General features: G+C 37.0%; 58 protein-coding genes and 7 pseudogenes (1 of these 65 running past the window's edge). 21 read left to right on the plus strand and 44 right to left on the minus strand.

All coding sequences use genetic code 11. The features are described from left to right. Positions 1-79: 79 nt before the first annotated feature. The 8 genes from ACFVSH_RS02425 to ACFVSH_RS02460 all read left to right on the plus strand — a co-directional run bounded on the left by ACFVSH_RS02425 (position 80) and on the right by ACFVSH_RS02460 (position 3,372). The gene (locus ACFVSH_RS02425; RefSeq protein ID WP_387704671.1) at positions 80-295 is read left to right on the plus strand and encodes a hypothetical protein; all 216 of its coding nucleotides are present in this window, start codon (positions 80-82) and stop codon (positions 293-295) included. Beyond that, complete coding sequence (locus tag ACFVSH_RS02430; RefSeq protein WP_387704673.1) at positions 282-1,118, plus strand: LPO_1073/Vpar_1526 family protein; 837 nt, start codon at positions 282-284, stop codon at positions 1,116-1,118. Before ACFVSH_RS02425 ends, ACFVSH_RS02430 begins: the two co-directional genes overlap by 14 nt. Before the next feature lie 128 nt (positions 1,119-1,246). After that, on the plus strand, positions 1,247-1,540 hold the full coding sequence (locus ACFVSH_RS02435; protein WP_387704675.1) for a peptidoglycan-binding domain-containing protein: 294 nt from the start codon (positions 1,247-1,249) through the stop codon (positions 1,538-1,540). Further along, positions 1,540-1,728: a hypothetical protein gene (locus tag ACFVSH_RS02440; protein ID WP_387704677.1), complete on the plus strand. Its 189-nt coding sequence runs from the start codon at positions 1,540-1,542 to the stop codon at positions 1,726-1,728. The genes ACFVSH_RS02435 and ACFVSH_RS02440 overlap by 1 nt, the downstream gene beginning before the upstream one ends. Positions 1,729-1,823: 95 nt before the next feature. Continuing rightward, positions 1,824-2,243: a hypothetical protein gene (locus tag ACFVSH_RS02445; RefSeq protein WP_387704679.1), complete on the plus strand. Its 420-nt coding sequence runs from the start codon at positions 1,824-1,826 to the stop codon at positions 2,241-2,243. Positions 2,244-2,395: 152 nt separating this feature from the next. After that, positions 2,396-2,815, plus strand: coding sequence for an ATP-dependent DNA ligase (locus ACFVSH_RS02450; RefSeq protein WP_387704681.1), 420 nt, complete (start codon positions 2,396-2,398; stop codon positions 2,813-2,815). Then, a complete protein-coding gene (locus ACFVSH_RS02455; protein WP_387704683.1) occupies positions 2,806-3,135 on the plus strand; it encodes a hypothetical protein in 330 nt (109 codons plus the stop codon). The genes ACFVSH_RS02450 and ACFVSH_RS02455 overlap by 10 nt, the downstream gene beginning before the upstream one ends. A gap of 81 nt (positions 3,136-3,216) precedes the next feature. After that, positions 3,217-3,372, plus strand: coding sequence for an LIM domain-containing protein (locus ACFVSH_RS02460; RefSeq protein WP_214768178.1), 156 nt, complete (start codon positions 3,217-3,219; stop codon positions 3,370-3,372). Positions 3,373-3,496: 124 nt separating this feature from the next. Here ACFVSH_RS02460 and ACFVSH_RS02465 read toward each other — a convergent pair whose 3' ends face one another. Next, the gene (locus tag ACFVSH_RS02465) at positions 3,497-3,739 is read right to left on the minus strand and encodes a hypothetical protein (RefSeq protein ID WP_387704684.1); all 243 of its coding nucleotides are present in this window, start codon (positions 3,737-3,739) and stop codon (positions 3,497-3,499) included. A gap of 290 nt (positions 3,740-4,029) precedes the next feature. Between ACFVSH_RS02465 and ACFVSH_RS02470 the strand changes: the two genes are divergently transcribed. Both ACFVSH_RS02470 and ACFVSH_RS02475 read left to right on the plus strand, forming a co-directional pair. Further along, positions 4,030-4,296 carry a YolD-like family protein gene (locus tag ACFVSH_RS02470; RefSeq protein ID WP_387704778.1) on the plus strand — a complete coding sequence of 89 codons (267 nt, stop codon included), beginning with the start codon at positions 4,030-4,032 and terminating at the stop codon, positions 4,294-4,296. Positions 4,297-4,368: 72 nt separating this feature from the next. Continuing rightward, positions 4,369-4,578, plus strand: a complete 210-nt coding sequence (locus tag ACFVSH_RS02475) for a hypothetical protein (protein WP_387704685.1) — start codon at positions 4,369-4,371, stop codon at positions 4,576-4,578. Between the two features lie 740 nt (positions 4,579-5,318). Here ACFVSH_RS02475 and ACFVSH_RS02480 read toward each other — a convergent pair. The 15 genes and pseudogenes from ACFVSH_RS02480 to hutU all read right to left on the minus strand — a co-directional run bounded on the left by ACFVSH_RS02480 (position 5,319) and on the right by hutU (position 21,031). After that, the gene (locus tag ACFVSH_RS02480) at positions 5,319-5,978 is read right to left on the minus strand and encodes an excalibur calcium-binding domain-containing protein (protein ID WP_387704686.1); all 660 of its coding nucleotides are present in this window, start codon (positions 5,976-5,978) and stop codon (positions 5,319-5,321) included. Between the two features lie 961 nt (positions 5,979-6,939). Beyond that, a complete protein-coding gene (locus ACFVSH_RS02485) occupies positions 6,940-7,371 on the minus strand; it encodes an ASCH domain-containing protein (protein ID WP_387704687.1) in 432 nt (143 codons plus the stop codon). A 267-nt stretch (positions 7,372-7,638) separates the two neighbouring features. Next, a complete protein-coding gene (gene xerS, locus ACFVSH_RS02490; protein WP_387704689.1) occupies positions 7,639-8,766 on the minus strand; it encodes a tyrosine recombinase XerS in 1,128 nt (375 codons plus the stop codon). 133 nt (positions 8,767-8,899) lie between these two features. Continuing rightward, the gene (locus tag ACFVSH_RS02495) at positions 8,900-9,061 is read right to left on the minus strand and encodes a hypothetical protein (protein WP_387704691.1); all 162 of its coding nucleotides are present in this window, start codon (positions 9,059-9,061) and stop codon (positions 8,900-8,902) included. Between the two features lie 15 nt (positions 9,062-9,076). After that, complete coding sequence (gene hepT, locus ACFVSH_RS02500) at positions 9,077-9,481, minus strand: type VII toxin-antitoxin system HepT family RNase toxin (protein WP_289336523.1); 405 nt, start codon at positions 9,479-9,481, stop codon at positions 9,077-9,079. Next, positions 9,471-9,878: a type VII toxin-antitoxin system MntA family adenylyltransferase antitoxin gene (mntA, locus tag ACFVSH_RS02505; protein ID WP_387704693.1), complete on the minus strand. Its 408-nt coding sequence runs from the start codon at positions 9,876-9,878 to the stop codon at positions 9,471-9,473. Before mntA ends, hepT begins: the two co-directional genes overlap by 11 nt. A 269-nt stretch (positions 9,879-10,147) precedes the next feature. Further along, positions 10,148-10,273: a hypothetical protein gene (locus ACFVSH_RS02510; protein ID WP_387704695.1), complete on the minus strand. Its 126-nt coding sequence runs from the start codon at positions 10,271-10,273 to the stop codon at positions 10,148-10,150. Positions 10,274-10,639: 366 nt separating this feature from the next. Continuing rightward, positions 10,640-12,160 (minus strand): histidine ammonia-lyase, encoded by a 1,521-nt coding sequence (gene hutH, locus ACFVSH_RS02515; RefSeq protein ID WP_387704697.1) that lies wholly within the window; start codon positions 12,158-12,160, stop codon positions 10,640-10,642. Positions 12,161-12,304: 144 nt separating this feature from the next. After that, entirely contained in the window at positions 12,305-13,471 is a 1,167-nt protein-coding gene (locus ACFVSH_RS02520) for a M20/M25/M40 family metallo-hydrolase (protein ID WP_387704699.1), read from the minus strand. A gap of 37 nt (positions 13,472-13,508) precedes the next feature. Next, complete coding sequence (gene hutI, locus ACFVSH_RS02525) at positions 13,509-14,759, minus strand: imidazolonepropionase (protein WP_387704700.1); 1,251 nt, start codon at positions 14,757-14,759, stop codon at positions 13,509-13,511. A gap of 533 nt (positions 14,760-15,292) precedes the next feature. Beyond that, positions 15,293-16,786 (minus strand): sodium:solute symporter family protein, encoded by a 1,494-nt coding sequence (locus tag ACFVSH_RS02530; RefSeq protein ID WP_144551270.1) that lies wholly within the window; start codon positions 16,784-16,786, stop codon positions 15,293-15,295. Beyond that, the gene (locus ACFVSH_RS02535) at positions 16,783-16,983 is read right to left on the minus strand and encodes a DUF3311 domain-containing protein (protein ID WP_098177425.1); all 201 of its coding nucleotides are present in this window, start codon (positions 16,981-16,983) and stop codon (positions 16,783-16,785) included. The genes ACFVSH_RS02530 and ACFVSH_RS02535 overlap by 4 nt, the downstream gene beginning before the upstream one ends. Before the next feature lie 319 nt (positions 16,984-17,302). Beyond that, positions 17,303-18,688 carry an amino acid permease gene (locus ACFVSH_RS02540; protein WP_387704780.1) on the minus strand — a complete coding sequence of 462 codons (1,386 nt, stop codon included), beginning with the start codon at positions 18,686-18,688 and terminating at the stop codon, positions 17,303-17,305. 228 nt (positions 18,689-18,916) lie between these two features. Next, positions 18,917-19,156, minus strand: a pseudogene (locus tag ACFVSH_RS02545) (glutamate dehydrogenase); the annotation flags it as partial. 153 nt (positions 19,157-19,309) lie between these two features. Further along, positions 19,310-21,031, minus strand: coding sequence for a urocanate hydratase (gene hutU / locus ACFVSH_RS02550; protein WP_387704703.1), 1,722 nt, complete (start codon positions 21,029-21,031; stop codon positions 19,310-19,312). Positions 21,032-21,399: 368 nt separating this feature from the next. On the opposite strand from hutU, the gene ACFVSH_RS02555 reads away from it, so the two are divergent. The 3 genes and pseudogenes from ACFVSH_RS02555 (at position 21,400) to ACFVSH_RS02565 (ending at position 23,836) form a co-directional block, all read left to right on the plus strand. Continuing rightward, a complete protein-coding gene (locus ACFVSH_RS02555; RefSeq protein ID WP_387704705.1) occupies positions 21,400-23,112 on the plus strand; it encodes a sigma-54 interaction domain-containing protein in 1,713 nt (570 codons plus the stop codon). Between the two features lie 167 nt (positions 23,113-23,279). Further along, positions 23,280-23,426, plus strand: a pseudogene (locus tag ACFVSH_RS02560) (DDE-type integrase/transposase/recombinase); the annotation flags it as partial. A 212-nt stretch (positions 23,427-23,638) separates the two neighbouring features. Further along, entirely contained in the window at positions 23,639-23,836 is a 198-nt protein-coding gene (locus ACFVSH_RS02565) for a hypothetical protein (RefSeq protein WP_387704790.1), read from the plus strand. Here ACFVSH_RS02565 and ACFVSH_RS02570 read toward each other — a convergent pair. From ACFVSH_RS02570 to ACFVSH_RS02585, 4 genes and pseudogenes are all read right to left on the minus strand, one after another. Beyond that, positions 23,834-23,966: pseudogene (locus ACFVSH_RS02570) on the minus strand (Tn3 family transposase); the annotation flags it as partial. The gene ACFVSH_RS02565 and the pseudogene ACFVSH_RS02570 sit on opposite strands and share 3 nt — an antisense overlap. Positions 23,967-24,098: 132 nt before the next feature. Then, the gene (locus ACFVSH_RS02575; RefSeq protein WP_387704707.1) at positions 24,099-25,277 is read right to left on the minus strand and encodes a M20 metallopeptidase family protein; all 1,179 of its coding nucleotides are present in this window, start codon (positions 25,275-25,277) and stop codon (positions 24,099-24,101) included. Between the two features lie 85 nt (positions 25,278-25,362). Further along, on the minus strand, positions 25,363-26,835 hold the full coding sequence (locus ACFVSH_RS02580; protein ID WP_387704782.1) for a sodium:solute symporter family protein: 1,473 nt from the start codon (positions 26,833-26,835) through the stop codon (positions 25,363-25,365). Then, positions 26,832-27,026 carry a DUF3311 domain-containing protein gene (locus ACFVSH_RS02585; RefSeq protein ID WP_144551260.1) on the minus strand — a complete coding sequence of 65 codons (195 nt, stop codon included), beginning with the start codon at positions 27,024-27,026 and terminating at the stop codon, positions 26,832-26,834. Before ACFVSH_RS02585 ends, ACFVSH_RS02580 begins: the two co-directional genes overlap by 4 nt. Before the next feature lie 235 nt (positions 27,027-27,261). Between ACFVSH_RS02585 and ACFVSH_RS02590 the strand changes: the two genes are divergently transcribed. Beyond that, the gene (locus ACFVSH_RS02590; RefSeq protein ID WP_387704709.1) at positions 27,262-28,500 is read left to right on the plus strand and encodes a MerR family transcriptional regulator; all 1,239 of its coding nucleotides are present in this window, start codon (positions 27,262-27,264) and stop codon (positions 28,498-28,500) included. A 1,417-nt stretch (positions 28,501-29,917) separates the two neighbouring features. Here the strand turns inward: ACFVSH_RS02590 and ACFVSH_RS02595 are convergent. The 15 genes and pseudogenes from ACFVSH_RS02595 to ACFVSH_RS02665 form a co-directional block, all read right to left on the minus strand. Next, a pseudogene (locus tag ACFVSH_RS02595) lies at positions 29,918-30,394 on the minus strand (glycerophosphodiester phosphodiesterase); the annotation flags it as partial. 381 nt (positions 30,395-30,775) lie between these two features. Continuing rightward, positions 30,776-31,936, minus strand: coding sequence for a nitrilase-related carbon-nitrogen hydrolase (locus tag ACFVSH_RS02600; RefSeq protein ID WP_387704711.1), 1,161 nt, complete (start codon positions 31,934-31,936; stop codon positions 30,776-30,778). Positions 31,937-31,941: 5 nt separating this feature from the next. Continuing rightward, on the minus strand, positions 31,942-33,210 hold the full coding sequence (locus ACFVSH_RS02605) for an MFS transporter (protein WP_387704713.1): 1,269 nt from the start codon (positions 33,208-33,210) through the stop codon (positions 31,942-31,944). A gap of 12 nt (positions 33,211-33,222) precedes the next feature. Then, positions 33,223-33,894 (minus strand): DUF2848 family protein, encoded by a 672-nt coding sequence (locus ACFVSH_RS02610; protein ID WP_387704715.1) that lies wholly within the window; start codon positions 33,892-33,894, stop codon positions 33,223-33,225. Further along, on the minus strand, positions 33,878-34,546 hold the full coding sequence (locus ACFVSH_RS02615) for a GntR family transcriptional regulator (protein ID WP_387704717.1): 669 nt from the start codon (positions 34,544-34,546) through the stop codon (positions 33,878-33,880). The genes ACFVSH_RS02610 and ACFVSH_RS02615 overlap by 17 nt, the downstream gene beginning before the upstream one ends. Positions 34,547-35,192: 646 nt before the next feature. Further along, the gene (locus ACFVSH_RS02620; RefSeq protein WP_387704719.1) at positions 35,193-36,197 is read right to left on the minus strand and encodes a LacI family DNA-binding transcriptional regulator; all 1,005 of its coding nucleotides are present in this window, start codon (positions 36,195-36,197) and stop codon (positions 35,193-35,195) included. 114 nt (positions 36,198-36,311) lie between these two features. Further along, positions 36,312-37,391, minus strand: a pseudogene (locus ACFVSH_RS02625) (NAD(P)-dependent malic enzyme). 152 nt (positions 37,392-37,543) lie between these two features. Beyond that, positions 37,544-38,830, minus strand: a complete 1,287-nt coding sequence (gene hisD / locus ACFVSH_RS02630) for a histidinol dehydrogenase (protein WP_387704721.1) — start codon at positions 38,828-38,830, stop codon at positions 37,544-37,546. A 108-nt stretch (positions 38,831-38,938) separates the two neighbouring features. Further along, complete coding sequence (locus tag ACFVSH_RS02635; protein ID WP_387704723.1) at positions 38,939-40,252, minus strand: MFS transporter; 1,314 nt, start codon at positions 40,250-40,252, stop codon at positions 38,939-38,941. A 92-nt stretch (positions 40,253-40,344) separates the two neighbouring features. Further along, positions 40,345-40,812 (minus strand): MaoC/PaaZ C-terminal domain-containing protein, encoded by a 468-nt coding sequence (locus ACFVSH_RS02640; RefSeq protein WP_387704725.1) that lies wholly within the window; start codon positions 40,810-40,812, stop codon positions 40,345-40,347. A gap of 21 nt (positions 40,813-40,833) precedes the next feature. After that, positions 40,834-41,196 (minus strand): MaoC family dehydratase, encoded by a 363-nt coding sequence (locus ACFVSH_RS02645; RefSeq protein WP_387704727.1) that lies wholly within the window; start codon positions 41,194-41,196, stop codon positions 40,834-40,836. A 19-nt stretch (positions 41,197-41,215) separates the two neighbouring features. Beyond that, positions 41,216-41,608, minus strand: a complete 393-nt coding sequence (locus ACFVSH_RS02650) for a hotdog family protein (protein ID WP_387704729.1) — start codon at positions 41,606-41,608, stop codon at positions 41,216-41,218. After that, positions 41,595-43,757 (minus strand): acetate--CoA ligase family protein, encoded by a 2,163-nt coding sequence (locus ACFVSH_RS02655; RefSeq protein WP_387704731.1) that lies wholly within the window; start codon positions 43,755-43,757, stop codon positions 41,595-41,597. The genes ACFVSH_RS02650 and ACFVSH_RS02655 overlap by 14 nt, the downstream gene beginning before the upstream one ends. Before the next feature lie 29 nt (positions 43,758-43,786). Beyond that, positions 43,787-44,185 carry an acyl-CoA thioesterase gene (locus ACFVSH_RS02660; protein ID WP_387704733.1) on the minus strand — a complete coding sequence of 133 codons (399 nt, stop codon included), beginning with the start codon at positions 44,183-44,185 and terminating at the stop codon, positions 43,787-43,789. A gap of 138 nt (positions 44,186-44,323) precedes the next feature. Further along, a complete protein-coding gene (locus tag ACFVSH_RS02665) occupies positions 44,324-45,193 on the minus strand; it encodes a LysR family transcriptional regulator (RefSeq protein ID WP_387704735.1) in 870 nt (289 codons plus the stop codon). Between the two features lie 221 nt (positions 45,194-45,414). On the opposite strand from ACFVSH_RS02665, the gene ACFVSH_RS02670 reads away from it, so the two are divergent. Both ACFVSH_RS02670 and ACFVSH_RS02675 read left to right on the plus strand, forming a co-directional pair. Next, the gene (locus tag ACFVSH_RS02670) at positions 45,415-45,804 is read left to right on the plus strand and encodes a CidA/LrgA family holin-like protein (protein WP_387704737.1); all 390 of its coding nucleotides are present in this window, start codon (positions 45,415-45,417) and stop codon (positions 45,802-45,804) included. Continuing rightward, complete coding sequence (locus ACFVSH_RS02675) at positions 45,789-46,478, plus strand: LrgB family protein (protein WP_387704739.1); 690 nt, start codon at positions 45,789-45,791, stop codon at positions 46,476-46,478. The genes ACFVSH_RS02670 and ACFVSH_RS02675 overlap by 16 nt, the downstream gene beginning before the upstream one ends. 485 nt (positions 46,479-46,963) lie before the next feature. Here the strand turns inward: ACFVSH_RS02675 and ACFVSH_RS02680 are convergent. From ACFVSH_RS02680 to ACFVSH_RS02705, 6 genes and pseudogenes are all read right to left on the minus strand, one after another. Beyond that, positions 46,964-47,235, minus strand: a pseudogene (locus ACFVSH_RS02680) (DDE-type integrase/transposase/recombinase); the annotation flags it as partial. Between the two features lie 11 nt (positions 47,236-47,246). Further along, a pseudogene (locus ACFVSH_RS02685) lies at positions 47,247-47,394 on the minus strand (TetR/AcrR family transcriptional regulator); the annotation flags it as partial. Continuing rightward, positions 47,387-47,932 carry a GNAT family N-acetyltransferase gene (locus ACFVSH_RS02690; protein ID WP_387704784.1) on the minus strand — a complete coding sequence of 182 codons (546 nt, stop codon included), beginning with the start codon at positions 47,930-47,932 and terminating at the stop codon, positions 47,387-47,389. The pseudogene ACFVSH_RS02685 and the gene ACFVSH_RS02690, both read right to left, overlap by 8 nt. Before the next feature lie 11 nt (positions 47,933-47,943). Then, positions 47,944-48,114: a hypothetical protein gene (locus ACFVSH_RS02695; RefSeq protein ID WP_387704741.1), complete on the minus strand. Its 171-nt coding sequence runs from the start codon at positions 48,112-48,114 to the stop codon at positions 47,944-47,946. A gap of 134 nt (positions 48,115-48,248) precedes the next feature. Further along, positions 48,249-49,241: a Gfo/Idh/MocA family protein gene (locus tag ACFVSH_RS02700; protein WP_387704743.1), complete on the minus strand. Its 993-nt coding sequence runs from the start codon at positions 49,239-49,241 to the stop codon at positions 48,249-48,251. A 367-nt stretch (positions 49,242-49,608) separates the two neighbouring features. Continuing rightward, positions 49,609-49,773: an aspartyl-phosphate phosphatase Spo0E family protein gene (locus ACFVSH_RS02705; protein WP_387704745.1), complete on the minus strand. Its 165-nt coding sequence runs from the start codon at positions 49,771-49,773 to the stop codon at positions 49,609-49,611. A 611-nt stretch (positions 49,774-50,384) separates the two neighbouring features. On the opposite strand from ACFVSH_RS02705, the gene ACFVSH_RS02710 reads away from it, so the two are divergent. Continuing rightward, a complete protein-coding gene (locus ACFVSH_RS02710; protein WP_387704747.1) occupies positions 50,385-50,699 on the plus strand; it encodes a site-specific integrase in 315 nt (104 codons plus the stop codon). A 389-nt stretch (positions 50,700-51,088) separates the two neighbouring features. Here ACFVSH_RS02710 and ACFVSH_RS02715 read toward each other — a convergent pair whose 3' ends face one another. The 3 genes from ACFVSH_RS02715 to ACFVSH_RS02725 are packed head-to-tail and all read right to left on the minus strand — an operon-like array spanning position 51,089 to position 53,547. Then, positions 51,089-51,550, minus strand: coding sequence for a heme-degrading domain-containing protein (locus tag ACFVSH_RS02715; protein ID WP_387704749.1), 462 nt, complete (start codon positions 51,548-51,550; stop codon positions 51,089-51,091). Positions 51,551-51,564: 14 nt separating this feature from the next. Next, on the minus strand, positions 51,565-52,743 hold the full coding sequence (locus ACFVSH_RS02720) for an MFS transporter (protein ID WP_387704786.1): 1,179 nt from the start codon (positions 52,741-52,743) through the stop codon (positions 51,565-51,567). A gap of 48 nt (positions 52,744-52,791) precedes the next feature. After that, a complete protein-coding gene (locus ACFVSH_RS02725) occupies positions 52,792-53,547 on the minus strand; it encodes an IclR family transcriptional regulator (RefSeq protein WP_387704751.1) in 756 nt (251 codons plus the stop codon). A 949-nt stretch (positions 53,548-54,496) separates the two neighbouring features. On the opposite strand from ACFVSH_RS02725, the gene ACFVSH_RS02730 reads away from it, so the two are divergent. From ACFVSH_RS02730 to ACFVSH_RS02745, 4 genes are all read left to right on the plus strand, one after another. Beyond that, on the plus strand, positions 54,497-55,651 hold the full coding sequence (locus ACFVSH_RS02730; protein WP_387704752.1) for an acyl-CoA dehydrogenase family protein: 1,155 nt from the start codon (positions 54,497-54,499) through the stop codon (positions 55,649-55,651). A 43-nt stretch (positions 55,652-55,694) separates the two neighbouring features. Then, positions 55,695-56,549: a transporter substrate-binding domain-containing protein gene (locus tag ACFVSH_RS02735; protein ID WP_387704754.1), complete on the plus strand. Its 855-nt coding sequence runs from the start codon at positions 55,695-55,697 to the stop codon at positions 56,547-56,549. Positions 56,550-56,635: 86 nt separating this feature from the next. Next, a complete protein-coding gene (locus ACFVSH_RS02740; protein WP_387704788.1) occupies positions 56,636-57,352 on the plus strand; it encodes an amino acid ABC transporter permease in 717 nt (238 codons plus the stop codon). A gap of 13 nt (positions 57,353-57,365) precedes the next feature. Next, positions 57,366-57,671 carry the 5' portion of an ABC transporter permease subunit gene (locus ACFVSH_RS02745; protein ID WP_387704756.1) on the plus strand. The gene runs 414 nt beyond the window's last position, so only the first 306 of its 720 coding nucleotides appear in the window; the start codon lies at positions 57,366-57,368; its stop codon lies off the right edge, out of view.

Consider the following 57,671-nt stretch of genomic DNA (forward strand, 5'->3'; position numbering starts at 1 on the left):
GATTAATAAGTATAGACATCAATAAAATTCATCCTTAATATGAAAATTATTACAATATTTATACTTAAGGGGTCGTATTATGAGCTGGATTAATGATAATAAGGATTGGATTTTTAGTGGGGTAGGAGTAGTTTTAGGATCAGGATTACTAGGCTTAATTTTTAGGAATATAAAAATAAAAAATCAAGAAAAAAATACTCCAAATCAAAGTATTAAATCAGGAAACGATTCAAATAACATTCAAGGCGGAAACGACGTTAAAGTTACCATTGGTGATAAAAATGTTCGGAAGTAATAGAGAAATTAAAGCTGGTGATGGATCGACAAATATTCAAGGTCAAACAGTCCATGTAAACAATAATGGTCTTAGCTACACGGATGTTAAAGAAGTAGCAAATGATGTGTTTGAAAGAAATTTTTATAAATTAGGTGAAGAAGCTGCAGAATTAGCTCAAAAGAGAGCGGAGGATTTGGTCAATAATTACCTGGAAAAATTGAACATAGAAACACCGAATTCGATAAATAATACGAATGATCCAGATATCCAATATGCTATATACAATGCTCAAAAAGCGCATGCCAGGTTGGGGGATGAAGAAATATCAAGATTGTTAGTTAAAGTATTGGTAGATAGAACTAAATCCGTTGATAATTCTCTTCTTAACATAGTGTTAAATGAAACAATTGAAATAATTCCAAAACTAACAACAAAACAGATCGATACCTTAACCTTTTTGTTCCTGGTTGAAGATCTTATTTTAATAAATGATTTACCAGGATATTTAGATTTAGTTAAAAAATTCACACCTGATTATCAGCAGGATTTAAAGTTTTATAGACATTTACAATACACCGGATGTTTATCTATTAGTGTGGGAGAAAAAAATATATATAAGATAATAGAACTTAAGTATTCAGGTTTATTGGCAAATCAGGATGTTAAAAGCATAATAAATGGAATGGATAATGATTTTGAAAAGGTTGATTTGTATTGGAATACTTCGAGAGCAAAACACTCTTCGCTTACAAGTGTTGGAGTTGCAATTGGATACGCTAACCTTTTTAATAAAACGGGATTTCAGCTTGAGGGAGATTTAAGTATTTTTATAAATGAATAGGCATGTGAGGATTTTCTTATGAGAAAATCGATCTTCAGAAAGTTAGAGTAATAAGGAACATCAAAAAGGCGATCGAATGCGGTCGCCTTTTTGCGTTGTTCAAATTTTATCGAAGGGAGTATTAACACATGGCGGAACCGGGCGGTGTGAAGGAATCAATATCAGTCACGAAGCCAACAATTGCTAAGCCACTCGTAAAGCCTGCCGCCAAACCTACGGCCTCTATCGTAAAGTATCCAGGCAAGGTAATTAAAATCGGATCACGCGGTAAAGACGTTGAGCGGATTCAGCGTGCGGTCGGCGTAAAGCCTGACGGTATTTACGGCAAAGGAACGGCAGTTGCAGTCAAGGCGTATCAGAAACGTAAGAAGCTTTCTGCGGACGGAATCGTTGGGGCTAAAACATGGGCGGTGATGTTCTAATGATGACGATAATCAAGCGGATAAAATTCCAATACCTTTTCTCCTTCGGACTGCTGATCGTTTTGTCGGCGGCCTTATTTGTGTTTTACGGGGATGAGCAGACGCGGAACCTTATTATCGGCGCGTTGGTGATGAACTTCGGCCAGATTACGGGATCCTTCTTTCCGAAGAAACACGAAGAAATTTAACGAAATAAATGCGGAAGCCTACGCAAAAATGAACCCATTCGTAGGCGGATGCGTACATATAATTATAAGACAAAATGAAAAGGGACGGTGCTTTTATGGGATTTTGGGGACAAGTAATTAAACCTCGGATTCAAGTCAGCGTATTGGCAGGCGGTCACGTATTAACTGATGGTATCGAAGGTAATGAAAGCATTAACAGAATGACTATAATGAAGTGGGGGCAGCCAGGTGAGGTCAAGTTTACAACTGCATTTGGACAAAAATACTTCAAACTTTCCAGGATTGAGTGGGAACATGATGAAAGTCGAAACGTCGGGAAATCTAAAAACAGCACGATTCTAAGTACTGCTCTTGTAGGTTCAGTCGGTGCAATCACTGATATAGCAGTCCGAGCAATGAAAAAAGAAACTTCAAACGCTTACATTTATTTATTCGACGAAGAAGGCGAGGAACACAAAACCCTTATTCAGTGCACAAAGGAACAATTTACTGAAATATCGCGCATAATTAACTAACCTCGGCCACTAGGTCGGGGTTTTCCTAATAATCTACCAACATTTGAAAATAGTGCGCTCTCTCTGCGGGAATTACGTTGTTCATATCGCCAATGCTATTACACAAATCCGATGCTCCCTTCGACGACTCCGACTATTTAACGGAGCTGAAGTTGGACGGCATCCGCTTAATATATTCCGTTGATGCGGCCGGTAAGGTCCGCTTATATACGCGTCATAATAACGAAGTGACCGCCAAGTTTCCCGAGTTACATTCGCTCGATCTACCGCCAGGCACTACGCTCGACGGGGAGCTCATTTCAACTGACCCCGCAGGCAAGCCGGACTTTGAAGCGATGATGAGCCGGTTTCAGAGTAATCACGCTAGCACCCCCGTCACTTTCGCTGCATTCGACGTCCTGCAGCACGAAGGACAGTCCGGTACTAGCCTTCCGCTGCTCGATCGCAAGGAGATACTTGCCGACCTGGTGCCAAAGGATTCCCCCCTACTTTCGAAGGTGAAGTTCATCGAAGGTCACCGCGCTGCTATTACGATGCAGTTTGCGGGCAGGCGCTTGAAGGCGTGGTACTGAAACTTAAGGACTCGCGCTACGAAGTCGGTAAACGCTCGCACAGCTGGCTGAAGGTGATTAATTATCAATATGACGATGTGTACGTAGTTGGCCGTCGGAAGGGCGAGTTCGGCTGGCTGCTTAATTTCGATGACGGTCGTTATTCTGGAGTTATGGAGCTCGGCGTGCCTCCGGTTGCTAAACACAAAGTTTATGCGGCTCAGGCGATTGATGAATCGGAGCGCTACGAGTACATTGCGCCGATTAAATGCCGAGTTAAATATCGCAATCTAACAAAGGCGGGCATGCTGCGCTTGCCTAGTTTCGTAGAGTTCGTCTAATGGCGGGCTCCTTTTTATGTAATTATTGCGATGGATTGGGCATAGAAATATACGGAGAACGACACCTAGGAGAGTGACAGCATGAGTGATTACAAAACGGGTAACTCCGGTTCACTGTATGACTACAATGGGCGTGATTCTTTCGAGTGTGCAGAATGTCGTCAAACTTTAAGCGATAACGAAACGTATGAGGCGTACGGAAATATATATTGCGGAACGTGCTATCAAGGAAAATAATCGACCAATACGGTCGGTTTTTCTTTTGTATATTTTTAGAACGTCAGCTTGTACGAGGTCGTTAATGAGCGAATTAAAGTGGTTGAGGGGAGGCCGAATAAAAAAAGCCCGCTGATAGCACGGACTAACACGGGCCGACAATAACAATCTCTTCAATGTTTCTAATCGGGACACAAAAATCCCTACCTTCCCTCCTATGTTTCACAGAAATCATACTTACTTCAGGATGATGACCGGAAATCAACCCCTCTACTTCGCGAGACTCGTTTCCTACAAAATAAGTAACTGAAATAATCAAATTGTTCTCGTAGAAGAAATCAAAAAGAGAATATTTCTCATCAGTCTTAAAAGAATTACGATCAGCCATTAATATCACCTCAGTATTATATACGTTGTTAAGCACTAGCTTAGAACGAGAGATAGCGAAGTATTAGACAAATATATGCTAGCTAACTTACTTTGACTTACGAACATGCATTTGTATATACTGAGGTGAAAAAAGAGGGTGTCAGCGTGAGACTCTCTTTAGCGGGAGGTACATACGATGAACGAACGACTAAAAGACCGAGGGCTACAGAAATGGCAAGGAATGATATTTCTGTAGCAAAAGGCGATGTTTAACGAGATGCTGCGGGACGATCAACGCCAACTAAGCGGATTGCCGACGAGTACGAGCTAGCGGAGCTCAACGAAAAGCTCCACTATGCTTTAGCGTATAATATGCCAGTGAGGCTGACGGTTTGGGATGACAGATTTACGGAGGACCTGCGCGGGCACATCCATTATATCTATATCGATGAGATTACGAAAGAGGTCCGGCTGAAGGTGGCGGATGGGAGCGTGGAAAGGCTGCGTTTCGAGGCGTTGGTGGGCGTGAAGTTATCGACTAACTGCGTGGATAGGGTTAACAGTTCAATAGAGTAAAAGTGTTGTATATGGTATAAATCTTTCCTCACGAAGAAATGCTGTAAGAAACGGTGTTTAGGAGGAATTGACGTGGATGAAAAGAAGAAACCTTTCGAATTCAAGAAAAAGAGTGGAAATACCACAATAATCATTCATTCTGATTTAATGAAACTAACGGAAGAGGAACGTGAGCAGTGGTACAAAGATGAATTGGCGAAGGGTAACCCGGTTCTACTGAATATAGTTAGGGCTATGAATGATTGTTATCGTCCATACAGTAAGGATAAGAAAACAGATTAGAAGAAGTGGTGTGGAAGAAGAGAAGAAGCATTATGCGAAGACTTTATAGATTAGGGGAGTCGTGGTCCATTCCAAGTTTTTGTTCATGTCTGAAGAAGAGAGAAATCAGTGGTTCAAGGAACAGAAGGCAGCAGGAAATCCTGACCTACTGGCGCTCGAAAGAACAGTCAACGAGGCTTATCGTAAGATTTGTTAGAATGAGGATTCATGAATTATTTCGAAATGGTATAGAAAAAGCGACCGCAATGGTCACCCGTAATAAGGAACCTAGAGGTTTTTTCTGTCTACGGAGTTCTGGAAAAACCGTAGTTGGAGTTCCCCCGATTATACATTAAAATAAAAGGAATTGATTCAAGAAAATGCAAATGTTTATTTTGATTTTTTTATTCCGTCTCACTGCAACAAGATCACTTGTGTTTTAAGATGGATTTTTTTGTGCACCATTAACTTCCTATAATTTATCTTATGTAAACTCAAAAAAATTCAAACTATGTGTGTTAATTCTACATAATCAAGAGCCGAGATAGCGGTTCTTGCCATTGCTTTTCCAGCTAATAACATGGCATCATGGGCGAAAGAAGGTAGCCAACAGGACTTTTGAAGAGCCAGAAATACCTAATTAACATAGGAAAAATCACTATTCTTTATATCTGCTTATAAAAAATTAAAAAGGTTTCGGGAACTTTCCGAAACCTTTTTGTCTACAAATTGGGGCTCTATAAGATAGAGCCTATATTTTATTACCTTTCACAAGCATAGTTGTCTTTATCGCGGTCCATACTTGGTACATAAGCAGGATGACCAGCTGGAACACCGTTTGGATATGTACCTCGTAAATCGGTACAGTTTGCGAAATCTTCCCTTTCTCCTGACGATGTAGAAGCAGTTGATTGATTTGAATTTTCTTTTGCAGTAGAAGTATCTTTACTTGCAAGTTGAGTATTTAAACTATCAACTTCGTTTTGCAAACTTGTATTTTTAGTTGTTAGATCACTAATCTGTTTATTTAATGAATCTTTTTCTGATGATAATGCCTTTTTTTCTTCTTCCAATGTTTTTAAATTATTTTCATATTCGGTAATATTAGAAGCTGTTTCTTTAATTTCTGACTCAAGATCCGTAATTTGTTTTTCAAGCTTCGTATTTTCTAATTTTAAAGTTTTATTCTCAGTTGTTAACTTTGTATTTTGTTCTATTTCATCATCAAGTTTAGCTTGAACTCCTGTATCCAAAAACGATATTCCAACAATAAAAAATATTATTCCACCAATGAGCGAAGGATAAAAAATCTTTTTAGATAGTGCTCTTTCTTTGTTTTTCATCTTTTTGATGAAATGGTAGAGTAGGTAAAAAAAAGAATATAAAATAGCGAGAAAACCTAATAGTGCGATGGCAGGCATAACTAACACTCCCTAAAATATAATCATTGCTAACCACTAAGATTTATAATTTTAGACTAAAAAAACAAGCGGCTTATTTTTTGAAACTTCCTTCCTAGTATATATCTATAATTCTACAAAAAAATACAATTTCCTTTTTAAATGTTTAGATAGGCCCTTACATATCACCATATATTTTTATGATTGATTTTGTAATAGCAATTAATTGTATGGGGGATTTTAGAATCATTTTTATTACTTAAACCCCCAATTACGGAGGTAGCATATTGCGAAAGTAGAAGCGGACCAATGAAAAAAGATGGTTCTCTAGGTATATCCTTTTTGATCGATAGCTTATTTTATTTATGTAACAAAAAGAAAGCTGTTTAAGAAAGCTTTTAAAATGGTAATTGGTGAGGAAACAGTATTTTTGGGGCTGAAAATTTGAGTGATTTATTATTTGAGGTGGCTTTTACTTTATGACCTTAACTAAAGAGTAGCTCCCTATATTGGTAGCAATTGTTGCAGCATCATTAGCATATTTATATACAAAAGAAATAATAAGCTTAATAATTTTTTTGCTCAGGTGAAGGAGAGCTTAGAGGGCATATAAGGATCAATGTATTTTGACTTAAGAATTATTCTCCAAATTGAGGATGAGTTTGAAAAAAACCATGAAGTACAAAAATGGTTTAATAAGCATGGTCGTATTGAGATGTCTCTTTTCAAATTGGGTGACCGTAATCTGATAAATTCTTATTTAGATTTAGAAAAGGAATATAGGAAACACAGAAACAGAACACATATAGATCAAAAAGCGTTCTTAATTAACTTGGAGCGCTTTTACAGCAGGTTAGATAAACACTATTGGAATTCATTCCAATCTTTCTATAATGACTATAACTGGTTTAATACAGTTCTAAATAGACAAGTGGGTTCCTGAAGGAGCAGATTCAGCGCATCGTGTGCAATGTATCAGCTCCTATAAAATTAAAACATGCTCCCATAATCCTAGCTTTCCCTTTGCTGGAATAAATTCATCCAGCATCTGCATATCCTCAACTACCCAAGCATAACCTCCCACTATAAAGTTACCCATAAAATAGTCATTCCCTGATACGATTCGACCATCCTCCAGAATGGCCCATGTCTCATTGTTTTCAGTTACCTTCAAACAATCTACAAGTTTGCATACAGCAATGATCTGGCCAGTTGGAAGATTCCCTGGTGTGTATCCGTGCTTACCAAGCAACGACTTTATGGCTATATGGTTAGAGACGTCTTTATCTATTTTTTTACTTGTGTGAATGGCAAGTGGCCCCCGATAATTCGTTCTCCATGACCTTGTTTCATATGTTGCCTCTCTAAGGACAAAAAGGCTTGCCCACGGCTGAATCATTGATAAAACCTTCATTCTGACAGCCTCCAACCTAAAGAAGTTTATTTTGATTATAGAGTGTCCCTTTAAAGGAATATTATGAGCAAAAGGCAGAATATCAGTTCACGGAGTTCCAATTTATGAGGCATGTGTCATGACCAGTGATCATTAATATCATATATTAATCAGCGAACTATTTTTGTTGGGTTTTACAAACTCACTAGATGTGATTGGGCACGAACTTACAACGATGTAGAATGCGCTATTATAAAAAAAGGCGAAGACTAGAAATCTTCTCCTTTTTTAATCCTTTTCACGATAATTGGTTCTTCTCTCACCCAGCTGTTTCGCAGCCTTTTTAGCCTTCTCCTGTTCAGGGTTTGTATAGAGGGCAGCCGTTGTGGTTGAAGTATGACCGAGTTGAGTCATCAGCAAATGAATATCTCCTGACTGCTCCATTAAATTCGTCCCATAGGTATGCCTCAGTTTGTGTGGGGACATAGATTTATTGGACTTAAAGGCCTTCGTGTATTTCTTTACTAAAGCCTCGATGGCGCGGTTGGAAAGGGGGGTGGCTCCATCATTCACCCTTGTCAAGAATACATAGGCCGCATCATCGTTAGATCCCCTATAACGTTCCGATCGCACAGCTAGGTAATCTTTTATGTCCTGCATGGACGGGGGAGAGACTGCCACTACATCCTTTTTTCCACCCTTACGTAACACATGTATTTGTTTTTCCTCGAAATCCAAGTCTCGTAACCTTAAGTTGGATAACTCATTCACCCGGATGCCACTTCCTAAGAAGAGGGATAAGATCGCAAAGTCACGTTCCTTGTCCCTTTTAAAGTATATGAGTTTCCTGGACTTTTCAGGTAGCTCTCTTTCATAGTCATGCTTCACGAATTCAAGAAACCGGGCATCCTCATCATTGTGGAAAATCTTAGTCGATATTCTGGAAGCACGGGCCCCCAATGTTTCTTTCACTTTATTCACTTCAATTTTCAACATGACATTCCGATAGAAGTAAGGTTCGCCGTCTTCATTCTCCGTTTGGGTCGTTAAATACTTGAAAAGGGAACGTAATGCTGAAATTTTCCGATTGACGGATACCTTTTCCGCTTTTTTTGTTTCCTGCTTATTGATGGGGATGTTTCTCCGTTCCAAAAATTTGATAAAGGATTGGGCTTCGATCAACTTCAACTTTTCCAGCACGGACAGGGGGATAGCCTTAATATGCTCCTGCTCAGCAATGCCTTCCGCAATCAGCCACTCCAAGAATAATTTATAATCAAGAACATAATTCAAGAGGGTGGAAGGGGACCGGGTATCCAATTTATTGTCAACATATTCAACGATATAGAAGGGCATGGACTTAACCAGCTGTTCCAATTTCTGCTCATGGACTTGATGTTGTCTGGTATTGGCCATTGTTTTACTCCTTTTTTCACTTTAATTTATGCGTAAAATTCAATTTTTACGAATAGTTGTTTACATAATTATATTATGTTCAAGTTACTAACTTGCGTAACAGCCCAAGCACGGAAGGAGAGGGCTGAAATAATTAATTTTTCACAGGAACTTTTACATACTCATATTTTTCTGGATTTTGAAGTTTATGATTTTCGATAGCAGCTTCAGCAGCATCTTTTGTTTCAAAGATTTTATCCACCTTGATTGTTTCTTTATTTGTATGGAGCTCATACACACGGATTTTGTAATTCATCATAAAACTCCTTTATTAAAATTTAAGGATTTGTTTTGTATAGTCAGTAAAATCCTCAAGATGGTTCGCAACAATTTGCTGCAAAATGTCTATATTAACAGTCTGGTAGTCATGAACGGCTATGTTTCTGAAACCCACCATGGCCTTTAATCGTTTGACGGTGTTTTCGTCGATAATTAAAGCCTCATGAAGCATGTCAAAAGCATCTCTGCTGGTTTGGGGCAATCCTAATTTCCGTTCAGCTACAATATGCATAGCCAAGTCGATTGACGCTTCGCAAGCCCTTTGTATATTGAGGATGATGGAGTCTTGTTTGGTATAGTCCTTCAGGTTTTCTGGATTGTTTTCGTATACGACCTTAACCCGATTCATGCAACGTTCTATAACACTGATTTTGTTCAATATCACATCATTCTTCATAGATGGTCCCACTTTCTCCTATTTTTTTCAAGATATTTTCGCGCTCCTCGTTCAATTTAGCGTACATGCTTAGTGCAGTCATTTGGAGGTTTTTAAGAAGAGTGTCATTCGCTGAATATATAACTGTACCGGTAGTATATATTTGGGCTTTAAATACCGTGGATGCTGTACGGATATTGACCAAATCCACCTCGGTTTTCAGAATATCTGCCAATTCCTGTGCCAGCTGAAAAACTTCATATGTAGTAAGCGATTGATTCTCACAGTAGAAAGCAATATCGATATCACTGTCTTTATGTGTAGATTTTTTGGCATAAGAACCAAAGATAATAATGAAAACGGGATCTATTTTTTTTATGAGAGTATCTTGAATGGTTTGAAACATCTCTGTATACATAAGACACGCTCCCTTAATTATTATATGAAGATTATACCAAACATTCATTCTCATGTCTATCTATTCGTAAAACTGAAATTTTACGCAAAGATAATCAATTTACCACACTCTCTTCCTCATCATAAATCTGGAGCTTATGCAAGTTTACTCTTGCCTCCAAATTTTATACGCCTCACCTGGATGTAGTACATCGTTAATTAGCATAAAGTCATCCCGTACAGACCTCGGACAACATTATTTCAATCACACAAAAAGAGCAAACCCGTCGTCTATAGTTGTAGTTCCTGAATAATAAGTGATTTCAAACCCCATAGCTGCGCCACCGATAGGATATTTATAGCTGTCATTTCTCCAAGTACAATCGGAACCCCAAGCATTCCCCCAGGTACATACACAAAGGGAACCTCCCGAAAGTCTTTTGCTCTTTCATCTCTTACAAGTATATATATCTGATTGAAAAACAACGCTAACCGTTTACATGAGGTGCCTATATGACCCTTTTTCGGAAGGTGAACCAAAGAGAGAAAAACCTCGTTGAAATTCAGCGAGGTTTTTTACTATATACAATTTTTATAATCTACTTTGCGGTATTTTTTAACTAACTCCCACTACCTCTTTTATTAACGGGGTATTTTCAGTATCAAACTTTTTTTCTTTTTTTGACTTCACCTACCGCTTCCTTTCATAGTGCATTTTGAAAATCAGTAGTCATTTAATATATTTCAAATCATTAAATTGCACTTTCCTTTTCATTTTAGTTTTTATCTTAATAAATCTTCACGTAAAATAAACTGAGCCAGTTCCTCCATTTGATCTGAAATTGCCCGATCACTTTCTAGAGGAGGGCAAATTAGACGGACTTTTTCTAAATAGTCTCTAGTTGCCTGTGCCAATTGATTTTCAGCTTTTTCCAGATAAATAGCTTGAGAAGCACAAATCATTTCAATCGCTATAACTCTAGCAGAATTATGAATGATTTCCCGAGCTTGACGGGAGCCAATTGTACCCATGCTGACATGATCTTCCTGGTTTGCCGAAGTTGGAATGGAATCAACACTTGCGGGATGTGCTAATACTTTATTCTCGGAAACTAGTGAAGCCGCTGCATATTGAGCAACCATCAGGCCGCACTCTATACCAGGATTGACAGCTAAGAAAGGTGACAATCCGCTTAGTTGCGGATTAACAAGCCTTTCTGTTCTTCGTTCAGAAATATTCGCCCACTCAGCTGCAGCTACTTTCAAAAAGTCCATTGAAAGCGCTATCGGCTGGCCATGGAAATGACCTCCTGAGATGATTTCTCCACTTTCTAAAACAATCGGATTGTCAGTAGCGGAGTTCATTTCTACCTTTAAACGGTCCTCAACATAATTAAATGCTTGCCAAGATGCTCCGTGTACTTGCGGGATACAGCGGATAGAATAAGCATCTTGAATGCGTACTTCCCCTTGGCGTGTAATCCTTCTACTGCCTTCCAGCCAATTTCTCATTCTTGAAGCCACGAATTCCAGCTCCGGATGGGGACGGACAGCTAGTAATTCGCTATCAAAGGCAGATATAACCCCATTAAGCGCTTCCATTGTTAAACAAGCTGCCATATCAGCTGCTAGGCCGACACGCTCCGCTTCATTAAGAGCAAGCACCCCGACACCAGACATTGCCTGAGTTCCGTTTATTAATGCAAGGCCTTCTTTCGCTTCTAAAGAAACCGGTTTCAACCCAGCCCTTTTTAGTGCTTCCTTCCCCTGAAGAATTTCCCCTTTGTATTCTGCTTTACCTTCGCCGACTAGAACGATGGCAATATGTGAAAGCGGTGCGAGGTCTCCGCTAGCACCGACTGAACCTTTACAAGGTACAACCGGGTGAACTCCTTTATTAATCATATCAACAAGTAGCTGCAGAGTTTCTTCCCTGATTCCAGAAAAGCCCTTAGCCAAGGCATTTGCACGTAGTATCATCATCGATCTTACAACCTCAATTGGAAAAGGCTCACCTACACCAACAGCATCTGCACGTAATAAATTTAACTGTAATTTTGAAACATCCTCTTTTTCAATTTCGATATTACTGAGTTTGCCGAATCCTGTGTTGACGCCATACACAACTTTCCCGTCATTAATTTGCTTTTCAATTCGATTGCGGCTCTCTTGTACCCGCAACCGATTTTCTTCGGGAATAGAAACCTTTGCATTGCCATTAACTACCCTTTGTACCTTATAACGATCTAACGTATAACCATCTAATTCTACTAACTCTAGGTCTACTACTCCACTGTTTTGCATTCGTCCATCTCCTCTTGATTTTTTATCTGAATATTTCATCTTCTTGAAACATTATAAAACTAATTCGGCAAAACACAAAAATAATAATTAAATAATATAGTGGTGAATAAATACCACTGTTGGACTTTTTATACATCATTCTAACTATGCATTTTTATGATTTACATACCATTGTTCAATAAGAGCTGCAGTTAATCTCCCCGTGTTTATTAAGTTTTCAATACTAATACTCTCTCTGAACGAATGGATATTTTGGAATCCTAATCCTAGTGTCAGACAAATTAAGCCATTTTCGTTTAACACGTTCGTATCAGCACCACCCAACGTTTCTGTTAAATAAGGGTTGACTTTAATGCTTTGAGCAGCTGTTTCAGCCGTTTTCACTAACATATCATCTTTCGGAATATCAAATCCGCTGTATTTTTTCTCCATTCTAACGTTCACTTTTCCGCCGTTCTTCTCGGCAGCTTGCTGCATAACCTCTTCCATATGCTTTAGCTGCTGATCTAACTTCTCTTTTGAAAAGCTACGTACTTCCCCGGCAACCGTTACACTTCCCGGAATAATCGATGTCAGATTTCCTCCGTTAATAATCCCGATATTGGCAAGCGTCTCTTCATCGATTGTGCCCAATCTCATATTTGACAATCCTTCAGCAGCAATCAGAATGGCATTGTTGCCTTCTTCGGCATTAAGCGCAATATGAGCGGCGTTTCCTTCAACTTCCATCCAAATCCGACTGCTGTAAGGACCTTTCAAAATAATTTGGCCAACATCACCGCTGCTATCGAAAATATAGCCGGTTTTACTTTTTGCCTTCTTGTAATCCATATAGGTTGCTCCAACAAGCCCCGGCTGCTCATTGACAGTTAAAATAAATTCAATCGGACCGTGCGGAACGCCACTTTCAATAATTGCCCGGACTGCTTCTAAATAAGCCGCCAATGCCGCACGGTCGTCCGCGCCTAAAATGGTTGTACCGTCAGAATAAATAACGCCATCTTTAATGACCGGTTTTAATCCTTCTGTTGGCAGCACAGTATCCATATGTGTTGAGAAAAACAATGGAGGAATTGATGGATCTGTTCCTTCGCGAAAAGCAATTAAGTTACCAACTTCGCCACCAAAGTTTTTATTGGCTTCATCGAATTCAATAATAAATCCGAGCTCTGGCAGCGCTTTTTTCAAATAATCTGCAATAAGTTTTTCTTTCGTGCTCGGGGCATTAATTTTAGCCAGTTCTAGAAATAGATCTTGTAAACGTTCAGCATTTACATGTTCAGCAGCGTTAGAGACATGTTTCATTTTCATTATAATTCCCTCCATTGTCTATAAATCTTCTATTAACTTAGCGATTCACTACGACTTTTCCATTTTTGATAACAGTTTGCACAATATTTGTTCCCAGCTCATAGGCAATATGCTTATACGTCGGAACATCCCAAATCTGCAAATCGGCTAATTTCCCTGCTTCAATCACTCCGCGATCATTCAAACCGAGAGCTTGTGCTCCACCATATGAAGCAGCCTTTAGTGCTTCCTCAACAGAAAATTTATACAATCGGCAAGCAAGATTGATGACAAACTGCATTGATTCTGTATAACACGCCGGACAGAGATCCGTTGCTAGTGCGATTTTCATACCTAAATCTAGCATCTTGCGGGCATCAAACGGCCGCTTATGGCTGACAGCAAAGTCTAAAGCTGGCATTAAAACTCCAGTTACTTTTGCCTCTGCCAGCTTTTCCATTACTTCAACAGGTGTATAATTTAAATGGTCAATAGATACCATTTTCATTTCCGCCGCTAAGTCAGAGCCGCCAATATAGGAATAGGCATCTGCATGAATTTTCGGCTTCATCCCTTGCCCTAAGCCGGCGTTTAAAATTAATTCAGATTCTTCAGCCGTAAAATAACCTTCATCACACCAAACATCGCAAAATTCGGCGAGTCCGCGCTCGCCTACTTGCGGAATCATCTCATTAATAATGATGTCCAGATACTCACTTTTCGTCATATTTTCCGGGAAGCCGTGCGCTCCTAAAAATGTATTGTACACGTCAAGAGGCGTCTCTTTGCCAAGCCTTCTGCTTACTTCAAGAATTTTAATTTCACTTTCAGTTGTTAGTCCGTACCCGCTCTTGCTTTCAACCGTTGTGATCCCATATTCAAGCATTGTTAGCAGTCGTTTCTTTGATTGTTCAAATAATTCTTCCTCTGGTGTATTACGAGTAAGTTCGACTGTCCGATTAGGTCCGGTTGTAATTCCGATTTTTTTCAATTTTTCCGAATCATTCCCAGTCAGTTTGGCAGCATATTCTTCAACACGTGTTCCATAAAAAACTAAGTGAGTGTGGGAATCAACAAAACCCGGTGCAACGACTTTCCCACTTGCATCAATAACATCTGTTTGATTTATATCAAAATTACTTTTAACCTCTTCTTCGGATCCAACTCCGACAATTTTATCATCTTTGATGGCAATCCAAGCATTTGTTAATGCTCCGATATCCCCCATGCCTTCCCCTATACAAGTAACTACTTCTGCCGCATTACTGATTACTAAATCGACCTTTGTCTTTACTTTCGTTTCGGACATCTTTACCATACCTCCTCCAAAAAATACTGGAACAAACATTATTAATGCATATTTTGTGCCAAGGTTTCAAAACTAGCGATATATTTCATTATTATTAGAATTAATAGAAAATATCAGTTAAAGAATTTCAAATAACTTTTAAAAATCACCATTTCTAATCCAAACAACAAGCAAAAAGCGCAGATAAAATTTGCACACTATTTCATTTCAAACAATTCAATAATAAATAACACTTAACAATATTAAACTTTTTTAGGTGCAAATAATCCTTGCATGCAGAGGTATGCCTGGAGGAAATCACCGAAAGAGCCGATTTCTTATTCTTTACTGACCTCTTAATACAGCTATGAAAGGGGATTATAGCCAAACCTTAAAAGTAATATATAAAAACGCGATTGTTGTATAAAAACGATTCTCTAAAATCAAATCGTAATCATACGCTTATGTTTATCCAGGACTCAGGATGTCGCGAATCCATTTTTTATACTCATGCAACATACCCAAGTCCTGAGTTTTATAGCCTCATGATTTTTTTAATTATGTTTTAAGACATCTCCCTCAGAATGACTTTGCTTACTGACAACACGAGAACTTCGTGTAGCAAAACTCACGACAGTCATGACTGCGATATTAACAATCAAAGCTATAATCCCGACGTTCACATCCTTAATTTCTTGAGGCAATGTTGGAAATAACGAACTGATAGTCGTTTTAGTTATTGTTGTATAAACGACAGTCGCTGTACCAGCTAAGATTCCCGCGAACGCCCCCTGTTTTGTTACGAAGTTAGTTTGCATTAAGCTAGTGGCCAAAGATGGAAACAGTTGGGTCACCAAGCTTAACCCCATTAAAATGAGAGCGACGATTGTGTTTCCGCTATTCAAAGCAAAATATACAGCAATTAGAGCGATAACAGGCACAAGAACTTTTGCTATTTTCACCACTTTTTGATTTGAAGCGGATGGTGAAAAAACTTGGTAAACGTTTTTCGCCAAGAGGGTCGAGACCGTCATCAAAATCATTGAACCGGGAACAATTGCTGCTAGTAAACCCGCTGCACCGATGATACCGACAAACCAAGGGTTAAACGTTTTGATAGACATGAGCAATAATGCTTGATCAACATCCGGCCCCTTTAAATCCGGAACTTGTAGGATTGCCGCAAATCCAACGAAGAGTACAAGAATAATCAATAATTGATACAACGGCAGGATTATTGCATTTTTACGAAACGCATTTCCGTTTTTGGCTGAATAGGCTGCACCGAAGTATTGTGGCCACATATAAAAGCCGAGTGCGTACAGTATCAGCGTTGAAATGTACCACGACACGCTAAATCCCTTATCGGGGAGCATTAGGTGACCAGGCTTCGCGGCATCAATTGCTTCAAACATCGATTGTATTCCGCCGTAATAGTGGAACGGAATATAAAACCCCAAAAACAAGACAACAACGAGAATTAAAATATCCTTAACAACAGCCGTCCAAGCAGAACCGTGGATACCGGAAATCATCACATAGGCTGTTACTGCAATCATCCCAATCCAAATAGCCATCGTCGAAGAAATTGAGCCATAGGACGCAACTGAAACAATAATCCCCAAGCCTTTCAATTGAAGTACCAGATAGGGAATCAAAGCAAATGTCCCCACTAAAGCTACCAGCACCCCTAAATATAGGCTATTGTACTTCTTTACAAAAAAGTCTGACTGTGACAGCAAATTATGTTTCTTGGCGTACTTCCAAACAGGAGGCAGTAGAAAATAGGAAACTATGTAACACAAGCTCCCAGTAGCAAGAAAATAAAAAATCGGTCCCCCTATTCCATACGCCCACCCACTGGCACCAAGAAAAGTAAACGTAGAATAAATCTCTCCAGCCATTAATAAGATTAGGAAAAGAGTACCGAACCCTCGGCCACCCACCGTCCATTGTTCAAGGTTCATATCTTTGCCTCTTCTCGCTCGAATTCCAAGGTAAAGAGATAGGAGCAGACATCCAAAAATAATGAAGATGGACACGCTCATTCGTTTCCACTCTCCTTTCTCATAGGATCGAATTTATACATAATAGCTAAGAGAATGGATGTGAGAACCACCCACAAAACATTCCAAAATAAGAGAAACGGCATGCCAAGTACGTAAGGAGTCACTCTATTAGCGAAAGGGAGCCCTACTAATAAACCGATAAATGGCAGTAATGCAAGAAAATAAATAGGTTTCATTGATCCGACCACCTCTTTATCCTCTGAATGAGGAGAATAACTTGCTTCAGCCCACACAGTAGCTTGTCAATAATCCTCGGTGACTGACAATTTTATGTTATTGTTACTTTCGGCGATGTGTCTCATATCATTCTTGGATAACTGCGGTTACTCCTTTCCAGGTTTGTTAGAATAACAAACGAAACGTAAAGATTGATACTCTTAAACTTTATTTTTTGTTTTGTTACTTATCGCAGTTATCACCTCTGCTTTAACTGTATGGGGTTTCGATGGACATAAAATTGTTCTATGGTAAGGCTTCTATCCAAAATCACTTGTTTTACTGCTCTTTGAAATCAATCTTACATTCTTCTAACGGGATTACTTTCGATTTCTTTATAAATTTATAGCTGAGCCACAACAAGAGAAACAATGGGAGGCCAATATAGGCTGACAAAACATTTTTCCAATCGATATGTCCACTAATAAAACCTTCAAAGTTTTGTCCGAGCAAGATGACTAAGCAAAGGGCGAAGGCAAATATCGGTCCGAAAGGAAACCATTTTGCACGATAAGGCAGATCTTTAAGTGAATAACCTTGTGCAACATATGCTTTCCGGAATCGGTAATGACTCGCAGCAATACCGAGCCAAAAAATAAATGTCGTGATTCCGACTGAATGCATCAGCCAGATATAAATTGTACCGTCACCAAAGATGGACGCTAAAAAAGCTAGCATTCCAATAATCGCTGTGGCTACCAATGCTATGACGGGAACCCCTCGTTTGTTTACTTTAGCTAAAAATCGTGGCGCTTGTCCGTCTTGAGCCATGGCATACATGATTCGGCTTGTCACGTAAAGGCATCCGTTACCAGCGGACAATACAGAAGTTAAAATAACCGCATTCATAGCAGAAGCTGCAAGAGCGAACCCTGCTTTTTCAAACACGATGGTAAACGGGCTAGCCATGACCGTAGAGTTTTGAAGACTTCCGTTCGTATAAGGAACTAGAAACGAGATAACTAGGATCGCCAGTACATAAAATAGAAGAATTCTCCAAAAGACGGTGCGAACTGCACGCGGTATATTTTTTGAAGGGTTCTCACTTTCCCCAGCAGCGACACCGATGCACTCTGTCCCCGAGAAGGAAAAACCTGCAATTAACAATATGCTTAAGGTGCCAAGGGTACCCCCAACAAACGGAGCTTCCCCAGTGGTAAAGTTATCAAATCCAATCGGCTGTCCATTCATGATTCCAAAAATCATCAATGTTCCAACAACAATGAAGATAATAATCGTTGCCACCTTAATAAAGGAAAACCAATACTCCCCTTCACCAAACCCTTTAACAGATAAAAAGTTTAATAAGAAAAGTAGCATTAAAAACAACCCACTCCATAACAATGACGAACTATCGGGAAACCAGTATTTCATAATCAGTGCAGAAGCAGATAGTTCTGCAGCGAGTGTCATAGCCCAAGCGAACCAATAGTTCCAACCAAAAGCAAAACCAAGGGCGGGATCAATAAATCGTGTGGCATACGTACTAATCGAACCGCTTGTCGGCATAAACGAGGCCAGTTCCCCAAGACTTGTCATAACAAAATAAACCATGATGCCAATCACGCTATACGCAAGTAAAACTCCACCCGGGCCCGCTGTATGGATGGCCGGACCGGTTCCAAGAAAAATTCCAGTTCCGATAGTACCACCCAACGCAATCATCGTAATATGGCGTGCTTTTAATTTTTTTTGTAAGCTAACTGATGACTCATTTTGTTCCACATTTGATGATAATTGCAGCTGTTGATTATCCAAACTAACACCCCTTTAAAATCTTTTGAAGAAATGTGTTACTGCATTAATTTAAAAGGTACCGATATAAGCTGAACGAATACCTAAAAAGAGAAATCTTGCTTCTATTACTAAAAGTCACCTTCACCCGATTACAGTTTAAACCCAGACCCGGAAACGCGAAGTTTCAGCCTTTATTCTTATTCCAACCATATATGCAGCTAATCGCATATCCACTTTTAGGACCTGTGATGTTTGAGAAATATTTTCAAATGAATCGACCATTGCTTTTCGAAGTTTTTCAGAAACCTCATTCTCTGACCAATAATACCCTTGGTTATTCTGAACCCATTCAAAGTAAGAAACGATGACACCACCAGAACACGCCAGTAAATCCGGTCAATACATATTCCTTCGACTCCGATCCATCAGCTCCCTAACAGTAAATTTTTAATAATCTTTACCCTTTCTTCATCCACTAATTTTTAAATATTATTAAGGATAAAAGAATGGTAGAGATCATTCGGACCTCTACCAATGTTTTTGCACGTGTTACGCTTTAACGTTTTCCGGCTCTACATCTTTCGGACCGAATGTTGCTTTTGGCGACCACCATAATGGAATTTGGATGCTTTCTTTCGTTATTTTACCTTTACCATTGGCAACATTTTGAGCAATTTCATAACCAGCTTGAGCATGACGAACAACCCCGATGCCAGAATCAACTGTCATCGCAACTTCTAATCTCATGTCAGATTCAGCTGTTCCGTCTGCAATCATCGTAACACCTGTATGAACAGCCTCACCCATGGAATAATTCGCTTGAAGGGCAATAAGATCACACATACCAACAGCGTTTAGAAGACCGTTCAATACCGGCCAGTCAGAGATTAAGTCACTTCCGTCTTTCATATTTTCAGATTCAAATGTCGGGTTTACGATGGAACCAGAGTCTAAGTTATCACGTGAGAATGCAACCGGTCCGGATAGTTCACCACGGCGGATCATATCATTTACTTCTAATGCAAATGCCTTACGCTGACCAAAGCCCATGTAACAAATACGAGCTGGTAATGCTTCAATTGGAATATGCTCTTTCGCAAGCTTAATCCAGCGCGTTACGAGATAGTCATCGCTAAATTTGTCTAAAATCATATCATCAATTTTCCTTAAATCTTCTGAATCACCTGATAGACAGATCCAGCGGAAAGGTCCACGACCCTCACAGAAGAGCGGACGAAGATATTCAGCTACAAAGCCTGGTAAACGTTTTGCTTCTTTCGCATCCATGCCTGCATCGATACACTCTTTACGGTGACTTGTACCGTATTCAAATGAATGCACACCAAGGTCCATAAATTTGATAAGCGATTTCAACTCACGAACCATCGTTTCACGTGCTTTTTCTAAATAAAGTTCACGATCTATATCACGAAGCTTTTCTGCTTCTTCAACTGTATAACCAGAAGGTAAGTAGGAAATCGGATCGTGGCCAGGAGTCATTGATGTTGAAATATCTGGTAAGAACCCTTTTTGAAGAACTTCTTCAAAAATATCAGCCGCGTTTCCAACTACTGCCACACCAAGTGGTTTCCCTTCAGCTGCATGTTGTTTTGCCATCGCAATCGCTTCATCCAATGAATCTGCCAAACAATCAATAAATCCTTTTTCAATTCTTCTCTTAATAATCTCTACGTTAGAGTCACATAGAATCGCTACTCCTCCGTGCATCGTCATGGCTCTCGTTTGATTTCCACCCATACCACCAGCACCGGCTGTTAAAAGAATTTTTCCAACAAGGGAATCATTGTAGTGAAGGCGTGCAATTGCTGACAAGGTTTCAAATGTCCCTTGGATGACCCCTTGTGTACCGATATACTCCCATGGAGCTGCTGTATAGTTTGCATACATCGTTAAGTTTTTATCTTGTAAATCATAGAAAGTCGGCCAGTCCGCTTTCATAATATTTGTCGTTGCCATAACAACTGTCGGAGCATATTTATGTGTTTTAAACACCGCAACAGGCATACCGGATTGAACAACAAGTGTTTCATCATCTTCAAGCTCTTTTAACGATTTGACGATTGCATGGTAAGACTCCCAGTTACGTGCTGCTTTACCAATCCCACCGTAAATTACAAGCTCTTCCGGTTTTTCTGCGTTTTCCATATTGTTTTCAAGCATCCGTAAAATAGACTCTTGTCTCCAACCTTTACAACGAAGTTCAGGTCCCCTTTGTGCTTTAACTGAATATAAGATTTCTGGTTTTGACATGTACTATTCCCCCTAAATTAAATTAAGTATTTACTGTACTCGCTTTTATATATTGCAAGTACCGTGCCAAAGGAGTCTAATTTTATGGGATTTTCTAATTTTACAGAAAACACTGTCTATAATCGGCTATTTTTAAATTCCCCCTAATATAACCGGATTACCATTTTACAAAAGTTGGTTATTTGTCCAGAAGAAATCGCAGATGTTTTTTGCATCTATTTCATTGAAATCATTCGAATATTTAAAAAAATGTAAACGGTTACATCATTAATTGCAGCAGATAAATTTTGCATGCAGACTATTTGAAATATTTGAAATTAATGTTATATTCAAGGGGACATTAAACGTGAGACAGGAGGAAAGGAAATTTGACTGCAGCATCTATCGGATCAATTATTAGAAGTTTTGTAGACGGGGTTATCGTGTTAAATGAAAAACACGATGTTTTATGGCATGACGTAAACGAAGACATCCCATTGGAAATCACAGAAGGTATTCCTATTACTGAACTCATCCCCTGTGAAGAAGTGAGGTTTGTAGATAATGAAACCTTTCCTATTACAATAAACCAAAAGAAATTCATTGTTGAAGTGAAGAATTTTTCTGCAGATAACCACTATATTATCTTGTGTATAGAAAACACTAAGGATTTAATGACAAATCCTAAGATGCGATTATATTGTCTAGAAAAAATAGTCGAATCTCTCGATGAAGGCGTGATGATGAGTGACCATGAAGGAAAAATCACCTTATACAATGTTGCGCAGGAGAGACTGGAAGGTTTAAATAGTCAAGAAATTATCGGCAAACATTTATGGTCAGCCTATAATTATAATCCGCAATATTCGGAGCATAAACATACATTTAAGACTGGAAAACCCATTTTCTCCAGATATCGGGCGCATTCGACGGTTAACGGAATTCCGAAATATGTAAATTACAGCACATTTCCCATTCAAAAGGATGGAGAAACGATTGCTGTTTTTTCACTAAGTACGAATGAATCAAAACTTAAAGATCGACTTCACCAAACCATTGAGTTAAAAAGGCAAAGTGTTGTTACGGATAAGAATAAACGTGATTTAAAAAATGGGACCACTTTCACGTTTAATCATATTAAAGGCGAAAGCCTTGCATTAAAAAACTTAATTAAGGAAGCGCAAAATATTTCTATTCATAATACCGATGTTTTAATCGTCGGAGAAACAGGAACAGGTAAAGAGCTGTTTGCCCAAAGCATGCATAACCACAGTCCAAGAGCAGAAAGTCCTTTTGTTGCGATTAACTGTGCGGCAATCCCTGAAAACCTGTTGGAAAGTACTTTATTTGGAACGGTAAAAGGAGCCTTTACCGGCGCAACGAACCAAATGGGACTGTTTGAATATGCCAAAAATGGCACCCTCTTTCTAGACGAAATTAACTCCATGCCGCTGACATTACAATCAAAGTTAATGCGAGTATTACAGGAGCGTTTAGTTCGAAGGGTCGGTTCCAATGAAGTTACACCTGTGGAGTGTACAGTCATCAGTGCATCAAACGAAGATCCGGAGAAACTGATTTCCGAAGGAAAAATGCGACTTGACTTGTTTTATCGGATTGCCCATACAAGTCTCTACATACCTCCTTTAAGGGAGCGAACAGAAGATATTCACTTTTTTATCGAATACTTTCTTGAGTTTAATCGGAAGAAATTTTCTAAAGCTGTTCCGGATTTTTCAAAAACATTACTTATGATTCTTCTACAATATCCTTGGCCTGGAAATACTCGAGAACTTGAGCATTTAATCGAAAATGTAATTATTCGGGTAAGCGAAGCCGATCAATCAATTGAGGTTGACCATCTCCCTGGTTATATGAGAAGAAAAATCTTTTCCGATCACACGTATAAAATCAATGAACAAAAAAATATGGAAAAGAAGCCTTTTAAGTCAATCTTTACGAATTCTCAAGAGCATTTTATCCAAAAGACATTAGAACAGACGGACTGGAACATATCAAAAGCTGCAAAAAAACTCGGGATTACCCGGCAAAGTATGCAGTATCATATTAAAAAACATGGTCTTGTAAAGCCGAAATGTTAAATTAAAACAAGCCCCTTTCACTAAGAAAAGGGCTTGTTTTTTTTGCATTTGATGCCAAAAAAGGTGGATATGCAAGTGATGTTTCAGAGAGGAACAACGCTTCTCGCTTTCTTATTGGGGTCCAGGTATATCGCCATCAAGTTAATATTTTAAAAGGTACGGCGGGTCATCCTAAACCAACAAATGACTCCTGGAGAGTCGATGAAACGTATATAAAAGTAAAAGGTCAATGGATGTATCTGTATCGTGCAATGGATTCCAAAGGAAACACGATTGATTTTTACCTCAGTAAAACAAGAGACAAAAAGGCTGCAAACGCTTCTTCAAGAATGATATTATCCCCTCTAGGTAGACATGTGCTTCAAAAACTAAGCTAAGAGAGATAAGTAGCATGATGGGCACAAAGGATATTAAGTGATTGAAAGAGAAGGTGGATTAAATGTACGTGATGTATATTCAATAAAGTACTACAACAAGGAAGGTTTCTTTGAACTGAAATTGGAGATCAACGAGGAAGATCTAGAGGTTGATTATAGAGGAGTACTTGCGGAGAAATGCATCTTTTGTTTTTGTTGAAGTTGAAATCATAAATAACCGTCCAATGAATTTCTTGCTCTACTCCAAGTGTAGAACTTATATTGACCCAGATAATCCCGAAGAAGACGAAGCACTGTTTGATGCTGAAGTAGAAATTACTGGAGACTATGACGGAAACCCATTCTAGTTGGCTATGAAAGTTTACAAGCCTTGTGTTTGCTTCCGTAATTGTTTCTGTCCGAAAATAATTTTGCTCAAATCCACGTTAAACGATCACGCTCTAAAGAGGGAACGCTGTCTTGGACAAGAGGCCATAAGAAAAAAATAACCCCCACCTTGAATGATGGAGGTTAAAGCTAATGAACCCTACGCCAGTCCACAGCTATAAAAACTGGGATATTTCTCAAATACCCCAGTGGTAATTCTCAATAACTTTGAAAACTTTCCCTTTACTTACAACATAATTCTGTTGCAATACCTACAAAATAATCGACCCCGTATTGTAATGCGGCCTCATCGATTTTAAATTTGGGGTGATGGAGTGGATGCGCTTCACCAAAATCTTCATGATGAACACCAATAAATTGCATCGAGGAAGGAACTTTTTGTGCGATGGCTGAAAAATCCTCTCCACCAAATAAAGGTTCCTCTACATGGATCACATTTTCTTTTCTAAAAATGCCTTCTGCTACCTCTCTTGTGATACGAACAGCCTCTTTGTCATTTACCACACTTTCATAGCCTTCATGCCAAACGATTTCATATCGAGCCCCGTGTGCCTCTGTAATACCTTTAACAATTTGGTTGACATAGTTTTTAGCTTTAATACGGATATCAGGGTCAATTGCACGAATTGTACCGCCAAGCACTACCGTTTCTGGAATAATATTGAGTGCACTCCCCCCATGGAATTGTGTAATAGAAATAACCGGTGAATTTAAGGCTGGTAGTTTTCTAGATACAATATGTTGAATGTTGGACGCAATTTCTACCCCCACCGCAATCGGGTCAACTGTTAATTCAGGTGTTGATGCATGACCCCCATAACCGATGACCTTAATCTCAAAGTCATCATTTGATGCACAGAGCACTCCTTCTCTCATGCAAATCGAACCGGAGCGTTCATATGGTGTGACATGAAGGGCAAAGGCATAATCAACGCCCTCTACAACGCCTTTTTCAACAAGCTCGATTGCACCTCCTGGAGGCATTTCCTCAGCATGTTGGAAAATAAATCTGATTTCACCGCCTATTTCATCTCTCTTTTCGGAAAGAACCTTCGCCGCGCCTAAAAGCATTGCGGTATGTGCATCATGTCCACATGCATGCATGACTCCAGGGTTCTTTGATCGAAATTCAATATTCGCTTCCTCTTGAATAGGAAGTGCATCCATATCTGCTCGAAAAGCAATGGTCAGCTGTTTTTCACTCGATTGTTTTCCCCCTTTTAGTACTCCCAAAACACTTGTTTTAGTTGGTCTTGTTACTTCTAATCCCGAAAACGTTTTCAAAAGATTGTAAACGTATTCAGATGTTTGAACTTCTTGAAAGGAGAGTTCTGGATTTTCATGTAAATACCTTCTCCATTTAACTACTTCATCCTTTACAGAAATTTGTATGGTTGCCATCTAACCTATCCCCTTTACCTTTTACTTACCTGATAATTTGTTGTAAACATCTTTCAATTGTTTCTCCATCATAAGAGAAGCATAATTAAGAATTAGCTCCCACGTTTTCTAGGTGATTTTCTGAAACTTTTTTTAATCTTGTTATAGCGCTAACTCCTACTGTAACAATCAAGTTAACCCCCAGCGCCACGATTCCGCTATCTATGTCCTTAATGACTTGTGGCAAGTGAGGAAATAATGTCGCAATGGTTGAATTAGTAATGGTCATTATGGCGACTGTTACGACTCCGGCGATGATTCCAGCAAATGCTCCTTGCAATGTAACAGGGTTCTTTTTCCATAAGCTAAAAAATAAAGATGGAAACAGCTGAGCTACAAATCCATAGGCCATAATTAATAACATGAAAATCATTTCCCCGCCTCTAAATGTAAAATAAACAGACAATAGTGCCAGTATCGGCACAGCCATGCGGGCAATACGGGCAATCTGTTGATTAGTTGTATCCGGTTTCAAAACTTTGATCACATTTTTCGCAACTAAAGTGGATGCAGTCATTAAAAGCATTGAACTTGGTACAAGTGCCGTTAATAATCCGGCTCCGCCTATGATTCCAATAAACCATGGGTCAAATGACTTTTTAGCTAGTTCGAATAAGGCTAAATCTGGATTTTTTAATCCGGGAACTACTAGAACTGCTGCAAAGCCAATAAATAAAACTAAAATTAGGACAATTTGATAAAGTGGCGTTAATGCTGAATTACGTCGCAAAATATGTGCATTTTTTGCGGTTAAACTAGCAGCAAACAAATGCGGCCACATAGATGCACCAAGGGCAAAAAGGATGCACGTTGAAATATACCAGGACAAACTGTAACCGGATTTAGGAAGAGTTAAAAAGTTTGGTTTAGCAGCATTAATTTTTTCAAACATGGGCGTGAACCCGCCATAATAATGATAGGGTAAGTAGATAGACATAACTAAGATGACAACTAACATCAAAATATCCTTTACAACCGCTGTCCACGCAGCACCATGTATCCCCGAAACCGTTACATAAATCGAAACGGAAACCGCCCCAATCCATATTGCAACCGCAGGTGAAATCATCCCGTAAGAAGCCTCTGAAACAATAATACCTAACCCTTTAAATTGCAAAACAAGGTATGGTATAAGGGAAATAATTCCTACTACAGCCGTAAGAACACCTAGTTTTGTGCTATTGTACTTGCTGACAAAGAAATCAGATTGGGTCAAAATATTGTTTTTCTTTGCATACTTCCAAATAGGAGGAAAGAACCAATACATAACAATGTAGCATAGCGAACTAAATACATAGATCATTGGCCCACCAAGACCATACGCCCCGCCACTTCCCCCAAGGAATGTATAGGTAGTAAAGTTTTCACCTGCCAATAACAGGAACACAATAATCGTTCCAAAGCCTCGACCGCCTACCGCCCACTGATCCAGATTCATTTCTTTTCCCTTTTTCGCACGAATTCCTATGTAAATGGAAAAAATGAGAAAAACTAAAATAATAAGGAGTGAAATATTCAGGATTCTTCACCATCCTCTTCAATTGGGTAAAGCAAATTGCTAATTCCCATACCTGCAGCAGATAGAACAAGCCATATGGCGGCCCAAAATATAATGAAGGGCATTCCTAAGACATATGGCTCTACTTTATTAATAACGGTTAAAGAGCCAATAAACGGGATAATCGATAACAAAACACATACTTTCTTCATAAATAACCCCCGCATAATGTAATAATTTTTCTTCCATTAAACCTTCTTATTTTCTGAGAAATGCATCCTCCCCTTGCTTATTTTTTGAAAACTTATTAAATTATTAAAAATTTTCTGTATAATTAGTTTAATAGATAGGGTTAACACAATTTCAAGCGCTATTTTTGCCGAATTTGTGAAAAAAAATGGAGTAACTCCATTTTTTGCTTTAACGGAATCAGCAGGAGGAATCTTTATGAAGATTGGACAGTTCGCCAAAAACTTTAATGTTTCGATTGATACAGTAAGACATTATATTGAAAAAGGACTTTTGATTCCCGAAAAAATAAACACACAATTTCAGATGAATACAATCTGTCTTGAAGACATGGCTTTGATTAATGAACTTAAGTTGTATCGTTTTTCGTTAAAAGAAATTCATAAAATCTTATCTTTTAAACGAATAACGAACAATGGGAATTATAGAAATATGAGCTACTTTAGAAACTTGCTTGTTGAAAAAAAGATACAATTAATCGAGGAGAAGAATCAAATTTTAAATGCGATTCATTCGATTGATACAAAGATAAATACCGATACATCTGAGAATTTGGAACAGGATAATAGGAATAAGGGTGTTCCATTGCTTTTTGTCCCCATTCTTTCTTGCCCGTATTGCCAAAGTAGATTAAGTTTACAAAATGCTTCCATACTGGGAGATCAAATCTTTGAAGGGAATCTGTTTTGTAGCTGCGGCTATCAATCGGAAATCAAAAAAGGCATTCTGTTCACAAGCAACCTGAAGGCGTCCCCTTTTAAATATTCCATTTATGAAATTGATCTTAAGAAATGGAATCCTAATTTTATTAGTTTACTAGAAAAGAGTAAATTATGGATGTATAACGAATTAACACAACAACTAATTGAAAATAAAATTGTATTAGAAACAAACATTGAAATGTCAATGATGTTACCAACATATCTCTCTTCCCTTTCTAAAAATACGTCATATATTTTTACGTGCTACTCTCTTGAATGGATTAAAACATTAAAGCAAAGCATTGAAAAACTTCACCCGGATTTATCAGTTCTTTACATTGTCAATAGCGATTTACACTTACCACTGACACATCATTCAATAGATATTTTTATTGATAGTATCTCCTTTTCTCAGTACTCTTTAATTTACAAGGAATCACCTGTTCAAATTTTAAAACAATATCTAAAAAATAATTCCTGCATAATAGGGAATGCTGTTTTTTATGAAGCGAATTCAAAGTCATTAAAAAATATTCAATCCATCTATCCGACGCCAAACCCGAAGGCATTCCAACCTTACTTTTTGGACGAAGAATTGCAGAAACATCATTTTACTATCTCAAGTAAGGAAATAGCAGGCTTCACGAAAAACCCTGGCAGCTATTTCTCGTATCATGATGAAAATGAAAAAATGAACTTACTGGCGTACAGAGCAGCCCATTCAATTTCTAAATAAAAAACAAGAGAGTATTCAAACGTTATACTCTCTTGTTTATGAGTAGGCCAAAAAGAACGAATTCTAGCCGTATCGCGGTTCGTTTTCGTTAGAGCACAGGATATTTGCCTCACAGGCACAGATTTACTAATGAAGAAAACCCGGAAAGAAATTGCATTTCTCTCCGGATTTTTTCGTTTATTACCTAGCTGATTCTGAAACAGGGTATTTACCTGCGCCTGTTTCAGAAAATGTGGACCGTGGAGGCCAATCCGAATTCGATGTTTACCTTATCCAGCCCTCTTTGGTTGAAGCGGCGAAACGAACCATGCCCTTGATATGACCCAACACGCTTTCTGCCGCTAATTTTCGCCGGGCACACAATTCATACATACCTCCTTATACTTTGTATACGAGACTATTAGGTACGGTCGCTTCACTCAGGCCTTATTTATTACACTCATCAACCTCCATATATAGACTTCCAAGAATCATATAAGTTCAAAGTCATCACTTCCATTGTCATCCAATCATCCCAACGAAATGAATCATCTACGGTAACCCCGTAAAACTGATATATCAAAATCCCTCTAACTTCAGCTCTTTTGGTTGATGCATCAAGTTTTTTTATAAAACTTCGCACCGATGATAATTTTCTTTCTTGAGTCCTTTTTTATACCAAGCATCTATCCATTTGTTCATAAAATGAGTATTTTACGCATAGTTAAGGACTGCCTTCTATATCCCCCTGATTATTATTCTCTCGTTTAAAATAACGATTTACCCTTTTGGATAAATCGTCATTTTAGAAAGTTATATTTTCTCAATTTCAAGAAAGGAGTGGAAAGCTGGGTGTATTTGATACCTCTTCGATCGAGTATGGCGTTGTGTTAATCTGTTAGCAAGCTTATCCGTAATTTGTGTTGACCTTTTTTCACTATAGTACTCAATTTGCCTTCTTGTATTTCCTGACCTATAAAAGACATTTCACAGAGAATTTTTATCAAGTCATTAATGTTATGATTGCTATTTATTTCTATACACTGTTCTAATTCTTCTTGAGTAAGTACTGACATTTCACCCGCAAATTTATAAAGTATGGTTCTAAGTTCTTAATTCTACCACCGTTTTCAGGTAATAATGATTGAAGAGCATATTCAGAATAAGAATATTTAGCTGCTTGAAAATCCTCTTCTTCAACTTTAGAATGTCCCTTATTGCTTCTTGTAACGCTCCTTTAAATAAAAATATAATATCACGAGGCCGTGGAAGTATTAAGTTTCGAACAAATTCTCAGAAAACCTTTGACTAATGAGAGAAGGCCAAAATAATGTAAGATGGGGGAAGAATTGATCGTGGTAATTGAAGAACAGCGAAAAAAATTTATAAAGCTGCTTCCCTTTAGTTCCATAAATAGAGTAGGAGGAGGCGCCTAGTCTTCAGCTTCACTTTCTTCAATCCCAGGATATAGCTCTGGAGCCTTTAATTCTACTAATATTCCAATTTTCCCGTGGTAACGATCAAGAATCTCATCAAATGTTGGGATTTGTTCACCAGCAAATTGCTCACCTTTCCAGCTGCCTGCATCAAGACTTCTTAGTTCTTCAAACGTGAAATCACCAACTTTTCCAGATCCATCCGTTGTACGATCAACTGTCGTATCATGGATAAGTACTAATTCTCCATCCTTGCTTCTTTGAACATCAATTTCAATATAATCTGCCTTCATTTTTACTGCTTTATCATAAGCAGCAATCGTATTTTCAGGTGCATATGCCGATGCACCACGATGGGCAACATTATCAACCTTTCTTAAGTCTCCTATTGTTATTGTTTCTGATGCAAAAGCTTGACTTAGTGGACTGAATAACAACGTAAACGCCACCCCCGCACCTGCTAATAATTTTTTGTTTATGTCACCATCTCCAATCTAAAATATGTATACAGCTATAATTATAGAAAAGAAATGTTGAAGAAATATGTTTATACTGTATTGGTTTTATATGTCTAATATCCTTTTTAACTCGAAATCAATCACCTGACACCCATTACAACAGAAGCCGTAGAAGCTACACGAAATATCTTAGTGATTGGACGTAAATAATTAAGAAACCCAGCTACCTTCTCATGAGAAGGTAGCTGGGTTTTAAAGTTGGTTGTGCAAAATAGCACTTAAAATATACGCAGATTATCGTGGAAATGACAACTTTCATTTGGATTGTCGTCTTTTTGTCATCGAAATAGGTGGCACCCCATTTTTAAAAACTCCACTCATTCTCAAATTATCAGCACTTTATTATCGACTGTATCGTACTTCAAACATTACGCAACCATCCGTTGACTTCCATGGACCATGTTGCATTCCGGGGGGACGTGAAGCCACCATTCCCGCAGTGAATATCTTATTTAAAGTTAAATCTATGACAGATCCTTCAACGACATATAGCTCTTCCCAATAATGATGCACTTGAACTCCATTAGGCGTCGTGTCTGTACCGGGTGCGAACTCCAAAATACGAACCATTTCCTGTGTTGACGAATTCTCTGAAATAACCCTTTGTGACAGCCCTTCTACCACCCCATCAATTGGTTCAAGTTTAAAATTCTTAAAGTCTGTGAATTCAATTTCAGGTCTCGATATTTTCTCCACTCCGTCTAAGAAGAATCTTAGGTTGGACCTATAGAGTGATGGTACACGACTACTAAAGATCGGAACATCTTTTCTGACTTGCGGGACAGTCTCTAAATTTAAAGTTGCTTTTAATTCACCAACTTCTTGATCTAATTTTTGAACAATGTCTCCCCATGGATCTACAATTTGTGAGCAACCTGCGAATTCCACTCCTAACTTTGTCCCCGCCACATTTGAAGCAACAACATACATTTGGTTCTCAATTGCGCGCGCACGAAGTAACGTATTCCAATGTGTTACCCTTGCAAGTGGCCATTCTGCGACGATATGTAACACTTGAATACCTTGTAATGCCAAGTCACGAATAATTTCAGGGAATCGTAAATCGTAACAAATAATAACCCCCATCTTCAAACCTTCAAGTTCAAATACTTCTACTTGATTATGACCGCCCGTTAAAAACTTTGGTTCATCTAACATCGGAACAAGGTGCATCTTGTCATATGTATGAACAATCTCACCCATTCGATTTACAATAACTGCACGATTAAAGATATCTTTACCTTCTAGTACTGCAATAGAGCCACCCACCAAGTTTACATTAAACTTCTTAGCCAGTGATTGTAAAAATTCAATTGATTGATTACCATCCACTTTACAGATTTCTTTCAATTCTTCTAACGCATAACCCGTAGACCACATTTCAGGAAGTACTACAACGTCCAAATCATCACTGTAGTTAGCTTCTAACCAGCGTTCAATGATTTTCCTATTCTCTTCAGGATTCCCAACTTCTATATCCATTTGAAATATCAAATAATTCACATTACTCACTCCTCAATATTATTTAGTAATGAAGTATCTGGTTTTACAAACAACCATAATATAGCTGCAATAAACACAGGGATTACTGTTACTCCAAGTGTGATATTCCATCCGAAATTTTCTGCTAACCATCCACATAATAACGGTGATATAAATGCTCCTAGATTTCCCCACAAGTTCATCCAACCTGAAACGGAACCTGAAAAGTTTCTGCCTAAGTCTGTAGCAGAGGCCCACGAACACACTACTGTGAATCCTAGTGAACCCAAGCATAATGATAGCCATAAAACATTCATATAGGGCGATACTGTCATAACAGCAAAGTACATTGAAATAATAAATACTATTAAACCTGATATAGCTAAAGTGGATCTAGATATTTGTTTTGAAAAACCTTTACGTACTAAGTAGTCAGAAAGAATACCACCAGTCATTACAGTTATCAGTATTGCTAACCAAGGTAGGCTTGCAGCAAATCCCATTTTACTTAATGAGAATCCTCTATCTTCCAGTAGATAGGTAGGTAACCAAACTAAAAAGAAAGTAATAATATATAAAACAACAAAGTATTGCAATCCTAACGCCCAAAATCTATAGCTTTTCAGAAAAGTATTCCATGGTGCTCTAACTTTGGCGGTATCAACAATTTCTCTGTCTTCAAGAATATATTCTTTTTCTTGTTCATTCACCAATTTGTGAATTTCAGGATAGTCTCGGGCTAAAACGTACCATACACCCGCAATGATTATTCCTATTATTCCAAAAATATAAAATACAGCTTGCCAACCAAAATATTGATATATATAAACCGTAACGATTGGGGCTATAACTGGTCCAAAATATGAACCTGCCAATAAAGCACTAGATGCTCTGGCCTTTTCATCTCTTCTAAACCAGTTTGTATTAAATACGGCGTTAGCTGGAAACATCGGGCCTTCACCTATTCCAAATAAGAATCTCACCATATACAGTAGACCGTGAGATTTAACTAAACCCGTCAAACCCGTAAATACTGACCACCATACTAGAGCAAAAGTGATCATTTTTCTTGGACCAAACTTTTCTGCCATAAGTCCTGCTGGAATTTGAACTAAGGCATAACCTAATGAGAATAATGATGCAAGCATACCAAACTGAACTTTATCTAAGCCTAAATCATCCATCATTGGTTTTGCTATTATTGAAATATTCGACCTATCCATGTAAGCGATTACACCAATGATAAAGAAAAAGAAAGCTAGTCCCCATCTAACTTTTGTTGGTTTCTTTTTCAAAAAAATCCCCCCTTAATTGACAATGGAATAATGATGTTTAATTTTTCTGTTTAACTTCGGGTGTTCAATTTCATATTCAAATTTTTCACCAAAAATAAATCCATTTTTTGTAGGTACAGTACCTGAAAAAATAACAGTATGTTCTAAATCTTTTTCTCCTAATTTGTCCAGCTTTTCTAATAAAACATCAACCTCTAAAAGTGCTTCTAAAGTGTCTTCTTGATATAAACATTTTTCCCCATTTGAAGTAACATAAGAACGTAAAATTATATTATCCCAGTCTTCTTTTAAATCTTCTAATTTCCAAAAATCAGTTGCAAGAGGTTTATCACATACTGATTTAGACTTTAAAATATCTTCTTTTTCTACTTCTCGATCAGTATGATCGCTGCCAAGGGTAACCAACCATTCTTTTCCGTCATGGAATAACACATATTCTGTTTCCCCAGAGGAAAATTTGCTTCCATGACATTCATTAGAAAAATTCAGTTGTTCTATTTTTTGTGGATATATCATCGGTACATTAGGTGGAGGTGCAATTCCTAATTCATTTAATTCATCTATGTGTTCTTGGATTTTTTCTGTATTTCTTCCCCCATATCCAACAACAATTACCTTATTAATCTCAATTTCATGTATTTTAACCTCTCCATTAGAAAGATGTAAATTAATTACTTTTCTCATTTGAATTCCTCCTCAATTGATTTATAATTTCATTTTTGGTATTTTCCACATGGTTATTTGAGGCTATAAGAATTTGATTTATATCTTGCGATTTTAAAGCTTGTATAATTTCTTTATGTTCAGATATTGTTTCTTCAATACGCGATTTCTCAGTTATTGCTTTTAACCCAAACCATCTTATCTGATCACCAATTTCCTCAAACCATTTTTCTAATCGCTCATTTTTAGTTAATACTACGATTTTAGAATGGAACTCCTTATCTAATTCAATAAATCTCTGCTGATCTGTTTTATTTTTTTCTTGCTCCTCAATGTAACTTTCTAATACTTTTATTTGTTCTAACGTAATATTTCCACATATTTTTTCTAGTGAGAAACGGTCAAACATCATTCGTATTTCCATTACTTCAATTACATTTTCTTCTGTAATTTCATTAATAAACGTACCAACCCGTGGCTTTGAAATTATCCATTTTTCTCTTTCTAACAACGACAGGGATTCTCTTATAGGAGTTCTACTTATCCCTAACTTTTCACTTAGGTCTCTTTCATATATTGCTTGACCTGGTAAGAGTTCATAATTCAGAATTGATTTCTTAATTGCCTCAAAAGCTATATCTTTTAATGGCAAAACTGTCTCTATTTTTTTCATTGTTCACCTCTATTGGTATGTGGTATACCAATTATATTATAAACTGAAAACTCAGTCAAATAAAAAATCATTAATTGAGGAGGTCTTTCAATCGTACTCTTGTTTTTCAAGAAGGTAACAACCATCTCTACTTATTTTATAGTTAAATGATTCGACGTAAATAATTAAGAAGCCCAGCTAATCTTCTCATGTTAGGGTAGCTGGATTTAAAGTTAGATGTGCAAAATAGCACTTAAAATATGAGCAAAATATCTCCTAAAGTGACATTTTTTTGTCTTATTCTATAAAAACCCGTTCGTAAAAGTGTACTTTTTCGAACGGGTTCTTTTTTCGTCAACAAGCATGCAAGTAAAATTTAGGAAAGAATAGATGTAAAGAAAGACAATTTTATAAGATGGTAAAAGAGTACGAAATTAATCTAATTAAATAGATTATAAAACTACTATTTAATAGAAAAAACTCGTTCAAAATAGAGTCCAATCAGACAGTATAGAAAAGAACGCGGTGAATATTAAATATATATTATTGTTATTGATTAATAGAAATTGATACTATTGCTAATTAACATTAAAAAAACATAAAGAAGCGAAAGAGCCAAAGAGCCAAAAAGATGCACTTTCGCTTCTTTATAGTTGATTCTAAAAGCTTATATTGTTTTACCTTTAACAGAATTGCGTTCAATCAGGTTTCCTGGAAGTAAAATAGATACATTTCCCGTATTCTTATTCTCTATTTCGTTTAAAAGGGATTTTATAGTCTCCCTGATCATTTGGTCTACAGGCTGTTTCCAGGTAGTTAAGGAATATGGCGGCCATGATGCCATTTTGATATCATCAAATCCAACTACGGACAATTCATCTGGTATTAAAATCCCTAGATACTTGGCTGCGTCAATCGCACCCAAGGCCATAATATCATTTGCACAAAAAATAGCCTCAGGCCTATTGGGGGATTTAAGCAGATTGACTGTAGTTTGATATGCTTGTTCGTATGTGTATCCTCCTTCTTCAACAATCAAGTTAATATTATTGTTCTTTAGGGATTCGCGAAATCCATTTTCTCTCTCAATACTTGTTGAAGTATTCTCGTTTCCTGAAATATAAGCTAGTTTTTTATGGCCTTTATTAATTAAGTAATGGCCTATTTCCTTACCAGCTGTATAGTTATCGCAGCAAACATAGTGGCATGGATTGTTCTTAATTGTACGATTGAATAAAATCACAGGAATATTATTATCCTGTAACTTAGAAACAACATTTGAGGATAACAAAGCATCCGTAAAGATTACACCTTCCACGTTATATTCAAGAAATTCGGAGATATCATCCTGCTGAATCCTGTTGTTCTCTGTATGTACAAATAAAAGATGATACCCTTTAGCTCGTAACCCTTTTGTGAATTTTTCTAATATCTCTGGGTAAAATGGATTTTGCACATCGCTCATTACAAGCCCTATCATGTTTGTCTTATTCATAATAAGTCCTCTAGCTAAAGCATTAGGACGATATCCTAATTCTTCTGCGGCCTCTAATACCTTGCGCCTAGATTTTTCTGAGACATTTAAACCAGGGGTGAAAACTCTTGAAACAGTTGACTGAGAAACACCAGCCTTCTTTGAAACGGCAATTGCATTTACTTGCTTTTTTTTCATAAAATCCCCCTTCAATCTTTGCACTGACGTTGTCATCTTATCTATATTTATATTTTAAAGGTAAAGAGGAGATTTGAATATGTTTAAACCTTTGAATTCTATATGGTAAACCTCTTAATAAAAAATGTTGCTTTGATTAGGTACAAATAGATTCTTTTTAGCAGCACACAATAAAACTGCTGCCCTTGCGACTGCATCTGCTACCACACTTGCCACCCTTTTATCGAATGGGTTCGGTACTACATAGTCTACATTTAAATCTTTTTCGTCGATTAGACCATCAATAGCATAAACAGCTGCTTGTTTCATTTCCTCATTGATTTCTTTAGCTTGTACATCTAAAGCACCTCGAAAGATCCCAGGAAACGCTAGAATATTATTAAATCAGAACGTCTCGTGCCAATAACTAAGACCCCAGCTCTTCTTGCCTCTTCTGACATTATTTCTGGTGTTAGATTTGCCATAGCGAAAATAATGGTTCGTGTTCATCACTTGATCATGTCATTTGTAATCGCTCCTGGTGCCGATACACCTATAAATACATCCGTTCCTACTAGGGCAGCTCCCAAATCACCTTTTCGGTTACTAATATTGGTAATTTGTGCAACTTCTTTTTTGTACATATTCATTCCTTCCATTCTGCCTTCATAAATAATACCTTTTGTGTCACATAAGATAATGTTTTTCACACCGATATGATGCAAAAGTTTAACGATTGCAATACCTGCTGCACCGGCTCCATTTACAACGACTTGAATACAATCAAGAGTTTTATTGGCTAGCTTTAATGAATTTATTAATCCAGCAGCTGTAACAATAGCTGTGCCATTTTGATCATCATGAAAAATTGGAATGTCATAAATTTCCCTCAACCTATTTTCAAACATTGAGGAGCTACAATATCCTCCAATAGACATATTGGAAAAGCATCGATATTAGTAAATTTTTTAAATAAAAGTGCCTTTTCCTCCATTACTAGTATAGCGGCTTTCGGTCCGATGTTACCTAGACCAAGTAAAGCTGTGCCATTAGAAACTACAGCCACTAAATTACCCTTTATAGTATATTCATATGCCTTTAACTCATCTTGATAAATCTCTAAGCATGGTTCTGCAACACCAGGTGAATAAGCAAGACCATTTTGTACTTCTACTTTGAATGAACACCTAATTTACCTTTATTTTCTCTATGAATTTTAAAGACTTTTCTCTCAAAATATCCATCTAAATTCAACCTCCTAATATAAAAAATTTTAGCAGTCTACACAACTTAAGTTTCATATAGAAAAAAGAGCAGCTAAGCATAATAAAAGTATCTTAGCTGCTGCATTATATACATAAATGTGGTTAAACGTTTTGAGTTACGCCATATCTACGAACTCGGAGAAGGGCTTGTTCAGCATGGCCTGCAAAATTTTCAAGCTGACATAATCTAGCTGCATATTCTCCAATATAGGCACTTGCTTCTTCTGTGACTTTTTGATAAGTACACGTTTTAAGAAATTTTCCAACCCACAGACCCCCAGTATATCTTGCAGCTCCTTTAGTCGGCAATGTGTGGTTTGTGCCAATTACTTTGTCCCCATAAGCCACGTTTGTTTCGGGTCCCAGAAACAGGCATCCGTAGTTTTTCATTTTTTCTAAGAAATAGTCTGGGTTCTTCGTCAGGATCTCAACATGTTCGAATGCCAATCTATCCGCCTCTGCTAAAGCTTCTTCTTCAGTTTCAACAACCATTACCGTTCCATAATCCTCCCAAGATACTCTTGCAACATCTGCAGTAGGAAGAACTTCAAGCTGTCTCTCAATTTCTTTTAATGTTTCATATGCTAATTTTTCAGAAGTTGTTATGAGCGCTCCGGGTGATGTTGGACCATGTTCCCCTTGTCCCAATAAGTCTGTTGCAATCATTTCAGCATCTGCAGAGTCGTCTGCTACCACTAATGTTTCTGTTGGCCCTGCAAAAAGATCGATTCCGACACGGCCAAACAGTTGACGTTTAGCTTCAGCGACATAAGCATTCCCCGGCCCAACGAGCATATCTACCGGTTTAATAGTTTCAGTACCTACAGCCATGGCTGCCATCGCTTGAATTCCACCTAGAATAAAAATTTCATCTGCCCCAGCTAAATGCATGGCTGCCACAGTCGCAGCCGGAATTTCTCCTCCAATTGGTGGCGTGCATGCGATAATGCGTTTCACACCAGCTACTTTAGCAGTTAGAACGCTCATGTGGGCTGATGCAACCATTGGATAGCGCCCGCCCGGGATATAACAGCCAACACTGCTTACAGGAATATTCTTATGTCCAAGAATTACACCAGGCAAAGTTTCCACTTCAATATCATTCATAGATTTCCTTTGTGCTTCAGCAAAACGTCTCACATTATCCTGAGCAAATTTGATATCTTCAATTGTTTGGACTGGAACAGTCTTTATGATTTCTTCAATTTGTTCTTTTGTGAGCAAGAAAGATTCTGGCTCCCACTTATCAAATTGCTTAGACATTCTTTTTACAGCCATATCTCCCTCTGTTTCAATTGATGAAATAGTCTGTTGAACAGTTTTAAAAACTTGAGCATCATTTTGAGCAATCTCTTCTTGTGTTTTGCCTTTCTTAATCATGGTTATCATAAATATTCCTCCCTATAGTTATCTAAAATCTCTATGCATACCTATTCATTTTCTAATATATTGGGGCCACCGCTTCCAAAGTTCAGAATATGTGAAAAAACTATTAGATCAAATGACGCGATCATTTACTTTTGCTGTAGTTGTTACCTGCTTTTCTCGCTTAGAAAAAAGAAGCATGAGAAACCCCGAAAGTAACATAATGCTTAAGAAATATAAACCGGCTCTTGTACTTCCAGTTGAATCTTTTAACATTCCAACCACATAAGGTCCAATAAAGCCTCCAAGATTTCCTACAGAATTTATTACCGCTACCCCTACTGCCATAGTTGCATGTGACAAAACCATGGATGGAAGAGCCCAGAAAGGTCCCTTAAAACTATATAATCCTGTTAAAGCAATTGTAATAAACAGCATTGCTGCATATGGATTACTTACGTATCCCGCACCTAGTAGAGCCACAGCTGCTAAAAGCAACGGTAATGCAGAATGAAGTATTCTTTCCCCTTTTCTGTCTGAACGCTTCGACCAAAAAGTCATGAGAATGGCTGCAGTAATATAAGGAATGGTAGCAATCAAGCCAATCTGAGTATTGGTTAAGACATCTGAGAATCCTTTAATTATTTGTGGCATCCAATATCCTACTCCTAGGCTTCCTGTTAAAAAAACAAAGTGAATTAATGAAAGATACCACACTTTTGGATTTTTCAATGCTTCTATATGTCCTTTCTCCGTTTTAACCAGATCTTTCTCTTTATCAAGCTCATCAGAAAGCCATTGTTTTTCTTCCTTGGTGAGCCATTTGGCATCCTTTGGTCTTTCAGTGAGGAGAAAGTATGTTGCAATCCCCAATAGGAAAGCCGGGACACCTTCAAGTATAAACATCCATCTCCATCCGGAGATATCCATCCAGTTGATGTTATCCATAATCCATGTCGAAAGAGGTGCACCGATAATGTAAGATACTGGAATAGCCATAGAAAACATTGATATAGTCACTGCCCGCTCTTTTGCTCTGAACCAATAAGTAAAGTACAAAATGATTCCAGGAAAAAAGCCGGCTTCCGCAACGCCTAGGAAAAATCTGATAAAATAAAGCTGAGTATCGTTTTGTGCAAAGCCCGTAGCAACTGAAATAATTCCCCATGTAACTAAAATTCTGGCAATCCAGACTCTAGCACCGTATTTTTGCAACAGAATATTGCTGGGAACTTCAAAAATAAAATATCCCAGAAAAAAGATCCCTGCAACGATGCCGAAAACCTCGCTTGTCAAGCCGAGTTCCTTATTCATTTCTAGACCAGCATACCCTATATTAGCACGATCTAAATAAGCAACAATGTAAAGTAAAAAGATAAATGGTACAATTCTTCTGGTTACTTTTCTAACAGTACGGTTTTCTAATGTAGATGATGCTAGTGCCATAATTTCTCCCTCCCCTTAACCCTTCTATATTGCAAACCAATAAATGTTTCCCCTTTATAACATGGATTTTCAAAATCCCCTTTTAACTGAACTCAATTTAATGGGACTTTATGAATCATTAGCAATTCTTTTCCATCTTGAACAATATCCCCATGTTGGTTGTAAACTTTGTGATGCCTTACAACGATCCCCCTGTCAGCTTTGCTCGTGTCTCTTTTCTCTATAATCTCCATTTCAACATAGACGGTATCTCCAATAAATACTGGCTTTTTAAAGTTCCACTCTTGCATTCCCATAAATGCAAGAATCGCCAAGTCAGGGTGGGGTAACGAAAAACCGAGCCCCTGCTGAATGGATAAAATCAGCAACCCATGAGCAATCCTTTGCCCAAAAGCACTTTCCTTCATAAACTCTTTATCCATATGAAGCTTATTATAGTCGCCAGTCAGGCCTGCAAAGCTGACTATATCTGTTTCTGTAATCGTTCTTCCTTCTGATACAGTTATTTCTCCGATTTCAATTTCTTCGAAATATCTTTGAGGTGGTTGATTTTTCCTCAAGTAAATTCCCTCCGTTTCAGATTAGCTTTTCATGTAAGCTGATCCCACAATTGCATCTTCACCATCTTTTTTCAACTGAATATTGATAAGATTGTTTTCAGTTTCCTCAAGAAAAATTTGGAAATGTTCGTTGACCTTTATCGGTTTAATAAACGTGATGTTTAAATCACCTAAACTGCTCCAATCTTTATATCTATTATTTAATTCCTTTTCAATAAAACCCATCAGGAGCAATCCGTGTACGAGTGTTTTCCCAAAAGGAGTATTTTTTGCATATTCGGGATCTGTATGAATTTTCCCCGTACCGGCACTTGCAGTTGCAAATATATTTAACTGTTCCTGCTTAACACTGTATATCTCACTCACATAGAGACATTTAAACAACCTTATCCCTCCTCAGAAATCAGTTTGCAGCATATGCCCATAATTGCGTTGTCGTCTGTTTACAGACCAAGAGTCCACTTTTATAAAAGTTTGTTTCATGAATCAGGTAATCTCTTCCTTTTTTTCTGTATTTATCACAAACACTAACCACAACCTCAAATTCATCTTCTATATATACATTGCTGTAATATTCCATTCTCTGTTTTAAATGGATAGTGCCTTGAGCTACTCTGCCCCCAAATGCATCATACCAAGGTTTATAAATGCCAAGTATCGATGAAGGGGCTGGCAATCCTTCTATAAATACTTCATTTAAGGAAGAGTGATAGAGATGAACAATTTCTTTTGTTAATGTAAAGGAAGTCTTGAAAACATCGCCTATTTTAACCTCTTCATAGTTAAATTCTTGCATATGCACACTCATTCCCATTTTTGATATTTTTATGGCTTGGTTTGAGTTTGATTAAAGCATCAACAATCTTTACACCTTTTCCTTCTTCCCTTACAATGATTGGATTTATGTCGATCTCCTCAAACATGTGCTGATAAGCTTCAATCATTTTTGAGAAAGACACTATAGTCTTACAAAGCGCATCTACATCAAGTTTTGCTTTTCCTCTGACACCGTTAAGCAAGGGTGCCATCATTAGTGAATTTACTGCTTTTTTTGCCCTTTTATAATTCACTGGTGGAACAAGCATTTGAAAATCTTTCATGACTTCAATGTAAATACCTCCTGATGCAACCATGATGACTGGACCGAAAATAGGATCATTTTTTAATCCTAATGAAATTTCAAAATTCTTTTCTACCATTTCCTGTACTAAGATTCCATCAAGTTGTTCTTCTTTTGCGATTTTAAGACTATTATCATAAATGGTTTGGTACGCTTCCGCTAACTGAGCTTCATTCTGAATATTAATCTTGACGCCGCCTATCTCCGTTTTGTGCTGAATAAATTGAGATGCAATTTTTGCGACTACCGGATAACCAATTTTAGCTGCAGCCTCTTTGGCCGTTTCTTTGTCAGCCGCCAAAACTTCATTGGAGATCGATAACCCGTGGTGTTTAAGGATTTGTTTGCTCTCATATTCATTCAAAAATCCATCGGTATGCTGCGATTCAAATGGCAGATTCCATGAAACTGAAGGAAACTGTTCAATTTCTTCATCCAACATCTCTTTATTAATAGAATATTCCGTAAACTTCGAAACCCCCTTGACCATTAGAGTGGGATCGGTAAACACCGGAACTCCATTCTCCCCAAGTAAACTGGCTACTCCGTTCAGAGAAGCAACCCATGCAACTGCAAGAATTTTTTCACCTCTGTTATGAGCTGCTGTAATATCCTCAACAATCTTTGAGATATCGTATCCTTTCCCAATACCGCTAAAAGCTACTAAGATAATATCCACGTTTTGATCTTTCATTAATATTGGGAATGCTTGAGACAACAAATGTTTATCATTTAACAGTTGTGCTGTAAGGTCAATTGGGTTATCGATTGCTGCAAAAACTGGAAGAACTTCTTCAAGTTTCTTTTTCGTCTCTGTATTAAAATTTGCTATTTCAAGGCCCATCTCCTTGCATTTATCAACTAACATAACCCCCAAGCCACCAGAGTTCGTTAGAATTGCTACTTTTTTTCCAGATGCTTTTTGGTCTAATTCAAAAATTTGAGGAAATGTGCTGAATTCCATAATGTCATCTACTCTTACAATTCCATAATGCTTGCAAATAGCGTCAAAAACGATGTCTTCCCCAGCAAGAGCACCCGTATGAGAGCTGGCAGCTCTTTTAGCTTCCTCTGACTTTCCAGGTTTGAGAGCTAGAATGGGTTTGTTTAATTTGTTAGCTTTCTTGGCAGCGCTTACTAAATAGTCACTATCTTTTACATCTTCAAAATAAGCCTGAATAACCTTCACATCATTGTCATCTATAATGTGATTAATAAGTTCAGAAACATTAACGTCTGACTCATTTCCTGTAGCAATCCAGTATTTCGTTCCTTTCCCAAATTCTTTCTGAATATTGTATGCCATCGCTGCTACCGCACCGCTTTGACTTAGGATAGCCGTTTTTCCGTAATAAAGTTTTTCATCAGCAAAAGAAGTAGAAAACGAAGTCATGCTTTTGGTCTTTAAATTAGATACTCCCTGACAATTTGGTCCTACAATTCTAATGTTTTCCGTTTTAGCTAACTGACTTATTTCTTCTTGAATCAGTCTGCCTTCTTCGCCCATTTCAGCAAATCCTGAACTGAATATGATACAGGATTTAACTTTTTTCTTCACACAGCTCTTTACCATCTTAATGACGTTCTGCGCAGAAATAATAATTATTGCCAGATCTATGTCAAAGGGTACATCCAAAATATCCTTGTAGCATTTATGACCCAGCACTTCGCTATACTTAGGATTAATAGGATATATATCACCTTTGTATCCATATGAATTTAGATAATGTATAGATCTGCCGCTTATTTTATTTGGATTTGTGGATGCACCAATAACCGCTATATTTTTTGGATCCAGCAATGTCTCCAATCCGATTTTCCCCAAAAATGAAAACCCCTTTCTATAATTCTCTTTTATTCTAGAATTGTCGCATAACTCTGTAACTTCTCCCGTAAATGCCCTGGAATACTTTCTGACTTTTGAGTGGTATAATTCATGTATACATAGGTGGCTGTTCCTTTGGCACATAGCTTCCCCCCCTGATGCATTTCTTCATAAACAGTTAAGCTCTTATTCCCTATTTTCTTCACCCAAGTTCTAATTTCTACTTCTTCACCGTAATGTGTCTGATTCAGATAATCGACATTCATATTCACTAATGCCACTTTCCATTTATTAAAGGACAAATCAGGTGTAAGGATCTTAAAAATCTCTTCTCTACCTGCCTCAAACCATACAGGAATAAAAACGTTATTTATATGGCCTACCCCATCCGTCTCGCTTACTCTAGGTCTGATTTTTGTCTTAAGCATCGTGCTTCCCTCCTTTCTGTTCATTTATCACAAGTCTTAGAAGCAAAATGAATACGTATGCATTTAAAGAAGTTAAATACATACTACGATATACCATAGATAATAATCAAGTATAATTTTCAGAAATTTTCAATTATTTTATTTCTGTTTGCAAGTATTTGCTACTTTTACAAAGCCTTTTACTAGTGGGGAAGTATATTTCTTTCGCCACACGATACCCATGCTAGCAATAGGGAGCAAATGATCAAGCTCTTTATAAGCCACATCTCGAGAATGCAAGTGCATAGTGGACTTGGGTACTATTGCGATACCTATTCCAGCAGCAACTAACCCGATAACAGTTTGAAATTCTAAAGCTTCCTGTTCAATTTTCGGGTTGAAGAGTCCGATTATTTCATCGTATAAACCTGCCCATGTTTTTCTGGCCAGTAATACAAAAGAATATTTGCTTAAACAGTTAATGTCAATTTTTGTTTCTTTCAGTAACGGATGGTGTTTGGGTACAGCAAGTACACAAGCTCCCTTAGAAATAATTTCAGTGCATAAGAATTCATTTGTTACTGGCGGTCTTATAAACCCTATATCAATTTCTTTATTTATTAGCGCTTTTACCTGATTTGGAGTAGACAATTCAATTAACTGAAGTTCGACCTCTGGATAAGCTCTTCTATACTCCCTTGTGACTTCCGGAAGAATATCATAGGTAGCAGAACCAACAAATCCAACTGTAAGTTTTCCCAAATTGCCAGCGTATGTTCGCTGGGTAATATCCACAGCTCTATCAATGTGTTGAATAATCCTGCCGACTTCTGACAAAAAAGCTTTGCCTGCATCCGTCAATTCTACAGATCTTCTGTTCCGATAAAATAATTTAACCCCCATCTCATTCTCCAGATTTTGAATTTGCATGCTTAAAGGCGGCTGAGTAATGTTTAGCTTTTCGGCAGCTCTGCTAAAGTTAAGTTCTTCTGCTACCATTTGAAAGTAATGCAATTGTCGGAGTTCCAAATAAACATCTCCTTTTTCTATTAGATTTTGTATAAGATACCATAGTTCATCAACAAGAATATCCCTTCATAAACTCCTGCCCTTAAACTTATATAAAATTCAAATAACTGTAATAGTATTTATATATTTTACTCTATAAAAGTTGATTGATAATATATTAATCATTAATAATCAAAAATTCAAAGGAGAAATGTTCTCATGACCCACTTGAACAGTCTAATATGGTGATTTTAAAAACAATCATACACATAGGAATATTATTTTGTTTTTCTTCATTTGGCAGCATTCTGCAAACAACCTTTAACATACCAGTCCCTGGGAGCATTATAGGCTTTTTATTGCTGTTGCTGTCACTGTCTTGCAAACTTCTGACTGCTTCATGGATTCATCAGGGCGCTTGCTCATTATTAGAGTATCTTCCGTTGATTCTGATTCCATCTACATTAGGAATAATAAAAAATCCAGTCCTTTTTACACGTACAGGTGTAGCAATGATGTTTATTGTTGTATTAAGTACAGTTCTTACTATGGTTGCCTCAGGACAGGTCGGTCAGATGCTTGAAGTACGCAATTCCGTAAGAAAGGAGAGAGAACTATGGAGGAAGCTTTAAAAACATTCTTTGTTCTACTTGCAACAATAGTGATATATGTCGTTATGAAAAAAATTTATGTTATCTGTCCCATTCCACTTTTTCTGCCTGTACTCACATCTTCAATACTCATCATAGTAATTTTAAAGTTTTATAACGTCTCTTATGAAACTTATATGGCAGGAGGGAAATGGCTTGATCTGCTTTTGGGCCCTGCGGTAGTTGCACTTGCTTATCCTTTATACAACCAAAAACAAAGGATATTAAAATATAAAGGTCCTATTATTGGAGGTGTGCTTATAGGGCTTGCAACTGGAATATTATCCGGCATTTTTTTCTCAATAATGTTAGGAATATCAAAAAGTTTTCTCCTTTCGCTTCTGCCTAAGTCTATGACGACACCAGTAGCAATTCAGATATCGACAGGATTAGGCGGCATACCTTCAGTAACAGTTGCATGTGTAATGGTAGCAGGAATATCCGGTGCAATTTTGGGGCCAATTATCTTAAAATTATTTTGCATTAACAGTAGTCTTGGCAGGGGTATTGCTTTTGGAAGTGCATCGCACGCAATTGGCACTTCTAAAGCTATGGAATATGGGGAAGCAACTTTTTCAACCAGTACCGTTTCAATGACCTTAACCGCTTTATTTGGATCTATTTTCATTTCGATTATTACTAAATTTTTTATATAGATTTATTTACAGTTTGTATTTGTTTCGAATATGTATTGGTTAGTTGAAGAGATACCAAATGAACATTTTTATATTAAGTGAACACTCTAATTATGGTCCAGACGATAAAACGCGAAAAACTATGATAATACATTTTATGAAAAATAAAGCCCCGAACTTCCTACGCTTAGGATCTTCAAGGATTTCATATCTTAATGAACTAGTCGAGTAGAAGGGAACCTCTCTACATCTATAGTAGATTGTGTTCCTCCCCCCTCATAGAACCGTGCTTGCTCTATTAAAGCACACGGCTCCTCTTAGTCATTGTTTACGGAATGTAGCTAATCTCTTTTCTTAGGTCATATATATTCACTTTAACTCTTGTTGAAGGTAGTAGATATTTATCTAGAAAGAGTCTGAATTTATCCAATGTGAAGAATTTCTGGTTCTGGTGCAAAAATAATGCAATAGAAACTTATAATGGTAATATCCTGTGAACTTTGGGATTAAGCAGCTACTCCGAACAACTTATGAATGAATTCAACCTCATTTTGGGCAGACTTTGCCCGTTGATGAGGTTGATTTTTTTCAACCATATGCATAGCTTGGATACCACTCAAAATATAGGTGGCTGTTCGAAACGATTTCAATCCCAACATGGAACGGACCCGTTTTTTTATAAAACGATGATCTTGTTCCACAATGTTCTTTTTTCTTTTTTTAACTCTTGAATCGCTACAGGATAAACCGGGTTCTTATCAACCGTAATCACACGTGGAGTTGTAGAGCAAGTAGAATCGTTCTGCGACCGACATTAGCTCTGTCGGAAATATCTTGTATCGTAATAGGATCAAAACTTTTTTTCAGACATTAGTTCAATAAAAGCATTTCTTATTGTTTCTTGAGATTTTTGTACTCTTCTATCCACCCTAGACATTATTTTTTTGAGCTAACCATGCGCCTCCAATGACTCCTGCATCATTACTTAAAGAAACAATTGCAATATCTGTGACCTGCGCTACCCATGGTACAGCAAATCGTTTAAATTGTTCTTTTATAGGGACTAGTAAAATATTTTCTGCTTTTGAAACGCCACCGCCTATAATCATACCCTCAACCTGGAATCCAGTCCTTTTATAAATGTGAATGGTTTTTTTATTTTGTTTATCAACAATCAAATATAATTTATGAAGATTTAGAATGTGGAAGGCATATCTCATAGCCAGAATTGTAGCGGTATATCCATAGCCTTTACCTTCAGCCTGGGGGTCGATAATAATTTGAAACTCTGTGTTACGGTGTATAAGATCGATTTCAACTAGCTCGACTAATCCAAGAATTTCTTTATCCTTTTCTACAATAAAGCGTCTTTCGCTTTGTTTGTGGATATGCTTATCGAATAAGTCCTGTAGCTCAGCAAAAGCTTTATTTTTCTTGTTGTTTTTGTCATCTAGGGTATCTAGCCAGACAATTATGTAGTTGTTTGTTAATCGAAATCTTCCACAACGATGGAGGCACTAATAGGATACGTCAAGCCCAAGACGTTTGTTAACTTGAATTTGAAGGAGACAGCCTTGAATCCCTCTTTTTCTAAATATTCGGTAATGGCTTCTTCTACTTCTTTGCTATCCAACTGAATTTCTTTGATTAATTCCATATCTCCGTAGCCTCCTCAGGCAAATTTAAAGTAGTCCTACACAAAAAACATATCTAATTTCACTACAGATCGTCTCGGCAACATGAATTATACTTGAAAGCTTCATACCCCCTTCCATTCGAAGACTACCCTATTTATTCTTCTGCTAGAGTTACCCATTGCCCATCCTTACTTGATTGTCTAATAGCATCTATTAAACGCATTACTTTAATACCATCTTCCCCTGTAACAAAAGGTTTTTCATTTTTTTCAATATAAGAGATAAAACGATCTACTATATCAGTCATTTCAATTTTATGTTGAGGTAATTCTTCAAGAAATGAATAAACTTGTTTTTCCTCAATCCCCTTTTCTACTGTTAAGAAAGCGGCATCACTATATAGTGTGATTTTACCTTTTGTCCCAAAAAATTGCGTCATTCTATCATTTGCCCCAAAGCTTGTGAAACTGAAGATGAAGGTTCCTGTAATTTGATCCTCGTATTGAATAATCGCTACACCATTGTTACTAAAATATGAATCTATACCCCACACATTAAATAAATGGCCAAATACCTTATTAGGCTTTCTTTCTAATATATAATTCATTAAATCTAATCGATGTGAACCAATATCACCGAGTGAATCTCGCCATTCATTCTCCTGTTTATAGTGCTGTAAGTTGGATCCAGGATTACCTAAAAATGTTCTAAACGTTAATAAATCTCCAATTTCACCATTCGCTATTAATTCCTTAGCCTTCAAATGAGGTTGATACAGCCTCTGATTGTAAGACACCATTAAAATACATCCGTTGGATTTGGCTGCCTCATTCATTTCTATAGCTTCTAGTTCTGACATTGCCATCGGTTTTTCCACTAAGACATGTTTTTTCGCATTCAATGCTTGAGTAGCAATATCACAATGAGAGCTTGGTGGTGTACAAATAATAACAGCGTTAACATTGTTATCTTTCCATATGGAAGCCATGTCATCGAATACTTTACAGTTATATTGTCGTGCTACTTGTTGTGCTTTTTCTATAGTACGGTTATACACCCCATACAATTTAGCAGTTTTGTTATTCTTAACAGATGGTAAATGCCTATTGTGAGCAATAGTTCCTGTTCCAATTAAAACGATGTTCATTTAACTTAAGCCCTCTCTATATAAATTTTCATAAGTAGTAAATCCACCAATATAAATTACTTAATTTTCTTTAACTTTAACCATTGACTCAACATCCTTCTTTCCGCGTTTTTGAAAAAATAATATATATATTAAATGAAAAGCAATGGTACTTAAATACAATATGCTCTTTCGTACCAATACATAGTTTTTGAGGATCTAATTGCTCTGACTGCTGCAATACTTTCATCATAACCTTCAGCTTTTCTTCTTCGTCATTATTAGCTTATGTCGCTTTACATCAATATGATTAATTAAGTGTCTTTTCATAATGAATAATAGATATGATCGTGCTGGCATGGAAATCTAATGATTCATCTGAAAATTTTCAAGTATGACTTTCCAAATAATGGAGATGATTAAGAAGACAATCTAACTGCTGACTTGCATTAATTGTTTCTTGGGACAATAGCCCATTCTGATTTCCAAGAAGAATCATCTCTTCTCTCTTTCTCTCAATTTGAACAAACAACATATCATATAAATTTTTCATAAAAACTTTATCCCCTAAATGTACATTTACCCATCATCCATGCAAATTACCGATTGGGAACATCTTTGGCAAATGAGATTTCATTATGTCAATATCATATCCACCTAGTTTTCCCTTTTGTCCGAATATGTAGTAGGCTTAGAACCAAGTTCATACCTTTACTGTACGAACTTTTGAAGAGTTTTCATTGCTTGAAGAACTAGAAGTGGTATCGGATTCCTATGTATGTTGTTCATAGTAAGGGTATAGGGAGTAAAAATCAAAAAAATCAAAAAAGTTTCTATAGTTGAAACCATCTTTTAAAATTTGCATTAACTTTTTCAGTATGTATGACATTTAAGTATTTCACTCCTGTAGTCGTAAGTGCCGGTTACGCGCTAGAAGGGCGTGAATAAGAACTGTATACCGACCAAATGAAGAAAAATGGAAGGCTAAATATAATCCATTATAAAAAAATCCTTAGTTTTAGGCACAGATTATCTTTTTATATCTAATTTTCGATGCTGAGATTCGCTCTATAGCGAAAATTAACTTTTATTTAATTGAATGGTTCATTCGTTTTAATATAGAAGAATAATGAGTATTGCCCAGTAAACGCAACGCGTGAATGGATGAATGCATCCAATTTAGCATTAGGTGCACTGTTTCGATTGGTTGATCGGCATGGGAATATAAAGGGGCGACTTAGAGAAAAATCGATTTCTCTCATTGTAAAAAAATATTTTAGAGCGTTGGGAATAAACGAAAAAGAATTCGCTGCACATAGCCTACATAGCGTGCTATCTAAAAGTGCATCAATGATGGGGATGACCGATATTGCTATCATGAAACAGACGGGACATAAAACAAGGGAGATGGTCGATCGGTATGTTCAGGTTGGAACACGTTATAAAAATAACACCAGCAGCATCTTAAAGAATATATAAGATAAAAGACTTTTTTAGCATATATAATAGAAGAAACTCGTCAAATATTATTTCATTTTCTGTTTGTGATTGAAATAAATTAGTGTTTTTAAGAATCTTGGATGGTGGGTCTGTATTTATCTGATTGTTAATCTAAGACAATTGAATAGCATAGGCAAATTCAATTCCAGTAACTGTAAACACCGTGTGTGTATGGAATAGCATATATCTACAATATCATTGCTTCACTTGTTGTTAGATGAAATCTTGTGGCCATTGTGTAACGTACGTTCTATAACCCGACTACCATAAAATGAATCCGAAACATCTGGCTGACCTTATTCAAAGGTTTTAGATAGAGGTGAATTAAAAAAGGGATGCAACTTTTGCATCCCTTTTTGTAATTCAAATTACTTTTTAATACTTAAAAATCTTTTAATTCCTTCAACCACATAATCATGATCAAGCTGAGGCGTAAGTCCTCCTACTGTTACGGTTCCAATTGCCCCTACACCTTTTATTCGAATAGGAAAAGAACCCCCTACAGCCTGATATTCTGATGGTGAAAGGAGAGAACTCTCGTCATGCGTCGTTCCACCTTCTTCGAATCTTGCTGCTATAAACTGTGAACTTCTATTGTAATGATCGACCACGCGTTTCTTTCTATAGAGCCAGAACACATTTTCTTCAGATGAACCATCCATTAGATGTGAAAATAAAGGTACTCGATTACGTTCAATGTGTATACCTATAGACTTATTATTTTCTTTTGCATAATTCACCAATGTCATGCCAAGATTTAGAGCATCCTCGTTTGTAAAAGATTCAAATTGTAGTTCATTTTCTAAGCTTAATAGTTGTTGTAATTTCATTGATTACCTCTCCCTTAAAATAATTTTTGTTTTTTATCTAATTTATAATTCAGTACGGATAGTAGGAAAGCAAAAGCCACCATAATGGCACCAATCCACGCCGTATCTAAATACGTTAAATAGTCTACCGCTAGTCCACCTAAGGTTGATCCTGCAGCAATCCCTACATTAAATGCTGAAATGTTTAATGCAGAGGCAATATCTTTTGCAGATGGTACTAATTTTTCAGCCAGAACGACAATGTATGCCTGAACTCCGGGGGACATCATAAATGCAAACAAACCCAATAAAATAACTGATAATATACTTAATATCTTGCTAGGTAATAGAATCATCTGCAAAAGGAGAACTATACCTTGAAGTAAAAAGACAAATCGTAACGATTTAACAGGATTTTGATTTGCCATTTTACCTCCTACAATATTTCCAATCGCTACTGCAACTCCATAAATTAATAGCAATAACGAGATTGATCCTGAAGAATACCCACTGATTTCTTCGAGAATGGGGGCAAGATACGTGAACAAAGCAAAAGTTCCCCCAAACCCTAAAGCCGTCATCAATAAAGCTAGAAGGATTCGTTTATTTTTTACAAGTTGTCCTACATCTTTTAAGGTTGGAGGTTTTACTTGATTTTCTACTTTATCAACCGCAAATATATTTACGATTAACCCAATAATACCCAAAACTGCTACCGCACTAAATGTAGCTCGCCAACCTAAATTTTGTCCAATATATGTCCCCATTGGAACTCCTGCTATAGTTGCCACCGTTAACCCAGTAAACATGATAGAAATAGCTGTTCCTTTTTTATTTTCTGGTACGATGTCAGCAGCAACTGTTGCGGCGATGGCAAAGAATACACCGTGAGCAATCGCGGCAATAACTCGTGAAATCAGTAATATTTCATAAGTACCAGCAATAGCTGCCATAGCATTACCAAGAATGAACACCATCATCAAAATTAAAAGAAATCCTTTTTTAGGAATACGGCTTGTAATGACTGTTACGATTGGAGTACCAACAGCTATCGCAATCGCATAACCAGAAATTAAAGTTCCTGCTTTTGTAACGGAAATTGCTAAATCATCTGCCACTGTTTGAAGTAGACCTATGATAACAAACTCAGTTGTTCCAATCGCAAAAGCACTTATAGCTAAAGAAAATAAAGCGATATATACTTTTGTTGACATTTCTTTCAAAAAAATCCTCCTCCTAATTTATTATTATCATTGTTTTCATCAAAGCATTTTCGATATTTGAGCACTACATTTTATTAGTTTCTTACTAATAGTCTTATCTAACTTTTTATTTAGTCGAGTTGATGGCCCAGATAATGCAACAGCCGAAATAACATTGCCCTCGCTAATTATGGGTGCAGCAATACAACGTAAACCTAGTTCCGTTTCTTCATCGTCAATTGCGTACCCTTGATGAAGGATAACTTTTAGGTGTTCCTTTAGTAAGTGCAAATCAACAAATGTGTTATTGGTGTTCTTCACCAATATTAATTCATTCAATATTTTTTCAAGCTGAGTTTTTTCTAAAAAAGCCAATATAACTTTACCAAGAGCACTTAAATGGACTGGGGAACGCTCTCCAACTTCTGAATGTGCTCTTATAGAGTGTGTCCCATCAATTACTTGTGCTGTCACAACGTCTGTACCGTCTAATATCCCAATGTAGGCTGTTTCTTCGACTTCAGTGCTTAATTGATATAGTGGTGGAACCGAAAGCCAATTTAATCTAGAGTTATAAGGATTAAATTGCATTCCAGCTTTATTAGTTAGACTGTATACATGATCGACTTTCTTAACATAGCCCATTAATTCGAGAGTATATAATAAGCGAAAAGTCGTGGACTTATTAAGAGAAAACTTTGTCATCAAATGACTTAACGTCATCTGCTCTTCTTGTCGTAAGGCATCAAGGATGAGAAGTCCTTTTTTTAAGGTTGAAACTTCATATTGCTTAATGGGAAACCACCTCTCTTTCACTCAACTTATAATATAGGGCACAAAAATAAATATCAAAAAAAGAACTATTTGTTTCTATAATTGAAACAACAGATATAACTATTATTTTTTGTGAATTCATAAGAAATTATACAAGACATAACGACTCTTATTGTCATATAGCTTTTAGGATATGAGGATCATTTTAAATGTTGAAACTTCGTATTGCTTAATGGGTACTCACCTCTCTTTCACTCAATTTATAATATAGGGCACAAAAATAAATATCAAAAAAAGAACTATTTGTTTCTATAATTGAAACAAATTACTGATACGACTATTCTCTTTTTTGAACTAATTGGACATAATACAGACAGTAGAGTTAGCAGATCTTATAAAAAATGAATATTAGTTGTTTTTAAATATAAAATATGTTCCTTTATTTTTTATCAAGGAACCAGAGATCCTTTAAACTGTGCTTGATCCTTCTGTTTAATTTTCGACTTGTTTAAAAGATTCGAAAGTGTCTATCTAGATGTCCTTAAATAAGAAATCAACAGTTGAGAATCACGGTAATCCCTAAATTAAATTTATAGTACTCTAGGTAAACCCTTATTATCCATGTTCATACTATTATTTTATTTTTTTAGAAAAAAAATTAGTGTTGTCTTTCTATCAAGATTTTCCCCCTTTTTTAATTCATTTTTCGTGAATACTACACCTAACAAGATAGATTCTTTATAACTTGTCCGCCTATTTTCAAAGTGTGGTTTCAAATAAAGAAACTTTTGGTATTTTTTTGATTTTTATTTCGCATTCATTTATTATTATCAGGGTATCGAGAGGTGAATCCATTGAAGAAGAAATGACACTCAATAAAGTGATGCAATAATAAAATAAAAGATTAATTAACATTAGATTTTTAGATATTTTTTTATACATAAAACACAGTAAATTAATATGTATTATGAGAAAAAGGGGTTTTTGTTAAATGATAGAATTATTCATAAAGACTTACAAACAACGCAATTGGTTACGTCGTCTTGAGAATGTTAAAAAAGATATCATTAAGAGCTCAAATGATGTTGATCAATTGGCAAGATTTCCGATAGAGAGCTTTCAACTATTAAAAGACATCGGCTATACAAAAATTACCCTTCCAGCCGAATATGGGGGTGAGGGATTATCAGTTTATGATATGGTGCTACTCCAAGAAACACTTGCTAGCTATGATGAGAACACTTCCTTAGCAATGGGGTGGACATTAGGCGTTATTGGGGATCTATATGCAAATAAATTATGGTCAGCTAATCTACTAGAGGAATTTTCAGAGCAAATAATCGGCGGAGCTATTGTAAATCGACTTGTTAGTGAGGCGATAACTGGTAGTCCGACTCGTGGTGGGAGACCAGGGACAAATGCTAGGCGAACGACAAATGGTTGGGTCATTAATGGTCGTAAATCTTTTTCTACTGCTTCACCTGTCTTGGACTATTTCTTGACGTCTGCTTGGATTGAAGAAAAGCAGCAAGTAGGTTTTTTTCTAATCCAACGTAATACTCCAGGAATCTCTATCGATGAAACTTGGGATGTTATGGCAATGCGAGGAACAGGTAGCCATGATGTCATTTTTGAAGAAGTTTTGGTAGATGAAAAGTATTTAGTAGAGACTCCCCAACGTCCAAGTGGTGGGTTAATAAATGGTTGGCAGCTCCATATTCCAGCTACTTATCTAGGAATTGCTCAAGCGGCAAGAGATTATGCAGTACATTTTTCCGTTCATCATCAACCTAATAGCTTACAAGCACCCATAAGTACACTACCGCATGTTCAACATTTAATAGGAGAAATTGAATTACATTTGCAAAAATCTCGTTTTGTACTTTATGGCGTAGCAGAAAATTTTGATGACCCGATTCGTAGACAGCTACTGACAAACGAAATAGCAATCGCAAAATACGTTGTTACAAATAACGCACTTGAAATTATTGATAAAGCTATGCGAATTGTTGGCGCAAAAAGTTTACAAAATACAAATCCATTACAGCGTTATTACCGTAATGTACGAGCGGGCTTACATAACCCTCCTATGGATGATATGACGATTACAAAGCTTGCACAGCACGCTATAGAAAACAACAAGTAGAAAATATCATCAAAAACTAAAAATAGTAAGGAGATTTTAGAGGATGATTTTTAAAAAATTATTGAGTATGACAGCAGTAAGTATGATGGCAGCAGGATTATTAGCAGGATGCAGCTCTGATAGTACCTCTGGTTCTTTAAGCAATGCAGATTCTTCAAAAGTCCGTACAGTGAAAGTAGCCTATGAACTTGGTTCTAAACCTACTACCTATTCTGACGACAAGGGAAAACCAGCTGGATACGATATTGAAATGATGAAAAAAATTGATAAACTGCTTCCTAATTATCAATTTCAATACATTGGAACATCAAGTGATGACCTTCTTATCGGTGTTGAACAAGGTAAATATGATGTAGGGGTAAAAGGTGCCTTTTATACAGACGAACGCGCAAAAAAATTTCTTTTTCCAAAAGAATTTATGGGCTTAAGTAAAGCAGGGTTAGTTCTAAAAAAAGAAAATGCAAATATCGAATCTCTAGAAGATTTTGCTACGGCCGACCTTTCTTTAGCTCCAATAGCTACCAATAATGGTCAGTACACTGTAATTCAAGAATATAACGATGATCATCCGGCTACAAAATTAAAACTCAAAGCCAGTGATACATTTGCAATTGATATCGTGCAATGGGTTAATGAAGGTCGTGCTGACGGTGGTGTCATGATGGAGGGCGCCTTTAATTCCCAAGTGGTCGATAAAGGTAGCCCTTATCACAATCTTTCAAAGGATGTGGTATTCAATGAATTTGCAGTCATAAAAACTTGGCCCTTATATAATAAAAAAGAACAAGATTTTGCAGATGCTTATGATACAGCCGCAAAAAAACTAAAAGATGATGGAACAGCTGCTCAGTTAATTAAAGAGTATACAGGTAGTGATTTATTTGAATTTTCAGATTAAATGTAAATCGATACAATTCCTACGAATATAGAGTAAAGGCTGCCTAGCAAAAGCTAAACAGCTTTTGCTTATAAAACTTAGAAATGGTGAGTATTTTGGAAAAATATTTCGATGTATCTTATATTTGGAATTCGTTACCGGCTCTACTTCCTTTTTTAAAGGTCACACTTTTAGTATCAAGTATAACTATTTTATTGGGCACTTTCCTTGGTCTGTTGTTAACCATATTAAAGCTAAGTCGCAAAAAATTGCTTAATCAAATTGGTAATGGCTATACAACCATTATTCGTTGTACGCCATCGATTGTATTATTATTTCTTGTTTACTATGGTATTCCGAAAATAGCGGAAGGATTCGGTATAAATCTCAATAATGTGAATACTGCAATTTTCGTCATAACAACATTTACGCTACAATTTGCTGCTGTGATGTCTGAGGTTATTCGTTCGTCTTTTCAATCAATTGAAAAAGGACAATATGAGGCAGCCGTCAGTGTCGGCTTGTCCCCTTTCCAAGCATATTGGCGTATTATCTTTCCACAAGCATTTGTTATAGCATTACCCAACTTTGGAAACGGCATCATTGCTGTGTTACAGGAGGGTGCATTATCGTATACCATTGGTTTTATCGATATAGTAGGTAAAGCTAACTTAATGATTACAAATAATATAAATGCACACGCGTTAGAAATTTATATCGCCTTAGCAATAATTTATTGGGCTTTATCTTTAATAATTGAAAGATTTTTCAACCTGTTGGAGAAAATCTTCAGTAAAGGTAAAAAAACATTAGAAACAACCTAAAGGAGGAAGTTTCGTGTCTAAAGATTTTAACTATCAATTTTTTATCGATACATTCTTTGTGGCCCTTTCCGGTATATCTATTACTCTACTAGTTACTATTGTGGCTCTACTCATTGCACTTCCACTAGCCTTTCTGCTGGCATTGACGCGAATTAATCGTATACCTATTATTCAACGAATTACACAAATATATGTCTCTTTCGTCAGAGGAACACCGATTATTATTCAAATTTTCATTATTTATAGTAGCATTCCACTGATATTGAAGGCAGTCCTTGAAAAGTATGATGTCCAATTTGATATTTTTAAAATTAATCCA

The sequence above is a fragment of the Peribacillus sp. NPDC058002 genome, from assembly GCF_042886655.1.
Lineage (GTDB): Bacteria > Bacillota > Bacilli > Bacillales > DSM-1321 > Peribacillus > Peribacillus aracenensis.

Coding starts and splice junctions, on each gene's coding strand:
- ACFVSH_RS02425 (WP_387704671.1), top strand. CDS start 80: ATGAGCTGGATTAATGATAATAAGGATTGGATTTTTAGTGGGGTAGGA.
- ACFVSH_RS02430 (WP_387704673.1), top strand. CDS start 282: ATGTTCGGAAGTAATAGAGAAATTAAAGCTGGTGATGGATCGACAAAT.
- ACFVSH_RS02435 (WP_387704675.1), top strand. CDS start 1,247: ATGGCGGAACCGGGCGGTGTGAAGGAATCAATATCAGTCACGAAGCCA.
- ACFVSH_RS02440 (WP_387704677.1), top strand. CDS start 1,540: ATGATGACGATAATCAAGCGGATAAAATTCCAATACCTTTTCTCCTTC.
- ACFVSH_RS02445 (WP_387704679.1), top strand. CDS start 1,824: ATGGGATTTTGGGGACAAGTAATTAAACCTCGGATTCAAGTCAGCGTA.
- ACFVSH_RS02460 (WP_214768178.1), top strand. CDS start 3,217: ATGAGTGATTACAAAACGGGTAACTCCGGTTCACTGTATGACTACAAT.
- ACFVSH_RS02465 (WP_387704684.1), bottom strand. CDS start 3,739: ATGGCTGATCGTAATTCTTTTAAGACTGATGAGAAATATTCTCTTTTT.
- ACFVSH_RS02480 (WP_387704686.1), bottom strand. CDS start 5,978: ATGCCTGCCATCGCACTATTAGGTTTTCTCGCTATTTTATATTCTTTT.
- ACFVSH_RS02485 (WP_387704687.1), bottom strand. CDS start 7,371: ATGAAGGTTTTATCAATGATTCAGCCGTGGGCAAGCCTTTTTGTCCTT.
- xerS (WP_387704689.1), bottom strand. CDS start 8,766: ATGGCCAATACCAGACAACATCAAGTCCATGAGCAGAAATTGGAACAG.
- ACFVSH_RS02495 (WP_387704691.1), bottom strand. CDS start 9,061: ATGAATTACAAAATCCGTGTGTATGAGCTCCATACAAATAAAGAAACA.
- hepT (WP_289336523.1), bottom strand. CDS start 9,481: ATGAAGAATGATGTGATATTGAACAAAATCAGTGTTATAGAACGTTGC.
- mntA (WP_387704693.1), bottom strand. CDS start 9,878: ATGTATACAGAGATGTTTCAAACCATTCAAGATACTCTCATAAAAAAA.
- hutH (WP_387704697.1), bottom strand. CDS start 12,160: ATGCAAAACAGTGGAGTAGTAGACCTAGAGTTAGTAGAATTAGATGGT.
- ACFVSH_RS02520 (WP_387704699.1), bottom strand. CDS start 13,471: ATGAAAATGAAACATGTCTCTAACGCTGCTGAACATGTAAATGCTGAA.
- hutI (WP_387704700.1), bottom strand. CDS start 14,759: ATGTCCGAAACGAAAGTAAAGACAAAGGTCGATTTAGTAATCAGTAAT.
- ACFVSH_RS02530 (WP_144551270.1), bottom strand. CDS start 16,786: ATGAGCGTGTCCATCTTCATTATTTTTGGATGTCTGCTCCTATCTCTT.
- ACFVSH_RS02535 (WP_098177425.1), bottom strand. CDS start 16,983: ATGAAACCTATTTATTTTCTTGCATTACTGCCATTTATCGGTTTATTA.
- ACFVSH_RS02540 (WP_387704780.1), bottom strand. CDS start 18,688: ATGATTGCGTTGGGTGGTACTATCGGAACTGGAATTTTTCTTGGAACC.
- hutU (WP_387704703.1), bottom strand. CDS start 21,031: ATGTCAAAACCAGAAATCTTATATTCAGTTAAAGCACAAAGGGGACCT.
- ACFVSH_RS02575 (WP_387704707.1), bottom strand. CDS start 25,277: ATGGCAACCATACAAATTTCTGTAAAGGATGAAGTAGTTAAATGGAGA.
- ACFVSH_RS02585 (WP_144551260.1), bottom strand. CDS start 27,026: ATGAAGAAAGTATGTGTTTTGTTATCGATTATCCCGTTTATTGGCTCT.
- ACFVSH_RS02590 (WP_387704709.1), top strand. CDS start 27,262: ATGAAGATTGGACAGTTCGCCAAAAACTTTAATGTTTCGATTGATACA.
- ACFVSH_RS02610 (WP_387704715.1), bottom strand. CDS start 33,894: ATGAGAAAAGTAATTAATTTACATCTTTCTAATGGAGAGGTTAAAATA.
- ACFVSH_RS02615 (WP_387704717.1), bottom strand. CDS start 34,546: ATGAAAAAAATAGAGACAGTTTTGCCATTAAAAGATATAGCTTTTGAG.
- ACFVSH_RS02620 (WP_387704719.1), bottom strand. CDS start 36,197: ATGAAAAAAAAGCAAGTAAATGCAATTGCCGTTTCAAAGAAGGCTGGT.
- hisD (WP_387704721.1), bottom strand. CDS start 38,830: ATGATAACCATGATTAAGAAAGGCAAAACACAAGAAGAGATTGCTCAA.
- ACFVSH_RS02635 (WP_387704723.1), bottom strand. CDS start 40,252: ATGGCACTAGCATCATCTACATTAGAAAACCGTACTGTTAGAAAAGTA.
- ACFVSH_RS02650 (WP_387704729.1), bottom strand. CDS start 41,608: ATGCAAGAATTTAACTATGAAGAGGTTAAAATAGGCGATGTTTTCAAG.
- ACFVSH_RS02660 (WP_387704733.1), bottom strand. CDS start 44,185: ATGCTTAAGACAAAAATCAGACCTAGAGTAAGCGAGACGGATGGGGTA.
- ACFVSH_RS02670 (WP_387704737.1), top strand. CDS start 45,415: ATGGTGATTTTAAAAACAATCATACACATAGGAATATTATTTTGTTTT.
- ACFVSH_RS02675 (WP_387704739.1), top strand. CDS start 45,789: ATGGAGGAAGCTTTAAAAACATTCTTTGTTCTACTTGCAACAATAGTG.
- ACFVSH_RS02695 (WP_387704741.1), bottom strand. CDS start 48,114: ATGGAATTAATCAAAGAAATTCAGTTGGATAGCAAAGAAGTAGAAGAA.
- ACFVSH_RS02700 (WP_387704743.1), bottom strand. CDS start 49,241: ATGAACATCGTTTTAATTGGAACAGGAACTATTGCTCACAATAGGCAT.
- ACFVSH_RS02705 (WP_387704745.1), bottom strand. CDS start 49,773: ATGAAAAATTTATATGATATGTTGTTTGTTCAAATTGAGAGAAAGAGA.
- ACFVSH_RS02710 (WP_387704747.1), top strand. CDS start 50,385: ATGAATGCATCCAATTTAGCATTAGGTGCACTGTTTCGATTGGTTGAT.
- ACFVSH_RS02715 (WP_387704749.1), bottom strand. CDS start 51,550: ATGAAATTACAACAACTATTAAGCTTAGAAAATGAACTACAATTTGAA.
- ACFVSH_RS02720 (WP_387704786.1), bottom strand. CDS start 52,743: ATGTCAACAAAAGTATATATCGCTTTATTTTCTTTAGCTATAAGTGCT.
- ACFVSH_RS02730 (WP_387704752.1), top strand. CDS start 54,497: ATGATAGAATTATTCATAAAGACTTACAAACAACGCAATTGGTTACGT.
- ACFVSH_RS02735 (WP_387704754.1), top strand. CDS start 55,695: ATGATTTTTAAAAAATTATTGAGTATGACAGCAGTAAGTATGATGGCA.